Annotated in this window: 35 protein-coding genes and 1 rRNA gene; 22 read left to right on the plus strand and 14 right to left on the minus strand. The window is 73.0% G+C overall.

Annotated features, from left to right (window positions below; genetic code table 11):
• Together rrf and fxsT are read left to right on the plus strand one after the other, a co-directional pair.
• Window positions 1–74: ribosomal RNA gene (gene rrf / locus IO39_RS59955) — 5S ribosomal RNA — on the plus strand; the annotation flags it as partial.
• A gap of 1,019 nt (window positions 75–1,093) precedes the next feature.
• Window positions 1,094–4,519 (plus strand): FxSxx-COOH system tetratricopeptide repeat protein, encoded by a 3,426-nt coding sequence (gene fxsT / locus IO39_RS40580; RefSeq protein WP_043635917.1) that lies wholly within the window; start codon window positions 1,094–1,096, stop codon window positions 4,517–4,519.
• Between the two features lie 133 nt (window positions 4,520–4,652).
• Here the strand turns inward: fxsT and IO39_RS40585 are convergent, their stop codons facing one another.
• Window positions 4,653–6,122 (minus strand): phosphodiester glycosidase family protein, encoded by a 1,470-nt coding sequence (locus IO39_RS40585; protein ID WP_043635920.1) that lies wholly within the window; start codon window positions 6,120–6,122, stop codon window positions 4,653–4,655.
• Window positions 6,123–6,379: 257 nt separating this feature from the next.
• Here IO39_RS40585 and trpS point away from each other — a divergent pair, with 257 nt between their 5' ends.
• Complete coding sequence (trpS, locus tag IO39_RS40590) at window positions 6,380–7,342, plus strand: tryptophan--tRNA ligase (protein ID WP_084774392.1); 963 nt, start codon at window positions 6,380–6,382, stop codon at window positions 7,340–7,342.
• A gap of 31 nt (window positions 7,343–7,373) precedes the next feature.
• Here trpS and IO39_RS40595 read toward each other — a convergent pair whose 3' ends face one another.
• The 4 genes from IO39_RS40595 to IO39_RS40610 form a co-directional block, all read right to left on the minus strand.
• The gene (locus IO39_RS40595) at window positions 7,374–7,760 is read right to left on the minus strand and encodes a cupin domain-containing protein (protein WP_084774394.1); all 387 of its coding nucleotides are present in this window, start codon (window positions 7,758–7,760) and stop codon (window positions 7,374–7,376) included.
• 18 nt (window positions 7,761–7,778) lie between these two features.
• Complete coding sequence (locus IO39_RS40600; RefSeq protein ID WP_043635925.1) at window positions 7,779–9,395, minus strand: PucR family transcriptional regulator; 1,617 nt, start codon at window positions 9,393–9,395, stop codon at window positions 7,779–7,781.
• A 65-nt stretch (window positions 9,396–9,460) separates the two neighbouring features.
• Window positions 9,461–11,089, minus strand: coding sequence for an AMP-binding protein (locus IO39_RS40605; protein WP_043635927.1), 1,629 nt, complete (start codon window positions 11,087–11,089; stop codon window positions 9,461–9,463).
• A gap of 13 nt (window positions 11,090–11,102) precedes the next feature.
• Window positions 11,103–11,804 (minus strand): TetR/AcrR family transcriptional regulator, encoded by a 702-nt coding sequence (locus IO39_RS40610; RefSeq protein WP_043635930.1) that lies wholly within the window; start codon window positions 11,802–11,804, stop codon window positions 11,103–11,105.
• Between the two features lie 55 nt (window positions 11,805–11,859).
• On the opposite strand from IO39_RS40610, the gene IO39_RS40615 reads away from it, so the two are divergent.
• From IO39_RS40615 to IO39_RS40630, 4 genes are all read left to right on the plus strand, one after another.
• On the plus strand, window positions 11,860–13,311 hold the full coding sequence (locus IO39_RS40615; protein WP_043635933.1) for an MFS transporter: 1,452 nt from the start codon (window positions 11,860–11,862) through the stop codon (window positions 13,309–13,311).
• Between the two features lie 95 nt (window positions 13,312–13,406).
• Window positions 13,407–14,687 carry an aspartate aminotransferase family protein gene (locus tag IO39_RS40620; protein ID WP_043635936.1) on the plus strand — a complete coding sequence of 427 codons (1,281 nt, stop codon included), beginning with the start codon at window positions 13,407–13,409 and terminating at the stop codon, window positions 14,685–14,687.
• Window positions 14,684–16,192, plus strand: coding sequence for a CoA-acylating methylmalonate-semialdehyde dehydrogenase (locus tag IO39_RS40625; RefSeq protein WP_043635939.1), 1,509 nt, complete (start codon window positions 14,684–14,686; stop codon window positions 16,190–16,192). Before IO39_RS40620 ends, IO39_RS40625 begins: the two co-directional genes overlap by 4 nt.
• Window positions 16,193–16,276: 84 nt before the next feature.
• Window positions 16,277–17,392, plus strand: a complete 1,116-nt coding sequence (locus IO39_RS40630; RefSeq protein ID WP_169789209.1) for an extracellular solute-binding protein — start codon at window positions 16,277–16,279, stop codon at window positions 17,390–17,392.
• A 129-nt stretch (window positions 17,393–17,521) separates the two neighbouring features.
• On the opposite strand, the gene IO39_RS40635 is transcribed toward IO39_RS40630, so the two are convergent.
• The gene (locus tag IO39_RS40635; RefSeq protein WP_084774397.1) at window positions 17,522–17,722 is read right to left on the minus strand and encodes a hypothetical protein; all 201 of its coding nucleotides are present in this window, start codon (window positions 17,720–17,722) and stop codon (window positions 17,522–17,524) included.
• A 207-nt stretch (window positions 17,723–17,929) separates the two neighbouring features.
• The gene (gene gabT / locus IO39_RS40640; RefSeq protein ID WP_043635945.1) at window positions 17,930–19,258 is read right to left on the minus strand and encodes a 4-aminobutyrate--2-oxoglutarate transaminase; all 1,329 of its coding nucleotides are present in this window, start codon (window positions 19,256–19,258) and stop codon (window positions 17,930–17,932) included.
• Between the two features lie 91 nt (window positions 19,259–19,349).
• Between gabT and IO39_RS40645 the strand changes: the two genes are divergently transcribed.
• Window positions 19,350–21,023, plus strand: a complete 1,674-nt coding sequence (locus IO39_RS40645; RefSeq protein ID WP_043635947.1) for a PucR family transcriptional regulator — start codon at window positions 19,350–19,352, stop codon at window positions 21,021–21,023.
• On the opposite strand, the gene IO39_RS40650 is transcribed toward IO39_RS40645, so the two are convergent.
• Window positions 20,989–21,615, minus strand: a complete 627-nt coding sequence (locus IO39_RS40650) for a TetR/AcrR family transcriptional regulator (protein ID WP_052424016.1) — start codon at window positions 21,613–21,615, stop codon at window positions 20,989–20,991. The genes IO39_RS40645 and IO39_RS40650 overlap by 35 nt on opposite strands.
• A 290-nt stretch (window positions 21,616–21,905) precedes the next feature.
• On the opposite strand from IO39_RS40650, the gene IO39_RS40655 reads away from it, so the two are divergent.
• On the plus strand, window positions 21,906–23,333 hold the full coding sequence (locus IO39_RS40655; protein WP_043635950.1) for an aldehyde dehydrogenase family protein: 1,428 nt from the start codon (window positions 21,906–21,908) through the stop codon (window positions 23,331–23,333).
• Between the two features lie 48 nt (window positions 23,334–23,381).
• Here the strand turns inward: IO39_RS40655 and IO39_RS40660 are convergent, their stop codons facing one another.
• Window positions 23,382–24,467 (minus strand): trypsin-like serine peptidase, encoded by a 1,086-nt coding sequence (locus IO39_RS40660; protein ID WP_043635953.1) that lies wholly within the window; start codon window positions 24,465–24,467, stop codon window positions 23,382–23,384.
• Between the two features lie 97 nt (window positions 24,468–24,564).
• On the opposite strand from IO39_RS40660, the gene dxr reads away from it, so the two are divergent.
• The 9 genes from dxr (at window position 24,565) to IO39_RS40700 (ending at window position 34,026) form a co-directional block, all read left to right on the plus strand.
• Complete coding sequence (gene dxr, locus IO39_RS40665; RefSeq protein ID WP_043635956.1) at window positions 24,565–25,755, plus strand: 1-deoxy-D-xylulose-5-phosphate reductoisomerase; 1,191 nt, start codon at window positions 24,565–24,567, stop codon at window positions 25,753–25,755.
• Between the two features lie 38 nt (window positions 25,756–25,793).
• Window positions 25,794–26,960 (plus strand): flavodoxin-dependent (E)-4-hydroxy-3-methylbut-2-enyl-diphosphate synthase, encoded by a 1,167-nt coding sequence (gene ispG, locus IO39_RS40670; protein ID WP_043635959.1) that lies wholly within the window; start codon window positions 25,794–25,796, stop codon window positions 26,958–26,960.
• Between the two features lie 204 nt (window positions 26,961–27,164).
• Window positions 27,165–27,812, plus strand: coding sequence for a DsbA family oxidoreductase (locus IO39_RS40675; RefSeq protein WP_043635961.1), 648 nt, complete (start codon window positions 27,165–27,167; stop codon window positions 27,810–27,812).
• A 200-nt stretch (window positions 27,813–28,012) separates the two neighbouring features.
• Window positions 28,013–28,870, plus strand: a complete 858-nt coding sequence (locus tag IO39_RS40680) for an LLM class flavin-dependent oxidoreductase (protein WP_043635963.1) — start codon at window positions 28,013–28,015, stop codon at window positions 28,868–28,870.
• A 236-nt stretch (window positions 28,871–29,106) separates the two neighbouring features.
• On the plus strand, window positions 29,107–30,750 hold the full coding sequence (locus IO39_RS40685; protein WP_084774399.1) for an alpha/beta hydrolase: 1,644 nt from the start codon (window positions 29,107–29,109) through the stop codon (window positions 30,748–30,750).
• A 160-nt stretch (window positions 30,751–30,910) separates the two neighbouring features.
• Window positions 30,911–31,753, plus strand: coding sequence for a GNAT family N-acetyltransferase (locus tag IO39_RS40690; protein WP_043635967.1), 843 nt, complete (start codon window positions 30,911–30,913; stop codon window positions 31,751–31,753).
• Window positions 31,754–32,057: 304 nt separating this feature from the next.
• Complete coding sequence (locus IO39_RS40695; protein ID WP_043635970.1) at window positions 32,058–32,915, plus strand: SDR family NAD(P)-dependent oxidoreductase; 858 nt, start codon at window positions 32,058–32,060, stop codon at window positions 32,913–32,915.
• Window positions 32,912–33,079, plus strand: a complete 168-nt coding sequence (locus IO39_RS55395) for a hypothetical protein (RefSeq protein ID WP_157549619.1) — start codon at window positions 32,912–32,914, stop codon at window positions 33,077–33,079. Before IO39_RS40695 ends, IO39_RS55395 begins: the two co-directional genes overlap by 4 nt.
• Window positions 33,076–34,026, plus strand: a complete 951-nt coding sequence (locus IO39_RS40700) for an SDR family NAD(P)-dependent oxidoreductase (RefSeq protein WP_052424017.1) — start codon at window positions 33,076–33,078, stop codon at window positions 34,024–34,026. The genes IO39_RS55395 and IO39_RS40700 overlap by 4 nt, the downstream gene beginning before the upstream one ends.
• Here IO39_RS40700 and IO39_RS40705 read toward each other — a convergent pair.
• The 3 genes from IO39_RS40705 to IO39_RS40715 form a co-directional block, all read right to left on the minus strand.
• Window positions 34,004–35,695 (minus strand): SpoIIE family protein phosphatase, encoded by a 1,692-nt coding sequence (locus IO39_RS40705; RefSeq protein WP_052424018.1) that lies wholly within the window; start codon window positions 35,693–35,695, stop codon window positions 34,004–34,006. The genes IO39_RS40700 and IO39_RS40705 overlap by 23 nt on opposite strands.
• An 85-nt stretch (window positions 35,696–35,780) precedes the next feature.
• Entirely contained in the window at window positions 35,781–36,158 is a 378-nt protein-coding gene (locus IO39_RS40710) for a DUF3037 domain-containing protein (protein ID WP_043635972.1), read from the minus strand.
• Complete coding sequence (locus tag IO39_RS40715; RefSeq protein WP_043635975.1) at window positions 36,155–36,967, minus strand: HipA family kinase; 813 nt, start codon at window positions 36,965–36,967, stop codon at window positions 36,155–36,157. Before IO39_RS40715 ends, IO39_RS40710 begins: the two co-directional genes overlap by 4 nt.
• 124 nt (window positions 36,968–37,091) lie before the next feature.
• On the opposite strand from IO39_RS40715, the gene IO39_RS40720 reads away from it, so the two are divergent.
• Window positions 37,092–38,057 carry an ArsR/SmtB family transcription factor gene (locus tag IO39_RS40720; RefSeq protein ID WP_043635979.1) on the plus strand — a complete coding sequence of 322 codons (966 nt, stop codon included), beginning with the start codon at window positions 37,092–37,094 and terminating at the stop codon, window positions 38,055–38,057.
• A gap of 336 nt (window positions 38,058–38,393) precedes the next feature.
• On the opposite strand, the gene IO39_RS40725 is transcribed toward IO39_RS40720, so the two are convergent.
• Together IO39_RS40725 and IO39_RS40730 are read right to left on the minus strand one after the other, a co-directional pair.
• Entirely contained in the window at window positions 38,394–39,266 is an 873-nt protein-coding gene (locus IO39_RS40725; protein ID WP_043635983.1) for a TIGR03619 family F420-dependent LLM class oxidoreductase, read from the minus strand.
• On the minus strand, window positions 39,263–40,510 hold the full coding sequence (locus IO39_RS40730; protein ID WP_043635986.1) for an LLM class flavin-dependent oxidoreductase: 1,248 nt from the start codon (window positions 40,508–40,510) through the stop codon (window positions 39,263–39,265). Before IO39_RS40730 ends, IO39_RS40725 begins: the two co-directional genes overlap by 4 nt.
• A gap of 93 nt (window positions 40,511–40,603) precedes the next feature.
• On the opposite strand from IO39_RS40730, the gene IO39_RS40735 reads away from it, so the two are divergent.
• The 3 genes from IO39_RS40735 to IO39_RS40750 form a co-directional block, all read left to right on the plus strand.
• Window positions 40,604–41,413, plus strand: a complete 810-nt coding sequence (locus tag IO39_RS40735; protein ID WP_043635989.1) for a TIGR03619 family F420-dependent LLM class oxidoreductase — start codon at window positions 40,604–40,606, stop codon at window positions 41,411–41,413.
• A 49-nt stretch (window positions 41,414–41,462) separates the two neighbouring features.
• Window positions 41,463–43,160 carry a serine/threonine protein kinase gene (locus tag IO39_RS51475; protein ID WP_052424019.1) on the plus strand — a complete coding sequence of 566 codons (1,698 nt, stop codon included), beginning with the start codon at window positions 41,463–41,465 and terminating at the stop codon, window positions 43,158–43,160.
• Between the two features lie 107 nt (window positions 43,161–43,267).
• A partial coding sequence (locus IO39_RS40750) for a serine/threonine-protein kinase (protein ID WP_157549621.1) occupies window positions 43,268–44,161 on the plus strand: 894 nt, incomplete at its 3' end.

Here is a 44,161-nt window from a genome sequence, read left to right on the forward strand (position 1 = left end):
ACCCGGAAGTTAAGCTTCTCTGCGCCGATGGTACTGCACTCGGGAGGGTGTGGGAGAGTAGGTCACCGCCGGACAATTTTTGGAAAGGCCCCGACGCCGCGCGTCGGGGCCTTTCTGCATTTCCGGGGGGGGGGCTTTCGGCGTTTGGGTGCTGCCGTGCGGGGGTTTGTGGCGTGCGTGCGGGGGTGCTTTCTGCGTTTCGGGTGAAGGTGTCGGGCGGCTTCATCGGTGTTCGGTGTTCACGTGTCGGGGATTCTTTTCGGTTTCTGGTGAGGTGCATAGGGCGCTTACCGGGCATGACGATGTTTCGGTGGCAGCCGTCAGGTGAGGCCGCCACTCTGGAATGGTGACGGCTCCCTCCTCACCAGGTTCGGCTTCCGGCCCGGCTCGGCGTAATCGCCGGCGGTCGCGTGTTCTGGCTTGGACGCTCATGCCGGTTTCGCTCACATTGGTCGCGGCGGGAGCGGCTGACTATTTCTTCGATGTGCTGGGCATGCCCGGCACGCTGCTCGTGATCCTGGACGAGCAGGACAGCCTGTTCAGCGTCGGGCTGGGGGTCATGGGGTTGCTGGTGACGGCCGTACTGGCGCTGGCCTGGCGCCGCATCGAGGTGAAGACGCCGCAGGGGGAGCCTTCCGCGCTCACCCCGGGCGGTCTCGGCCCCACGCACGCCCCTGACGGGCCTGCTGCGTTCACCGGAACCGGCCCCGACCCGGCTCGCGACCCTGGGATCGCGGGCGGAGCCGGTGAGGGCGCCGGTCCGGGCACGTTGACCGGCGTAGGCGGGAGCCCGCTCTCGGATGGGGACACAGGCTCCGGTGGGAGCGCGGGCTCGGGGGCGGGGGGCGGTCCCGGCGGCGATCCACGGGGCGAGGCTCCACAGGGCGCGGCTCCGCAGGGCGAGGCGCCACAGGGCGAGGCGCCGCGCGGCGGGGTTGGAGAGGGGCGTGGGGATGGTTCGGGTGGGAGTGAGGGAGCTGGGGGCGGCAGAGAGTCTGTGAGTGAAGGGGGTGGGGGTCGTAGGGAGGATGACAGCGAGAGGACGCCTGACGCTGCACGGGAAAGAGGGAGAAGAGGGCGGGCGCGGGGGGATGTGGAGCGTTCCATCGAGGTCGGTGGGGACAACACCGGGGTGGCGATGACGGGGGACAGCTCCACCGCCGTGACCGTCGGCCGGGTCGACGTCGCCGGCGACCTCCATCTGCCGCCGCGTCCCCCCGTGTCCACCCGCCCCGTGCAGCTGCCGCCCCGGCCGCCCCGGCTGCTCGGCAGGGACGAGATGGTCGCCGAGTTGCGGGCACGCCTCACCGGGGGAGGGCCGGGGCCGACCGTGGTCGTGCTGTACGGGATGGGCGGCGTGGGCAAGACCAGCCTGGCCCTGGAGTACGCCCACCGCCACCAGCAGGACTACCGGCTCGTCTGGCAGGTGCCCGCGGCGGACCCGGCGGTGTTGTCGGCCGGGTTCGCCCGGCTGGCGGCGTTGCTGGGATTACGGGAGACGGTGGACGCGGCCGACCCGGTGGACCAGGTGCACGCGGCGCTCGCCGCCCGTACCGAGGCGTGGTTGCTGATCTTCGACAACGCGCCGGAGCCCGACGCGCTGCGTCCCTTTCTGCCGCCGGCGGGGCCGGGGCACGTGCTGATCACCAGCCGCTCCGGGAACTGGCCGCGCGAGCAGGGGCTGGAGCTGCCAGTGCTGGACCCGGGGCCGGCGGTGGCGCTGGTGCTGGCGCGGTCGGGGCAGACGGACCGGGCGGCGGCCTCCGCCGTGGTGGCCGAGCTGGGCGCGCTGCCGCTGGCGCTGGAGCAGGCCGGGGCGTTCATGGCGGAGACCGGGCTGGCGCTGGCCGACTACCTCGACCTGCTGCACGACCGGCGGGCCGAGCTGCTCGCCCAGGGGCACGCGTGGGGATACGAGGAGCGGGTCACCACGACCTGGCGGCTGGCGTTCAAGCACGTGGAGCGCACCGATCCGCGGGCCATCGCGCTGCTGCGGGTGCTGGCCTGCTATTCGGACGAGGCGATCCCGTACCAGCTGCTGCTGTCGCAGCTCGGGTGGCGGACGCCGCGCGAGGTGCTGGGCGCGGACGTGCGGCGGTGGCGGGTGTACGGGCGGCTGCCGGGCTCGCCGGTGCGGCGGCTGCGCGACTTCCGTCCCTGGCTGGGGGCGCTGGCCGTGCTGCGGGAGCTGCCGGGCGACCCGATCACGATCAACGCGGCCGTCCGCGCGCTGCGCGACCACAGCCTGATCGGCCAGCCGGTGCGGGGCACGGTCTCGGTGCACCGCCTCGTCCAGGCCGTCACCCTCGACCAGCTCGCGCCGCACGAGCAGCGGCACTGGCGTGACGCCGCCGCCGTGCTGCTGGAGTCGGCGCTGCCCGACGACCCGGCCGACGCGGCGGCCTGGCCCCGGTACGCCCAGCTGCTGCCGCACCTCCTCACCGCGCTCACCCCGATCGCGCCCGGCATGGACAAGACGGCGCAGTACCTGGGGGCGAGCGGCGACTACCGTACGGCGCGGTGGTTGTTCCAGGAGATCTGCGACGCGCTCACCGAGAAGCTGGGGGCAGAGCACCGGTCCACGCTCACGGCCCGGCACGAGCTGGCGCGGTGGACGGGCGAGCTGGGGGACGCGGCGTCGGCGCGGCGGCAGTACGCGAAGCTGCTGCCCATCCGGATGCGCCAGGCGGGCCCGGAGCATCCGATCACCCTGACGATCATGCACGAGCTGGCCCGGTGGACCGGTGAGCTGGGGGACGCGGCGTCGGCGCGGGACCAGTACGCGGCGCTGCTGCCGGTGCGCGAGCGGGTGCAGGGGCCCGAGCACCCCAACACGCTGACGATCCGGCACGAGCTGGCGCGGTGGACGGGCGAGCTGGGCGACGCGGCCGCCGCCAGGGACATGTACGCCGCACTGGTGCCCATCAGGGAGCGCGTGCAGGGCCCGGAGCATCCGGACACCCTGACCGCGCGGGCGAACCTGGCCCAGTGGACGGGTGAGGCCGGCAACGCCACCTCGGCCCGCGAGCAGTACGCGGCCCTGCTGCCCGTACGGGAGCGCATGCTCGGCCCGGAGCACCCCGTCACCCTGACCGTACGGGCGAACCTGGCCCAGTGGACCGGTGAGGCGGGCGACCCGGCGGCGGCCCGCGACCAGTACGCGGCGCTGCTGCCGATCTGCGAGCGGGTGCTCGGCCCGGAGCATCCCGACACGCTGACCGTCCGCCACAGCCTCGCGCAGTGGACGGGGAAGGCCGGCGACGCGGTGGCCGCCCGCGACCAGTACGCGGCGCTGCTGCCGATCCGCAGGCGCGTGTCCGGCCCCGAGCATCCCGACACCCTCATCACCCAGGCGAACCTGGCCCAGTGGACCGGCCAGGCGGGCGACCCGGTGGCGGCGCGCGACCAGTACGCGGCGCTGCTGCCGATCCGGGAGCGCGTGCAGGGCCCCGAGCACCCCTCCACGCTGATCAACCGGCACGAGCTGGCGCGCTGGACGGGCGAGCTGGGCGACGCGGCGGCGGCCAGGGACCAGTACGCGGCGCTGCTCGCCGTCCGCGAGCGGGTGTCCGGCCCCGACCACCCCGACACGCTGACGATCCGGCACGAGCTGGCCCGCTGGGCCGGCGAGCTGGGGGACGCGGCGTCGGCGCGGGACCAGTACGCGGCGCTGCTGCCGATCCGGGAGCGCGTGCAGGGCCGTGACCATCCCGACACGCTGACCGCCCGCGCCAACCTCGCCCAGTGGACCGGGCAGGCGGGGGACCCGGCGGCGGCCCGCGACCACTACGCGGCGCTGCTGCCCGTCCGCGAGCGGGTGCTCGGCCCCGGCCATCCCGCGTCCCTGACCACCCGCCACGAGCTGGCGCGCTGGACGGGCGAGACGGGGGACGCCGCCTCGGCCCGCGACCAGTACGCCGAGCTGCTCGCCCGCCGGGAGCACCTCTCGGGCCCCGAGCATCCCGACACGCTGACCACCCGGCACAACCTGGCCTACTGGACCGGCCGGGCGGGGGACCCGGAGTCGGCCAGGGAGCAGTTCGAGGCGCTGCTGCCCGTCAGGGGCCGGGTTCTCGGTCCCGAGCATCCGGACACCCTGATCACCTGGCACAACCTCGCGTACTGGAGCGGCCGGGCCGGCGACGCGGCGGCGGCGCACGACCAGTACGCGGCCCTGTTGGAGGTGCGCGAGCGGGTGCTCGGGCCCGAGCACCCCGACACGCTGACGATCCGGCACGAGCTGGCCCGCTGGATCGGTGAGCTGGGCGACCCGGCGGCGGCCAGGGACGCCTACGCCGCCCTGCTGCCCCTGCGCGAGCGCACCTCCGGCCCCGAGCACCCCGACACGCTGACCGCCCGCGCGAACCTGGCCTACTGGACCGGGCGGGCGGGGGACCCGGCGGCGGCCCGCGACCTGTGCGCGGCGCTGCTGCCCGTCCGCGAGCGGGTGCTCGGCCCCGGCCATCCGGCGACCCGCACCACGAGGGAGCAGCTCGACCACTGGGCCCGCCGGGCCTGACCCGGGACCGCCGCGCCCGCGCCGGCGCCGGTCCGATGAGAAAGGGACCCGCGCATGGTGGCACGGGTCCCTGTAAGAGGCGAGGAGTCCCAGGGGGCCCGCGGACGGCGGTGCGGGGCCCCCTGGGGGTGGATCACTGGGGCAGGACGAGGAGGGCGTCGCCGACCGCGCGTTCGGCGCCGTCGGACGGGCGGTTGACCAGCTTGCCGCCGACCACCATCGCCGTCGAGCCGCCACCGTCCAGGTTGATCGCCTGGGTGGCGCCCAGCCAGCGCATGAACTGGGCCGCCTCCACGAAGTTCGCCCCGACCGTGACGCCGGGCTGCCGCCCGTCGATGGTGGCCAGGATCAGGCTGCCGTTCTTGGTGGTGCCGAGGAGGGTGCGCGGGTGGCGGCGCAGGATCATGTTGATCGAGTCGTGCCCGTCGCGCTTGGCGGTGATCTTCACCTTGCCGTTGCGGACGAGGCCGACGCCGCCGGCGACCACGTTCAGGTCGGGGGTCAGCTTGACGGCCCGCTTGGTGCGCAGGTCCACGATCTTGGTGTCGATCCGGACGGTCCAGTCCTGCCAGGCGTGCTCGTTGAGCCAGTCGGCGGCCACGCCGTTGCCGTGCAGCACCCGCGTCCCGGCGGCCACGGCGCCGCCCGAGGCGCGCAGCTCCACGACCTTGCCGTTGGCGTCGAGGACGGCGTCGGTGCCGCCGGTGGGGGTCTTGGCGCCGTACTCCTCGGTGTAGAGGAGCAGCTCGTCGGCGACGGCGGCGCGGTTGATGCCGTTGACCTCGGCCCGCTCGCCGTCCTGCGAGATCGCGGTGACGTCGGTCTTCAGTTCGGTGATCTTGGCGGTACGGCCCTTGAGCACCACGGCCGAGCGGCCGGGCACGGCCTCGCTGAGCAGCTTGCCGCCGACCACGGACGCGCCGAGGGGCTCGCCGCGCAGCTCCTTCGCGGTGTGGATGTTGAAGAAGCCGCCGTTGACGCCGACCAGGGCCTTGCGGGCCTTGGCCATCGAGGAGACGGTCTCCCGCTTGGCGACGCTGGCGCCGAGCGAGGCGGCGTACGAGCCGCGGAACGTCCTGGCGTCGATCATGGCGACCTTGACGTTCCAGGGGCCGGTGGTCTTGAGCCCGTCGTCGCCGAGGTAGTCGACCTTGACCTTCAGCCCGGCTTCCTTGAGCGTCTCGGCGGTCTCCTCGGCCTTCTTCTTGTCCTTCAGGGGCCACAGGCCGACGCGGACCATGTAGACGGTCTGGGAGGGGGCGTCGGCCACGCTGGGCCGGATCACCTTCTGCAGGCTGGCGGTCTCCCCGGCGGCCTCCACCTCCGCGGCCTTGGTCTCGGCCGTCGGCAGCGTGCCGTAGTCGCGGCCGCTGGGCATCAGGACGGTCACCGTGTAGCCGTCGGTCGACGTGCCCGCCTTCACGTCGTACAGGTCGATGCCCTGTGCGACCGTCGTCGTCGTCTTGGCCGGCACGGGCCGTGCGCCCAGCGGGAACCTGGCCGACGGGAACCCCACCGACCGCTGCTCCGCTGTCGCGGGCAGCGCGGTGAGGGTGAGCGCCGCGGCCATGGCCAGGCCGCCGGCGAGGGTGCGTCGAGACATGAACTCTCCAGAGGGCGGAAAAGGGACCGCACCATAGTGGCGAGATCATGGTCGCCGGGGCAGGCGAACGCGCCGAAGGAGCAAAGAGGTTACGAGATTGACACAACGGACCGGTACAGTGGGTGTATGACTCGCTTCCGCATGTGGTGGCGGCCGCTCGACGGCCGCTAGTTCCACGTGCATGGGCCGTCCCGGTGACGGCCCTGCCAAGCGGTGCTCCTCTCCCGGGACGGCATGATCCCTTCAGGAGAGGAAAGATGAACGACGTGGTCCTGACGGGCGACCGCCCGACCGGTCCGCTGCACCTGGGTCACTACTTCGGCTCGCTGGCCAACCGGGTGGAGCTGCAGGGCCGTCTTCCGCTGTACGTCCTGGTCGCCGACTACCAGGTGATCACCGATCGCGACGTGCCGGGCGAGATCCGGCGGCACACCACCGGGCTGGTGCTCGACCAGCTCGCGACCGGCATCGACCCGGCCAGAGCGACGATCTTCCAGCACAGCGCGATCCCCGAGCTCAACCAGCTCCTGCTGCCCTTCCTGAGCCTGGTGTCGGTGGCCGAGCTGGGGCGCAACCCGACGGTCAAGGACGAGATCGCGCACAGCTCGCAGCGGGCGGTGAGCGGGCTGATGTTCACGTACCCGGTGCACCAGGCGGCCGACATCCTGTTCTGCAAGGGCACGCTGGTGCCCGTCGGCAAGGACCAGCTTCCGCACCTGGAGGTGGCGCGGCTGGTCGCGCGCCGCTTCAACGAGCGCTACGGGCCGGTGTTCCCGCTGCCCGAGGCCATGATGGGGGCGCAGCCGCTGCTCAAGGGGCTCGACGGCGGCAAGATGAGCAAGAGCCGCGGCAACGCGATCGCGCTCTCGGCCACCGAGGACGAGACCGCCGCGCTCATCCGCAAGGCCCGCACCGACTCCGAGCGGCTGATCACCTTCGACGAGGAGCGCCGGCCCGAGGTGGCCAACCTGCTCACGCTGGGCGGGTTGTGCCTGGGCCGGACGCCGCGCGAGCTGGCGGAGGAGATCGGCGACGGCGGCGCCGCCACGCTCAAGCGGGTGGTGACGGAGGCGGTCAACGAGTTCCTGCGGCCGATCAGGAAGCGCAGGGCCGAGCTGTCGGAGGCGGACGCGCGGCGGGTCCTGGCCGAGGGGAACGAGCGGGCCCGCGAGCGCGCGGCCCGCACCCTGGAGGAGGTGCGGTCCGCCATGGGCTTCTGACAGTGACCCCGGCGCTCGCGGCCCGGGTGGGCTACGTCGTGGGGGTGCGGGTCTGGTAGACCTTGCGGAGCGTCTCGTGCACGATCCAGGTCGTCCTGGCGCCCTCGGCCAGCAGGCACACGTCGCCGGGGCCCACCTCGATCGTGGTGCCGCCCTCGACGGCGATCGTGGCCCGGCCCGACAGCACGACGAAGATCTCGTCGCTCTCCACGTCGGTCACCACGCCGGGGGTGATCTCCCAGATGCCCCGCCCCCCGCCGAGCTCCAGGGACGATGTGGCGGGGTCGCCGGCGACGATCTGCTCGGGGGCGAGCGCGTCGGGGGTCAGCCGGACGTCGTGGACGGGCACGGCGAAGGCTCCCGCGGTGGCGAGCATGCGGCCGAGGTCGGCCACGTCGGGCATCAGCACATCAGACATATCGCCCATTCCAGCACATCAGCGGCTCTCCCTGCGGAAGGACTCGAGCGCCAGCAGCGCCACGTGGAGCGACAGGCAGGACTCGACGTCGTCGAGGTCGGTGTCGAGGATGCGTTCGAGGCGGCGCAACCGGTCGTAGAAGGCCGGCCTGGACAGGTGGGCCTTCTGCGCCGCGACGGCCTTGTTGCGGCCCGAGTCGAGGTAGACGCGCAGGATGCGGGTCAGGTCGCCGCCGCGCTGCGCGTCGTGGGCCAGCAGCGGGCCCAGCTCCCGCTCGGCGAACGTCTGCAACCGCGCGTCGTCGCGCAGCAGGTGGAGCAGGCCGCGCAGGCGCAGGTCGGGCAGGCGGTAGAAGGGCCGGCCGTCGGGCTGGCGCACCGCCACGTCGGCCACCTGCTCGGCTTCGAGGAAGCTGCGGCGCACGTCTCTGATGGACTCGACCACCGAGCCGGCCGCCAGCACGAACGCCGAGCCGGGACCCCACAGGATGCGCAGCCGCTCGGCCAGCGAGGTCAGCGCGGGCTCGGCCTGGGTGCGCGGCGGCAGCGGCAGCAGCACCCCCACCCGCTCCTGGTCGAGCGCGCCCACCAGGGCGGGCAGGCGGGCGTCGCGGCAGGCGGCGGCGGTGGCCTCGGCCAGCTCGCCGAGCTGCGCCTGGCCGTCGAGGGCCTGGTCGATGTGCTCGGTCGGCCTGATGACCACGCTGACCAGCTTGCGCCCCGTGAGCGGCACGCCCACCGCGCGGGCGCGGGCGGCGGCCTCCTCGGGGTCGGAGTAGGCGTGGGTGAGGATGCCGGTGATGATCGTGCCGTGCGCCTGGCGCTCCAGCGACTCCTGGTGGCGCTCCAGCAGCCGCCCCAGCGCGAGCGTGGTGGCGGCGCGCTCGGCCAGCACCATGTCGCGCGGCGACGGCTGCGCGTCGCAGAGCAGGATGAGCCGCCCCCAGTCCTGCCCGCGCGCGCCGACCATGGTGACCAGCCAGCCGGCGGCCGGATCGTACGCCGTGCGCTCGGCCGGCGCGACCGCCCGCGACCTGGTCTCCCACCCCGCCAGCAGGGCCCCCGCGTCGCGCCCGGCGGACTCGCAGGCCAGCACCTGGTGGGCGAGGTTCTCCAGCAGCACCGGCCGGCCCGACAGCCGGGACACCTGGGCCAGCACCTCGGCCGGCGAGGCGCCCTCGACCGACAGCTCGGTGAAGACCTCGTGGAGCTGCTCGGAGGCGCGCAGCTCCTCCAGCTGGATGTCGATGATGCGCGCGTGGACCGACTCGGTGATCTGCACGAACGGCGTCTCGCGGGTCAGCACGATGACCGGCAGGCCGTGCTCCTCCGCGGACTTGACCACGGCCCGGGGCAGCTCGCGGACGAACCGGCGGCCCAGCTCCACGATGAGGCCGGAGGCCCCCACCGAAGAAAGCTCGCCGATGTAGTCGGCGAGCTTCTCGGGGTCTTCCGGCAGGGCCACTCCCGTGGTGAGCACGAGCTCCCCGCCGCGCAGCAGGTGGGCGATGTCGGCGATCTCGCCGACGTGCACCCACCGGACCTTGGTGTCGAGCCGGTCGGCGCCCGCGACCACGCGCGGGCTGCCCCGGCGCACGGTCTCCAGGGCGAGGACGTCGGCGATGGTGGGCAGCACGGGGCAGAGCCTAGCCGATCATCTTGTAAGAAGGGCCATAGGCCGTCTTACACTTTGCACCCTTTTCACGGATTGAGATCCTCCTCGCGGTATTCCTGCCGCGGTTCGCGTACGCGCAGCTCAACGCGGCGGATCTTGCCGGAGATCGTCTTCGGCAGCTCGGCGAACTCCAGCCGCCGCACCCGCTTGTACGGCGCCAGCTCCCCCCGGCAGTGCGCGAAGATCGACCGGGCCGTCTCCTCGCCGGGCTCGAATCCGGGGGAGAGCGTCACGTACGCCTTCGGCACGGCCAGCCGCACCGGGTCGGGGGCGGGCACCACGGCGGCCTCGGCCACGGCCGGATGCTCCAGCAGCACGCTCTCCAGCTCGAACGGCGAGATGCGGTAGTCGGAGGCCTTGAAGACGTCGTCGGTCCTGCCCACGTAGGTGATGTAGCCGTCGGCGTCGCGGGTGGCGACGTCGCCGGTGTGGTAGAAGCCGTCACGCATCGCTTCCCCCGATCCACCGACATATCCGGACATGAGGCCGAGGGGGCGGCGGTCGTCCAGGGGCAGGCAGATCTCCCCGTCGTCGCCCCGCACCCCCGACACCGGATCGATCAGCACGACCTCGTAACCGGGCAGCGGCCGCCCCATCGACCCCGGCCGGACCGGCTCGCCCGGCGCGTTGCCGATCTGCGCGGTGGTCTCGGTCTGGCCGTACCCGTCTCTGACCGTCAGGCCCCACGCCTTGCTCACCTGGTCGATGATCTCGGGGTTGAGCGGCTCGCCCGCGGCCACGGCCGTGCGCAGCGGCAGCTTCCAGGCGGCCAGGTCCTCCTGGATGAGCATGCGCCACACGGTCGGCGGGGCGCAGAACGTGGTGACCCGCTCGTCGCGCAGCACCTCCAGCAGCGCCGGCGCGGAGAAGCGCCGGTAGTCGTGGACCAGCACGGTGGCCCCGGCGTTCCAGGGGGCGAACACGTTGCTCCAGGCGTGCTTGGCCCACCCCGGCGACGACACGTTGAGGTGCACGTCGCCCGGCCTGACCCCGATCCAGAACATCGTGGACAGGTGGCCCGCCGGATAGGAGGCGTGGGTGTGCTCGACCAGCTTGGGCTGGGAGGTGGTGCCGGAGGTGAAGTAGAGCAGCAGCGGATCGCCGGCCCGCGTCGGGGCGTCGGGGGTGAAGCTCTCGCCGGCGTGGCGCGCGTCGTGGTAGGGCAGCCAGTTGTAGGCGTCGCCCACCGCGATCCTCGTGTACGCGCCGGCCCGGAACTTGCCGGCGTCGGCGGCGTTGGCGATGACATGGGAGACCCGGCCCCGCTCGACGCGCTCGGCGACGTCCTTGGCGGTCAGCAGCGTGGTGGCCGGGATGACGACCGCGCCCAGCTTCATCGCGGCCAGCAGCGACTCCCACAGCTCGGCCTGGTTGCCCAGCATGAGCAGGATCCGGTCGCCGCGGCGCACCCCCTGCTCGTGCAGCCAGTTGGCGACCTGGTTGGAGCGGGCCGACAGGGCGGCGAAGGTGTAGGTGGCGCTGCTCTCGCCCACGATGCGCAGAGCGACGGCGTCGGGGGTCTCGGCGGCCAGGACCCCGTCGAACCAGTCGAGCGCCCAGTTGAACGTGTCGAGCTCGGGCCAGCGGAAGTCGCGGCGGGCGACGGCGGCGTCGGCGCCGAGCAGGAAGTCGCGGGCGGCACGGAAATCGCTCATGCCTGGGATCCTGCTATGTCGCCAGCCGCCGCTCAAGGCCGTCGAGCACCGACACGAGCCCGAAGTCGAACGCGACCGCCCGCACGACGCGCGGATCCTCCATCTCGGCCAGCTCGAAGCCCTCCCGCATGTGCGGAAATCTCCGGGCGACCTGGAGGAGCAGCGACCGCATCTCCCCGAGGTCGACCTGCTCGTGGCCCGACGTGGAGTTCCAGGCGACCTCGGGGATCGTCATGCCGAAGATGAAGCCCGTCAGCGTGGCGATGGCGTAGTCGGTGTCGAGCCCGGTGAAGCCGGCCTGCTTGAACATCTTGCGCATCTCGTTGGCGACGTGGAGCGCGTTGGGGCCGAGCGCGGGCAGGCGGCCGATGAGGTCGGCCGCCCACGGGTGGTCGAGGATCACCCGGCGCATGCTGTGGGCCAGGACGGAGGCGGCCTCCCGCCAGCCCACCTCGTCGGCGTCGGGCACCCTCATCTCGCCCCACACCTCGTCGTAGACGAGTTCGAGCAGCTCGTCCTTGTTGGCGACGTACCAGTAGAGGCTGGTGGCCCCCGCGCCCAGCTTCGCGCCGAGCTTGCGCATGCTGAGCCCGTCGAGGCCCTCCTCGTTGAGCAGCTCGACCGCGGCCCTGACGATCTCCTCTCGGCTGCGGCCCGGACTGGTGGGCTTGCGGGGCTCGCGCAGCCACACGGAGGAGAACGTCTTGCCTGTCATGGGCCAAGAATAAACTCACTCGCACAGTGTGCGAGTTTTGTCGTACGGTGTGCGAGTGAACTCGAACACCGTACGAGACCCGCGTCGATGGTGGATTCTCGCCGCCCTGTGCCTGGCCCTGCTGGTGCTGGTCATCGACAACACCGTGCTGAACCTGGCGATCCCGTCGCTGAACCAGGAGATGGGCGCCACCCCGTCCGACATCCAATGGATCATCGACGCCTACGTGCTGGCCTTCGCCGGCCTGCTGCTCACCGCGGGCAGCCTGTCCGACAAGTACGGCCGCCGCCGCCTCCTCGTGATCGGCCTGATCCTCTTCGGCGGCGCGTCGCTGCTCGCCGTCCTGGTGACCGAGCCGTGGCAGCTCATCGGTGCCCGGTTCCTCATGGGCGTCGGCGGCTCGCTCGTCATGCCCTCCACGCTGTCGATCCTCATGACCGTCTTCGCCGACGAGGCCGAGCGGCGCAAGGCCATGGCGGCCTGGAGCGCGGTGGCCCTGGTCGGCATGGTGTCGGGCCCGACCCTGGGCGGCTTCATGCTGGAGCACTACTGGTGGGGCTCGATCTTCCTGCTGAACGTCCCCGTCGCGGCCGTCGCCGTCGTGGCCGCGCTCGTCCTCATGCCCGAGACGCGCAGCCCGGCGCGCTCGATCGACCCGGTCGGCGTGGTGCTGTCGATCGTCGGCCTGACCGCGGCCGTCTACGTGGTCATCGAGCGCGAGTGGAACCTCCCCGTCATCGCGCTGGCCGTCGTCAGCCTGGCCGCCTTCGTGGTCTGGGAGCGCCGGCGGGCGGAGCCGATGCTGCCGCTGCACCTGTTCGCCAGCCGCAACTTCAGCGGGGCGTCGTTCTCGATCCTGCTCATGTCGTTCGGCGCGGGCGCGGTGATGCTGATGCTCACCCAGTACCTGCAGTTCGTGCTGGGCTACGGGGAGATGCAGGCCGGGCTGGCGATGCTGCCCTACGCCGTGGCCGCCGCCGTCTTCAACGGCGTGGGCGCCGGGCTGGGCAGGAGGCTCGGCAACCGGGTGCTGATCGGGGCCGGGCTGCTGCTGATGGCCGGCGGTTTCGTCGTCATGGCCCTGACCACCGGCTACCTGCCGCTGCTCACCGGGCTGGTGATCATGGGCATGGGCGGGGGGCTGGCGGGCCCGTCCGCCTACGCCTCGCTCATGGGCGCGATCCCGGTCGACCACGCCGGCGTCGGCTCGGCGCTCAACGACACCGTCCAGCAGGTCGGCATGGCGCTGAGCATCGCCGTCCTGGGCAGCGTGCTGGCCGGGCGGTACACCGCCGAGATGCCCGCCGGCCTGCCCGCGGCCGCCAGGGAGTCGATCGGCGGCGCGCACGCGCTGGGCCTGACCGAGGCCGCCGACGCGGCCTTCACCTCGGCCATGCACCTCGGGGCGTGGGTCGGGGCCGCCTTCTGCGTGGCCGCCGCGCTGCTGGCCGTCAGCGTGCTGCGCCCGGCCGCGCCGGTCGCCGTCCCCGAGCCGGCGAAGGTCTGACGAGGGACGGCGATTTGCAAGCTGTAAGGCAAATCGCCGTCTCCCCGACAGGTTGTGCATAGGAGGGCCTCACCTGAAAAGGGATACTCGGTATCATGTCGGAGCTTCTCGCGCGCCACCGGGCAGTGATGCCCAACTGGTTGGCCCTCAACTACACCGAGCCCATCGAGATCGTCAGCGGCAAGGGCAACCGCGTCGTCGACGCGGACGGCAAGAGCTACCTCGACTTCTTCGCCGGCATCCTGACCAACATGATCGGCTACGACGTGCCCGAGGTGCGCGAGGCCGTCGAGCGCCAGCTCGCCACCGGCGTGGTGCACACCAGCACCGTCTACCTGCTGCGCGGCCAGGTCGAGCTGGCCGAGAAGATCGCGCGGCTGTCCGGCATCCCCGACGCCAAGGTCTTCTTCACCAACTCCGGCACCGAGGCCAACGAGACGGCGCTGCTGCTGGCCACGTACGCGCGCAAGAGCGACCAGGTGCTGGCCATGCGCCAGAGCTACCACGGGCGCAGCTTCGGCGCGGTCAGCGTCACCTCCAACCGGTCGTGGAAGAACAACTCCCTCTCCCCGCTGAACGTGCACTTCCTGCACGGCGCCGACCGGCACCTGACCCAGTTCAGGGGCCTGTCGGACGCCGACTACATCCAGGCGTGCGTGGACGACCTGCGCCACGTGCTGGCCACGTCGGTCTCCAGCGACGTGGCGGCGCTGATCGCCGAGCCGATCCAGGGCGTGGGCGGGTTCACCATGCCGCCCGACGGGCTGTTCGCCGCGTACAAGGAGGTGCTGGACGAGCAGGGCATCCTGTTCATCTCCGACGAGGTGCAGACCGGCTGGGGCCGGACCGGCAGCGCGTTCTTCGGCATCGGCAACCACGGCGTCACCCCCGACATGATCACGTTCGCCAAGGGGCTTGGCAACGGCTTCGCGGTCGGCGGCGTCGTGGCGCGCGGCGACCTGATGGACGCGCCGCACGCCGTGGGCCTGTCCACCTTCGGCGGCAACCCGATCTCCATGGCCGCCGCCAACGCCACCCTCGACTACGTGCTCGATCACGACCTCCAGGCCAACGCGGCACGCACCGGGGAGATCATCATCAGCGGGCTGCAGTCGGCCGCGCGCCGGCTGCCCGTCGTCAAGGACGTGCGCGGCAAGGGCCTGATGTTCGCCGTCGAGCTGGAGACCCCGGCGCAGGCCGCCCGGTTCATGGAGGAGACCAAGAAGGCGGGCCTGCTGGCGGGCAAGGGCGGCCTGTACGGCACGGCCATCCGCATGGCCCCGCCCCTCACGCTCACCGTGGAGGAGGCCACCGAGGGCCTGGGCATCATCGTCACCGCCCTGGAAACGATCAACGCGGAGGCTGCGGCGCAGTGAAGCACGTCAAGCACTGGATCGACGGGGCTCTCGCGGACGGCGACCCCGCCCGTACCTCTGAGCTCTTCAACCCGGCCACCGGCGAGGTGAGCGGGCACGTCGCGCTGGCCTCGGCCGCCGACGTGGACGCGGCCGTCGCGGCGGCCGCCGCCGCGTTCCCCGCCTGGCGGGACGCGTCGCTGACCAAGCGGGCGGGCGTGCTGTTCCGCTTCCGCGAGCTGATGCACGCCCACCGCGACGAGCTGGCCGCGCTCATCTCCGCCGAGCACGGCAAGGTGCACTCCGACGCGCTCGGCGAGGTGGCCCGCGGGCTGGAGGTCGTGGAGTTCGCCTGCGGCATCCCCCACCTGCTCAAGGGCGGCTTCTCCGAGGGCGTCTCGACCCGGGTGGACTCCTACTCGATCAGGCAGCCGCTGGGCGTGGTGGCCGGCATCACGCCGTTCAACTTCCCGGCCATGGTGCCGATGTGGATGTACCCGATCGCGATCGCCTGCGGCAACGCGTTCGTGCTCAAGCCGTCCGAGCGCGACCCGTCGGCCTCGCTGCTCATGGCGCGGCTGTGGCAGGAGGCCGGGCTGCCCGACGGCGTGTTCAACGTCGTGCAGGGCGACAAGGCGAGCGTGGACCGGCTGCTGGAGCACCCCGACGTGCGCGCCGTGTCGTTCGTCGGCTCCACCCCCATCGCCCGGTACGTCTACGAGACCGGCACCCGGCACGGCAAGCGGGTGCAGGCGCTCGGCGGCGCCAAGAACCACATGCTCGTCCTGCCCGACGCCGACCTCGACCTGGTCGCCGACTCGGCCGTGTCGGCGGGCTTCGGCTCGGCCGGCGAGCGGTGCATGGCCATCTCCGTCGTGCTGGCCGTCGACCCGATCGGCGACGAGCTCGTCGAGAAGATCGTCGAGCGGGTCGGCAAGCTGACCGTCGGCCCCGGCGACGACCCCAGGTCCGAGATGGGGCCGCTGGTCACCGCGGCGCACCGCGACAAGGTGGCCTCCTACCTCGACCTGGGCGTCGAGGAGGGCGCCAAGCTGGTCGTGGACGGCCGCGAGACGCCCGTGCTGGGCGGTGGCACGGCCGCGCGCACGCCCGGCTTCTGGCTCGGCCCGACCGTGCTCGACCACGTGCCGGCTGGCTCCCGCACGCACACCGAGGAGATCTTCGGCCCGGTGCTGTCGATCGTGCGCGTCTCCTCCTACGAGGAGGGCCTCCAGGTGATCAACGGCGGCATGTACGGCAACGGCACCGCCATCTTCACCAACGACGGCGGCGCCGCCCGGCGCTTCCAGAACGAGGTCGAGGTCGGCATGGTCGGCATCAACGTGCCGATCCCGGTGCCGATGGCCTTCTACAGCTTCGGCGGCTGGAAGGACTCGCTCTTCGGCGACACGCACGTGCACGGCGCCGAGGGCGTGCACTTCTACACCCGCGGCAAGGTCGTCACCTCGCGCTGGCTCGACCCCTCGCACGGCGGCGTGAACCTGGGCTTCCCCACGAACGGGTAAGCGGCGATCCCGGCCGGGACGGGACCGGCGCCCCTCGCGGTCCCGTCCCCGGTAAGCTCCAGCAGACGGACAAGGGGGGACAACGTGAATCGCCGCCGTGCATACGCCGTGGCGCTCGCCGCGACGGCGCTGGTCTCCGGCGTGGGCGCGGCCCGGCCCGCGCCGAGCCCGACTCCCACGCCGACCCCTTCGCCCACCGCCTCCCAGAGCGACGGCACGCTGCACATCCTCACCTACCGCGGCTACGCCGAATACGGCGGCGTCAGCCCCAAGGTCAACTGGGTCGGCACCTTCGAGAAGGAGACCGGCTGCCGCATCGCCCGCCTCGACGCCGTGCAGACGGCCGAGGAGATGGAGAGCAGGCTCGGCCAGCGGCCCTACGACCTGGTCACCGCCGGGCCCGCGCTGGCCGGCCGGCTCATCGAGGCCAAGCAGGTGCAGCCCATCGACCCGGCCAAGGTCGGCGACTACAAGAGCCTCGACGAGCGCTTCCGCGACATGACCACGGTGTCGGGCAAGTCCTACGGGGTGCCCTACCTGTGGGCCTACCACGAGTTCGTGCACGACTCCTCGAAGGTTCGGGGCGGCGGCGTGGCCCAGGTCTTCGCCTCCGACCGGGCGGCGCTCAAGGACAGCCCGCTGACGATCGCCGACGCGGCCCTGGCCGAGGGGTCGGCGAAGGAGCCGTACGAGCTGAGCGAGGCCGAGCTGGGCGAGGTCATGACGCTGCTGGGCCGCAACCGGGAGCGGGTCTACTGGCGCAACCCGGTCGACCTGGTCAAGGGCTTCGCCACCGGCAGGCTCGACTACGCCCAGGTCACCCCCTATCACCGGCTGCTGCTGCAGAAGGCCGGCCTGCCGATCGAGACCGTCCCGGCGCGCAGGACCACCGGCTGGCTCGACTCCTGGATGCTGGGCGCCAACGTCGCCGACACCACCTGCGCCTACCGGTGGATCAACTGGGTGACCGCGGCCGACGCCCAGCGCGACGCGGCGGCCTGGACGGGCATGGCGCCGGCCAACGCCAAGGCGTGCAAGGGGCGGGCCAGGGAGATGTGCCGGACCTACGGGATGGGGGAGGACAAACGGCTCGACCGCGTGGAGTTCGCGGTACGGCCCCCCGGGGATTGCCGGGCGGAAGACGGGGAATGCACCGACTACGCCACCTGGACGAAGAGGTGGCACGAGCTCGTCAAGTGAGCGGGAGCGCCGGACCGACGTGAGCGCGCCGCCGGCCCGCCCATCTGCCCGGCCGGGCCCGGCCCGCCGGAGGCGTCCCGCGCCTTTCCCCGTGCCGGGCGCCGCCGCCCTCCGGGAGCGGCGGCCGGGTCAGCGCGACGGGAAGGCCACCACGGTGGCCATGGGAGCGGGCAGGAGCGCCTCGGCGCAGTCGGCGCAGGCCAGAACGGCGGCGTCGTCGGGCAGCCGGCCCACCCGCACGCGCGGGCGCGGCCACCGCTTGTGGCAGACGACGCAGGCGTCGCCGTCGCGCTGGGCCGAAGTCAGGCCCTCAGGGTCGAACGTCAACATACTCCGCGCCGTTCTGGTCGGACCCCAGTTCATCACGCTCCCAGTGGCCATCGCCCCTCCGTACGTCGGAACCGTTATAACCCTGACCGCGGCCGTGAGCGTCTAGCTGAGCGTCAAGTCAGGGTGAATTCTCTACCCGAGTGAGGGCGTTTACACCACAAAAACGGGCATCCAGCGCAAGCTGGATGCCCGTTTCGTAGGGTTTGTCTAGAGCTCGGCGATCGCCTTCTCCAGGATGCCCAGGCCCTCCTCCAGCAGGTGCTCGGGCATGACCAGCGGGGGCAGGAAGCGCAGCACGTTGCCGTACGTGCCGGCCGTCAGCACCAGCAGCCCCTCCGCGTGGCAGCGCTTGACGACCGCCTGCACGGCGGTCGGGTTCGGCTCCTTGGTGCCCGGCTCGACCAGCTCGATCGCGATCATCGCGCCGCGCCCGCGCACGTCGCCGATCACGCCGAAGCGCTCCTTGAGCGCCTCCAGCCGGGGCAGCATGATCTCGCCGATCCGGCGCGCCCGGGCGACCAGGTCCTCCTCCTCGATGGTCTCCAGCACGCCGAGGGCGGCCTCGCAGGCCAGGGGGTTGCCGCCGTACGTGCCGCCGAGGCCGCCGACGTGCACCTTGTCCATGAGTTCCGCGCGCCCGGTCACCGCCGCCAGCGGCAGGCCGCCCGCGATGCCCTTGGCGGTGGTGATGATGTCCGGCACCACGCCCTCGTCCTCGCAGGCGAACAGCGTCCCCGTGCGCGCGAAGCCCGTCTGCACCTCGTCGGCCACGAACACGATCCCGTTGGCCCGGCAGAACTCCGCGATGCGCGGCAGGAAGCCCCTGGCCGGCACGATGAACCCGCCCTCGCCCGCGATCGGCTCGATCACCACGGCGGCCACGTTCCCCGCGCCGATCTGCTTGGTGATCAGGTCGATGGCCTGCTCGGCGGCCTCCTCGGCGCAGTTCTCCGGCCCCGTCGGCCAGCGGAACGGGTAGGCCAGCGGCACCCGGTACACCTCCGGCGCGAACGGGCCGAACCCCTGCTTGTACGGCATGTTCTTGGCCGTGAGCGTCATCGTCAGCAGCGTGCGCCCGTGGTAGCCGTGGTCGAACACCACGACGCCCTGCCGCCCGGTCGCGTGCCTGGCGATCTTGACCGCGTTCTCCACGGCCTCCGCGCCGGAGTTCACCAGGAACGTGCGCTTCTCGTGGTCGCCCGGGGTCAGCTCGTTGAGCCTCTCGCACACCCGCACGTACGACTCGTACGGCGTGACCATGAAACACGTGTGGGTGAAGTCGGCGGCCTGCCGCTGGACGCGCTCGACGACCCTGGGGGCGGAGTTGCCCACGTTGGTCACCGCGATGCCGGAGCCGAAGTCGATCAGCGCGTTCCCGTCGGCGTCCTCGACCACCCCGCCGCCCGCGCGGGTGACGAAGACCGGCAGCGTGGTGCCGATGCCGGGCGGGACGGCGGCCTGCTTGCGGGCCAGCAGCTCCTGGGACTTGGGGCCGGGGATCGCGGTCACGACGCGCCGCTCCTGGGGAATGCTCATGCTCAGACGCTACGGCGGCCTCCCACCTGCGCCGATACGTCGATATGTCACACTGGGAGCACCTGTCTTTGCCGGAATGGACAAATCTCGCATGCCGCCTTCGCTCCAGACCGTCGCGCGCCGCATGAACCTCCGGCCGGTCGCCGGGACCTCCGACCCCGGGGCGCTGGCGGCGGCGGTGCGCTGGGTGGCGGTCAGCGAGCTGGCCGACCCGACCCCCTACCTGGAGGGCGGGGAGCTGCTGCTCACCACCGGCCTGCGCCTGGAGGGCGACCTGACGGGCTACGTGGCCCGCCTGGTGCGCCGGGGCGTGGCCGGGCTGGGCTTCGGGGTCGGCGTCTCCCACGAGGAGATCCCGCCCGCGCTCGTCGAGGCGGCGCGGGCGGCCGGGCTGCCGCTGCTGGAGGTGCCGCGCGAGACGCCGTTCATCGCCGTCGGCAAGGCGGTCAGCGAGCTGCTGGCCGCCGAGCAGTACGAGGAGATCAGCCGCGCCTTCGCCGCCCAGGGCCGCCTGACGCGGGCCGCGCTGCGGCCGGAGGGCACGCACGCGGTCATCGACCGGCTGGCCACGGAGGTCGGCGGCTGGGCGGCGCTGCTGGAGGAGTCGGGCGAGGTCCGGCACGCCACCAGCGGGGCCAGGACGGAGGCGGTGGCCGCCGAGCTGGCCCGCCGCCGCGGCCGGCCCGTCGAGCCCCCGGCCAGCCTGGCGCTGTCCGCGCCCGGCGAGCACATCGTCGTGCAGCCGCTGGGCGGCGGCGGGGCGCGCCCGCGCGGGTTCTTCGCCGTCGGGTCCATGCGGCCCTTCTCGCCCGTCACCCACACCGTGATCAACGCCGCGGGCTCGCTGCTGACGCTGGCCATGGAGCAGGGCAGGACGCGGCTGGCCGCCGAGCGGCGGGTCCGCGCCGCCGTGCTGGAGCTGCTGCTGGCGGGGGAGGGGGCGCGGGCCCGCGCCGTGCTGGGGGCGCTGGGCGCGCGGCTGCCCGAGGAGCCGCTGGTCGTGCTCGCGGCCGGTCCCGAGGCCATGGACGCCCTGGAGCCCCGCGCCTTCACCGCCCAGCCCGCCTCGGGGGCCTGCGGCGCTTCGGGCGCTTCCGGCGCTTCCGGAGCTCCCGGCGCGTCCGGCGCCGGCGGGACGGTCGTCGCGCTCGTGGCGGAGGGCGCGGCCGAGGGCGTGGCCGAGGAGGTGGCGGCGGGGGCCGCGGCTCCGGTGGGTCTGAGCCTGCCGTCCCGTTACGACGCCCTGCGCCACGCGCTCGACCAGGCCGGCCGCGCCCTGGAAGCCGCGCGCGACCGGGCCGGCACGAGAGGCGCGGGCGCGGGGAACGGCGGCATGGGAGGTGACGGCGCGGGAGGTGACGGCGCGGGGAGTGACGGCACGGGGCGCGGCAGGGCGACGGGAGCGGGCGGCGGCGGTGCCGGAAGGGTCGTCAGGTTCGGGGAACTGGCCGGGCAGGGGTTGCTGGGGCTGCTCGACCCGGCCGCCGCCCAGGCGTTCTCGGCCGCGATCCTGGCCCCGCTGACCACGTACGGCTCGCGGGCCGACCTCGTCGGGTCGCTGCGCGCGTACCTGGACAGCAACGGCCACTGGGACGCGGCGGCGCAGCGGCTGGGCGTGCACCGCCACACCCTGCGCTACCGCATGAGACGCGTCGCCGACCTGCTCGGCCGCGACCTCGACGACCCCGGCGTGCGCGCGGAGCTGTGGCTGGCGCTGCAGGCGGCCCGGGCTATCCCTGCTTCTCCACCAGATAGCAGGAGATAGTCGCCATCGTCACCGCCTCGTAGGTGCGCCCGTCGCGCAGGTGCCCGGCGCGCTCCAGGCTGATCGCCCCCTGCGCCGCCGCCCAGAGCGCGTCGGCGATCTTGCGGGGCTGGGTCGGGACCAGGTAGCCGGCCGAGATGCAGTCGGCGATGACGCGGTCGAGGATGTTGAGCGCCGCGCGGGCCAGCGTCCTGGCGCGCTCGCTGGGCTCGAAGCCGGGGATCGCGCGCTCGAACATCAGGCTGTAGTAGCCCGGCTCGGACAGGCACGCGTGCCGGTAGGCCGGGCCGAGCGCCGTCAGGTGCTCCAGCGGATTGCGGCGCTGCGGCACGGCCTCCAGGATGCGGCGGAAGCGCTCGAACCCCTCCAGATAGAGCGCCTCCGCCAGCCCTTCCCGGTTGCCGAACATCGTGTAGATCACGGTCGTCGTGCAGCCCGCCTCGGCGGCGATCCTGCGCATGGTCAGGCTGTCGGGCCCGTCCGTCCGCAGCAGGTTGACGGCGACGTCGAGGAGGCGCGAGCGCAGCTCGTCGTGCCCGGCGCGCTCACCCATGAGGTAGGCGCCCTGGAGGCCCAGAGGCGCCGAGGTCATGAGACCTCCCTGGTGGCCAGGGAACCAAGCGTCCTGGTGACCTCACGTTGTTCGGTCACGGGGCCCACGCCTTTCTGATCGGGGGCCCGCCGCGCTGGAGACCCGCATCGATGACTTAGCCATAGCGGAGATCGCTCAAACCACTCCGCATGGTAAACATCCCGAATTGGGTCTACTTCTGTTACATCATGGGTATACAACGGGGCTTGTACTTAACGGTGAGCCCTCATGAGGCTGTTGTGCATCGTGGTGTAAATCCCCATGCCACCGCTTGGCATAACGTCGGAGGCATGGACGTGCGTACCTTCTGGCTGGCCGGCCGCGCCGCGACCGGGGACACCGAGCTCACTGTCACCAACCCCCATGACGGCCGTGAGGTCGGCCGGCACTCCGTGCCGGCAGACGCCCAGATCGAGGAGGCCGTCGCGGCCGCCCACGCGGTGTCCGCGCAGGCCGCCGCGCTGCCCGTGCACGTACGCGCCGAGGCCCTGGCGCACGTCTCGCGCCGGATCGCCGAGCGGGCCGAGGAGATCGCCCGGCTGATCACGGCCGAGAACGGCAAGCCGATCCTGTGGGCCCGGGGCGAGGTCGCGCGCGCCGTGGCCACCTTCCGGTTCGCCGCCGAGGAGACCCGGCGCTGGTCCGGCGGCGTGCAGCGGCTCGACACCGAGCCCGCGGCGGCCGGCCGCCTGGCCTACGTCTCCCGCGTGCCCCGCGGGCCCGTGCTGGCGATCACCCCGTTCAACTTCCCGCTGAACCTCGTCGCCCACAAGGTCGCCCCCGCCATCGCCGTCGGCGCGCCCGTCATCGTCAAGCCCGCGCCCGCCACCCCGCTCTCCTCGCTGCTGCTCGGCGAGATCCTGGCCGAGACCGAGCTGCCCGAGGGCATGTTCTCGGTGCTGCCGATCGAGAACGAGCGCGCCTCCGGCCTGGTGCTCGACCCCCGGCTGCCGGTGGTGTCGTTCACGGGCTCGGCCCCCGTCGGCTACGCCATCGCCGACCAGGTGCCGCGCAAGCACGTCACGCTGGAGCTGGGAGGCAACGCGGCGGCCGTCGTGCTGGCCGACGCCGACCTCGACTGGGCGGCCCAGCGCGTCGCCCTCTACTCCAACTACCAGGCCGGCCAGAGCTGCATCGCCGTGCAGCGCGTGATCGTCGAGCGGCCGGTCTACGACGCGTTCGTCGAGCGCCTGCTGCCCGCCGTGTCCGCCCTCGTCACCGGCGACCCCGCCGACGAGAAGACCCAGGTGGGCCCGCTCGTCTCCGAGGCCGCCGCCGAGCGGGTCGAGCAGTGGGTCCAGGAGGCCGTCGCCGCCGGGGCCAAGGTGCTGGCCGGCGGCACCAGGCAGGGCGCGACGATCGCGCCGACCGTGCTCGCCGACGTGCCGCACGACGCCAAGGTGGCGTGCGAGGAGGTCTTCGGGCCCGTCATGATCCTGCAGCCGGCCGCCTCGATCGACGAGGCGTACGCGATGGTCAACGACTCCAGGTACGGGCTGCAGGCCGGGGTGTTCACGCGGTCGCTGGACGCCGCCTTCCGCGCCAACCGGGAGCTGGAGGTGGGCGGCGTGATCATCGGTGACGTGCCGTCGTACCGGGCCGACCAGATGCCGTACGGCGGGGTCAAGGACTCGGGGATCGGGCGCGAGGGGCTGCACTCGGCGATGGAGGACCTGACGTACGAGAAGGTCATGGTCCTGACCGGGCTGACCCTCTGACCCCTTCGGCGGACCTCCGGCGGCGGGCGGGCGCGCGGGCGCCCGCCGCTAGGCCTTCTGGGCCGTCTCGAACAGCGCCTTGACCGAGTCGCCGAAGTACGGGCCGTACATCGTGCGCTTGTCGTCGCTGTACTTGAAGCTGCTCAGCGACGTGATCGTGCCCTTGCCGGTGGTCGTGTCGAACGAGGTCATCCACGGGCCGCCGCTGGAGCCCGCCGTCATGTCGCAGCCCAGGCCCTGGTCGCGGGTCTGGCCGTGCGGGTCCTTCTTCAGCCGCCCGGCGCAGTAGACCAGGTGGCCCCCGTCGTACGGCGGGTCGGCGGGATAGCCGAAGCCGAACGCCTGCCCGCCCCTCCTGGCGTTGAACGCGATCTCCTGCGTGCCCACCACGTCGGCCACGTGCCTGCCGCGCGAGGTGGCCAGGGCGACCATGCCGACGTCGTAGTTGTCGTCGCCGCTGCGCGACCAGGGGCCGGTGACGAACATGCGGCGGGCGGTGTACTGGCCGTACGGGTGGGGCCCGTTCGTCCCGTACCCCGGGACGAACGTCCAGTTCGCCGCCCACTCGCCCACGCCGTCCTTCACGCAGTGGCCGGCGGTGACCACGACGTCCTTGTTCGCGCTGCGGATCGTGCTGGCCGAGCAGACGAAGTCGTTGCCCGCCACGGTCAGGAACACCCGGCCCGTGGTCCTGGCCACCAGGCCGCCGGTGATCCAGCGGGAGCCGACCGTGCTGGTGCGCGGTCGGCCGGCGGACAGGTGGCGCGGGGAGCCGGTCAGCCGGGGCGGGATCGACAGGAGCGCTTTCCCTCCCGACAGGTCGGGGGTGGCCCGCACGCCGTCCCGCCCCGCCACGCCGTCCAGCAACCTGCCGCCGGTCTTCACGAGGCCGGGCAGGTCGAGCGGCACGGCCCTGGCCATGCGTTCCGGCGTCCAGTAGGCGAGCACGCGCTGCTGGTCGGCGCCCGTGCGGGCGGCGACGTGCTCGACCACGTCGAGGCGCCGGACGTGCGGGGCCGGGGCGACGGCCGGCGGGTCGGCCTGCTGGCGGACGGGAACCGCGCCGAGGAGTGCGGGCCCGATCAGCCCGGCCAGGAGCGGAGCGGCCGCAAGCAGGGGGGTGCTCAAGGTCATGTCCCCCGAGTGTGCACCACGAGATGTGTTCTTGTGACTACTTTCGGTGAATTACTCGCCAGTCCCGAGCGCGCCGGACAGCGGGGAGAATGGACACGTGCATGAACAGACCCTCCGCTCCGTCGTGGTGCTCGGCTCCACCGGTTCGATCGGCACCCAGGCCCTCGATGTCATCGCCGCCAATCCGGGCGGCTTCAAGGTCGCCGGGCTGGCGGCGGGGGGCGGCCGGGTCGAGCTGCTGGCCAGGCAGGCGGCGGAGTTCGGGGTGGAGGCCGTGGCGGTGGCCGACGCCTCGGCCGTACCGGCGCTGAAGGAGGCGCTGGCGGCGCACGGCGCGCGGCCGGTCGTGCTGGGCGGCCCCGACGGGGTTGCCGAGGTGGCCGGCTGGCCGTGCGACACGGTGCTCAACGGCATCACCGGCGCGCTGGGCCTGACCTCCACGCTCGTCGCGCTCGAGGCGGGCCGGACCCTCGCGCTGGCCAACAAGGAGTCGCTGATCATCGGCGGGCCGCTGGTGAAGCGGCTGGCCGGGCCGGGGCAGATCCTGCCGGTCGACTCCGAGCACTCGGCCCTGCAGCAGTGCCTGTGGGCCGCCGGTCCCGGCGGTCACGACCCCTCGCGGGTCAGGCGGCTCGTGGTCACCGCCAGCGGGGGGCCGTTCAGGGGCATGAAGCGGGCCGACATGGCCGACGTCACGCCGGAGATGGCGCTGGCCCACCCCACCTGGTCGATGGGCCCGTACATCACGATCAACTCCGCGACCCTGGTCAACAAGGGGCTGGAGGTGATCGAGGCGCACCTGCTGTTCGACCTCGGGTTCGACCGCATCGAGGTCGTGGTGCACCCCCAGTCGATCATCCACTCCATGGTCGAATACGTCGACGGCTCCACGATGGCGCAGGCCAGCCCGCCCGACATGCGGCTGCCGATCGCCCTCGCGCTCGGCCACCCCGGGCGCGTCCCCGGCGCCGCGCGGCCGATCGACTGGACCAGGGCGCACACGTGGACGTTCGAGCCCCTCGACGACACGGCCTTCCCGGCGGTCGCCCTGGCCAGGCACGTCGGCGGCGCGGGCGGCACCGCGCCGGCCGTCTACAACGCGGCCAACGAGGTGTGCCTGGACGCGTTCATCGCGGGCGGGCTGCCGTTCCTGGGCATCGTCGACACCGTGGCCAAGGTCGTCGAGGAGCACCAGGTGACCCCCGCCGACTCCATCGAAGAGGTGCTGGCGGCCGACGCCTGGGCACGCGCCCGTGCGGCCGAACTCACAGCCGGGCAGTCCCGCTAGCTACCTAGACTGAAAGCGTCGTCACAGTAAGGGTTGAAATGTCTCCTGTAGCTCTCGGCATCCCGACGGTCCGCCCCAAGCCGCTCGCCGAACGCCGCCACTCCCGCCAGATCATGGTCGGCAGCGTGCCCGTGGGCGGCGACGCCCCCGTGTCGGTGCAGTCGATGACGACGACGGTGACCGCCGACGTCAACGCCACCCTGCAGCAGATCGCCGAGCTGACGGCGTCCGGCTGCCAGATCGTCCGGGTGGCCGTGCCGTCCCAGGACGACGCCGACGCGCTGCCGATCATCGCCAAGAAGTCGCAGATCCCCGTCATCGCCGACATCCACTTCCAGCCGAAGTACGTCTTCGCCGCCATCGACGCGGGTTGCGCGGCCGTCCGGGTCAACCCCGGCAACATCAAGAAGTTCGACGACAAGGTCGGCGAGATCGCCCGGGCGGCGGCCGACGCCGGCGTGCCGATCCGCATCGGCGTCAACGCCGGCTCCCTCGACCCGCGCCTGCTCCAGAAATACGGCAAGGCCACCCCCGAGGCCCTGGTCGAGTCCGCGCTGTGGGAGTGCTCGCTCTTCGAGGAGCACGGCTTCCGCGACATCAAGATCTCGGTCAAGCACAACGACCCGGTCGTGATGATCAACGCCTACCGCCTGCTGGCCGCCAAGTGCGACTACCCCCTCCACCTGGGCGTCACCGAGGCCGGCCCCGCCTTCCAGGGCACGATCAAGTCCGCCGTCGCCTTCGGCGCCCTGCTCGCCGAGGGCATCGGCGACACCATCCGCGTCTCCCTGTCGGCCCCTCCGGTCGAGGAGGTCAAGGTCGGCACCCAGATCCTGGAGTCGCTCGGCCTGCGCGAGCGCGGCCTGGAGATCGTCTCCTGCCCGTCGTGCGGGCGGGCCCAGGTCGACGTCTACACCCTGGCCGAGCAGGTTCAGGCGGGCCTGGAGGGCATGAAGGTGCCGCTGCGGGTGGCCGTCATGGGCTGCGTCGTCAACGGCCCCGGCGAGGCCCGCGAGGCCGACCTCGGGGTGGCCTCGGGCAACGGCAAGGGCCAGATCTTCGTCAAGGGCGAGGTCATCAAGACCGTGCCGGAGTCGCAGATCGTCGAGACGCTGATCGAGGAGGCGCTGCGCCTGGCCGACGAGATGGGCGTCGAGGTCGACCTCGACGACGACACCCCCGGCCCCACCGTCACGGTCGCCTGACCCCTTCCCGGAGCGGCCCGAACCCGGTTCCCACCCCTGCCGCCGTCATCGTCACCCTCCGCCCTCTGCTCTGATCGGCTTGACCGTGGTTGACCTCAACTGTGGTTGAGATTGCAGGATGAGGGCCTGGGCCCGTTCTGGGTCGGCATCCGCCCGTTCCGGGCGGGTGGGTGGAGATCTGTCGTGCGACGGCCGGGGGCTTTGATGAGGGTGGAGATCTACGCCGATGTGTTGTGCCCGTGGTGCTACATCGGCAAGAGGCGGCTGGACGCGGCGCTGGCGCGGGTCGACGGCCGTGACGGTGTGGAGATCGTGTGGCGGGCGTACGAGCTCGCTCCCGGCGAGGGCAGGGTGCCCGGTCCGACGGCGGCCGAGGCGATGGCCGGGTGGTGGGGTGAGCAGGCGCCGGCCCGCGTCGCGCGGATCCGGTCCCTGGGGGCGGCCGAAGGGCTGGAGCTGAACCTGGACCGGGCGCGGCCGGTCAACACCTTCGACGCGCATCGGCTGGGCAAGCTGGCCGCCGAGCTCGGTCTGGGTGATCAGATGATGGAGCGGCTGCTGCACGCGTACCACACCGAGGGGCTCAACGTGGCGGACCCGCGGGTGCTGGAGGCGCTCGGCGGGGAGGCCGGGGTGGACGCCGGGCGGGTGCGCGGCGTGCTGGCCGGTGACGAGTACGCGGCGGAGGTCCGGGAGGACCGGCGTCGCGGCGCCGAGTCCGGGGTCACCGGTGTGCCGTCCCTGGTGATCGACGGCCGGCCGCCGGTCCCCGGGGTGCAGCCCGTCGCGGACCTGCACCGCCTGCTGGAGGACGGCCTGCGCGCGGCGCGAGCGGCGTCCGCGGCCGGCTGATCTGCCTGGCCGGAGTGCTGGAGGACGGCCTGCGCGCGGCGCGTACGGCGTCCCCGGCGGGCTGATCTGCCCGCCACGCCGGGTGCCGGAGGACGGCCCTGGTGGATCGATCTGCCGGGCCGGTCAGGGTGGACGCCTTGGACCGGTGGGGGCGGGTTTCGGTCGTTGCATGACTTCTTGTGGAAGGGATCGCATTTTCGATGGACATCGGTATCGGGCTGCCCGGGCATGCTCCTTGGACCGACGGCAGGGCGCTGGTGGAGTGGGCGCGCAGGGCGGAGGCGCGCGGGTTCTCCACCCTCAGCGTCAGCGACCGCCTGGCGTGGAGGACGCCGGAGCCGCTGATCGCGCTGGCCGCCGCGGCGGGCGCGACCTCCCGCATCCGGCTGCTGACCAGCGTGCTCCTCGCGCCCCTGCGGGCCAACCACGCGCTGTTCGCCAAGGCCGTCACCACGCTGGACCAGGTCGCCGGCCCCGGCCGGCTGCGGCTGGGGCTCGCCCCCGGGGTCAGGGAGGACGACTTCGTCCTCGGCGGGGTCGACTACGGCAGCCGGGGTGAGCGGTTCGACCGGCTGCTGGAGCGGCTCGCGGCGATCTCGGCCGGCGGCGACCCGGTCGGCCCGCCGCCGGCCACCCCGGGCGGGCCCGAGTTGCTGTTCGGCGGCACCTCCAAGGCGGCCCTGCGCCGCATCGCCGCACACGGGACGGGCTGGATCGCGGGGGACGCGACCGTCCAGGACGTGGTGGACTTCGCCCCCGAGCTCCGGCGTGCCTGGACCGAGGCGGGCCGGGCCGGTTCGCCGCGCGTAGTGGCCTCGGTGATGTACGCGCTGGGCCCCGGCGCCGAGCAGGCGGTGTCGGCCGCCATCGGCCCCTATTACGCCTTCGCCGGCGAGGAGTTCGCGAACTACGGCATCTCCATCGCCTACACCGCACCGGAGCGGATCAAGGACGCGATCGCCGACTTCGAGCGGATCGGCTGCGACGAGCTGATCTTCATGGGCAACGACCCCGATCCCGCCCAGGTGGATCTCCTGGCCGACACGATCGGGCTCTGACCCGGGAAACGGCGCCCCTCCGGCTCGGACGGCGATTCCCGCTCCGGCGGTGACCCGGCCCGGACGGCGACCCCGGCTCCGGCGGTGACCCGGCTCCGACGGGCCTCTCGTGACCCAGGCGTGATTACGCTCTGCCATGGGAAGCTTACAGAACGGCAAGCATTTCCCCATACCCAGCGTCATGGCGTGGCTGCTCGCGGGAGCATCTCAAGGCCTATGACAAGGAAGGGGACCGGGTGAAGCGGGTAGTGGGGGTTGTCGCCGGACTGGTGGTGCTCATCGCCGGAGTGGCGGGCGTGGATGGGGCGGCGGTGGCCGAGCGGGAGGCGCCGGCGCGGGTCGTGTGGGGCGCCTGCCCGAAGGTGGCGGGGAAGACCGCGTCGGCGGCGCTGGAGTGCGCCACCGTACGCGTGCCGCTCGACTACCGCGAGCCCACCGGGCAGTCCATCAAGATCGCGCTCAACCGGGTCAAGGCGAAGGTCTCCCGGGACGCCGGCCATCTGGGCACGCTGCTGGTCAATCCCGGCGGGCCGGGGTCGTCGGGGCGGGACCTGACCGAGTTCGTGGCCACGACGCTGCCCGACGACGTGGCCGAGCGCTATGACGTCGTCGGGTTCGACCCGCGCGGCGTCGGCGGCAGCGAGCCGGCCGTGCGCTGCGTGGACCCGGCCACCTACTACAAGCCGCCCCGGCCCGACGCGGTGCCGCGCCGGCCCGGGGACGAGAGGGTGCTGCTCGCGCGGGCCGCCGCGTACGCCTCGCGCTGCGGGCAGCTCTGGGGGTGGCTGCTGCCCCACCTCACCACCGAGAACTCCGCCAGGGACATGGACCGGGTGCGCGCCGCCCTCGGTGAGGAGAAGATCAGCTACCTCGGCTACTCGTACGGCACCTACCTCGGCGCCGTCTACGCCACCCTGTTCCCCCAGCGGGTCAAGCGCATGGTCATGGACAGCAGCGTCGATCCGACCGGCGTCTGGTACGCCTCGAACCTCAAGCAGGACCGCTCCTTCGAGCGCCGCCACCGGCAGTTCCTGTCCTGGACGGCCAGGCACCACGACGTCTACAAGCTGGGCGCCACCCTCAAGCAGACGTCGTTCGCCTACTACGCGATGCGCGACCGGCTGCGCACCCGGCCGGCGGCCGGGATCGTGGGGCCGAGCGAGCTCGACGACACCTTCACCGTGGCGGGCTACAGCGACAAGGTCTGGCCCCAGTTCGCCCAGGCGTGGTCGTCGTACGTGCGCGAGGGCGACACCAAGGGGCTCATCGAGATCTACGACAAGCACGGCAAGAACGACGCCGAGGACGAGAACGGGTACGCCGTCTACCTCGGCGTCCAGTGCCGTGACGCGCGCTGGCCGCGCGAGTGGTCCAAGTGGCGGGCGGACATGACCGCGATGCACCGTCGCGCGCCGTTCCTGACCTGGCCGAACGCCTGGTTCAACGCCCCCTGCGCCTTCTGGCCGGTGCGCGGCGGCACGCCGGTGCGGGTGCACGCGTCGCCGAAGCTGCCGCCGTTCCTCATGCTGCAGTCCAAGGACGACGCCGCCACGCCGTACGAGGGGGCGCTGCAGATGGCCAAGCTCTTCCCCCGGGCCCGGATGGTGCTCGACAAGGGGGGCAACCACGGCGTGTCGCTGTCGGGCAACACGTGCCTGGACCGGCATCTGGCCGCGTACCTGAGGGACGGCTCGCTGCCGAGGCGGAACGCGGTGTGCGCCGCGGCGCCCGAGCCCCGGCCGGCCGCGCGGATCACGCCGGAGGCGGCGCCGCAGGCCCGGACGCCGCAGACCTCGAAGACCTCGCCGACCTCGCCGCTGTCGCAGGCGGGTGATCTGCTCGGCGTCCTGGGCGTGCTCCAAGGGCTGCTTCCCCGCTGAGCGGCCGCCGGGCGCGGCTGTGTCCCGGCGGGCGGAAGGGGCGCGGGGGGAATGGCGGAGGGGCGGGACATAACAGGTCGCACTCATTTCTGACCTGATGTTGTCAACGGCCGAGGCTTTTCGCGGACTTCGGTGCCCCTTCGCGTAGTCTGACCATGTGATGCTGCGTACATCGGCGTCGCGCGTGCTCGACGACAACGACCGGGACGAAGTTCTCGCCCTGCTGGACTCCGATCCGGTCGCCAACGTCTTCGTCGCCTCCCGGGTGCGGGCCGTCGGTCTCAACCCGGCGAGGCTGGGCGGGCAGATGTGGGGGTTCGGGCCGCGCGGTGGCCTCGTGTCACTCTGTTACGCCGGGGCCAACATGGTGCCGGTCAACGCCGGTCCCGAAGCCGTGCACGCCTTCGCCGACCGCGCGCGCAAGCAGGGGCGGCGCTGCTCGTCCATCGTGGGCCCGGTCGACGCGGTGTCCCTGCTGTGGGAGCGGCTGGAGCCGCACTGGGGGCGGGCGCGGGCGATCCGCTGGGCGCAGCCCGTCATGGCCACCTCCAGCAAGCCGCCGGTGCCGGCCGACCCGATGGTGCGCCGGGTGCGGCCGGAGGAGTTCGACATCCTGCTGCCGGCGTGCGTGGCCATGTTCACCGAGGAGGTCGGCGTCTCGCCCAACCTCGGCGACGGCGGCGCCCTCTACCGGACGCGGGTGGCCGAGCTCATCCGCATCGGGCGGTCGTACGCGCGCATCGATGACGGGCGGGTGGTGTTCAAGGCCGAGGTGGGCGCCGTGACGCCGCAGGCCTGCCAGATCCAGGGCGTCTGGGTGGCGCCCGAGCTGCGCGGCAAGGGGCACGCGGTGGCGGGGATGGCCGCCGTGGTGGAGGCCGCGATGAGCTGCTTCGCGCCCGTCGTGACCCTCTACGTCAACGACTTCAACCACGCGGCCCGCGCGGTCTACCGGAAGGTGGGCTTCCACGAGGTCGACACCTTCATGTCGGTGCTGTTCTGACCTCTGACGTTCACGGCTCCGGCGCCTGGCGCCCGGGGCTCTGACACCCGGCGATCGCCGCCCTCCGATCACCCGCACGCCCGCGCCTCCCCGGAGCGGGCGTGCTGCCGCGCACGTTGACAATGCGAATGATTACTCGTATTTTTTTGCGAGTGGCTACTCGCATCAGGAGGAGCCCGCATGGCCGACCCGTTCGTGCGGCTCCGTGTCCTGCCGCCCAGCGCGTGGTGAGCGGCGCGCGCCCTCAGCGGGCGGCCTGCCCGGCGAAGCGCGCGGCCCTCAGGACCTATCAGGGAGGAACTCCATGACCGAGCGGAAAGCCGTCCTCATCACCGGGGCGTCCGGCGGCATCGGCCGGGCGCTGGTCCGGTCACTCGCGGACCGGGGCTACACCGTGTTCGTCGGCGTGCGGGACGGCGGGGAGGGCCTGGCGGACGTGCCGGGGGTGCGCCCGGTGCGGCTGGAGGTGACCGACCCCGACGGCGTCGAGGCCGCCGCCCGGCAGGTCGGGCGGGAGGTGCGCGACTGGGGGCTGGCCGCGGTGATCAACAACGCCGGGGTGATCGTGCAGGGCCCGCTCGAACTGGTGCCCCCGGCGGAGCTGCGCCGCCAGTTCGAGGTCAACACGTTCGGGCCGGCGTTCGTCACCCGGGCGTTCCTGCCGCTGCTGCGGGCGGGCGCGGGCCGGGTGATCAACATCAGCGCGCCGACCGCCAGGCAGCCCATGCCGTTCCTCGCGGCGCTGTCGGGCAGCAAGGCCGCGCTGGCCGCCATGTCCCAGGCCCTGCGCATGGAGCTGGCCGCGTGGGACATCCCGGTCGTGCTCGTCGAGCCGGGCACCACCGCCACCGAGATCTTCGACAAGGCCGGCGCCGCGGCGAAGGCCGCGCTCGCCCTGGCCGAGCCGCACCGGGTCGCCCTCTACGCCGGCCACCTGGCCGCCGTCGAGAAGGCGCTGGCCGGGCAGCGGCCCGGCCCCGTCGAGCCGGTGGCCCGCACGGTGGCCAGGGCGCTGGAGGACCGCAGGCCCAAGCGCCTGTACGTGGTGCCGGGGGACGCCCGCCTGATCAGCCTCCTCACCCGGCTGCCGGTGGCGCTGCGCGAGCGGCTGGTCATCGGCAACCTCGGGCTGGCCGGGGTACGCGCGGGAGACGCCGGATGACCGGGACCGCCTCCGGGAGACGCGAGAGGCCCACCACCCTGCCCGCCACCCAGCCCGCCGCCCTGCCCGCCGCCCTGCCCGCCGCCCTGCCCGCCGCCCTGCCCGCCGCCCTGCCCGCCGCCCTGCCCCCCGCCGCCCGGCCCGCCACCGGAGGCGTGCGATGACCGGGACCGGGACCGTGCTCATCACCGGGGGCACCGGCGGGCTCGGGTACGAGACCGCCGGGCGCCTGGCCGCGGCGCGGCCCGGCTGGACCGTGCTGATCACCGGCAGGGACGCGCGGCGGGCGGACGACGCGGCGCGGCGGCTGTCGGCCGGCAGCGGGGGGCACGTGGTGGGGGCGCGGCTCGACCTGGCCTCCCTGGCGGAGGTGCGGGCGTTCGCCGCGGAACTCCCCGGCAGGGGGCTGCCGCCGCTGCGCGGGATCGTGTGCAACGCCGGCACCCAGGTCGTGCGCGGCATCACGTACACCGAGGACGGGTTCGAGACCACGTTCGCCGTCAACCACCTGGCCCACTTCCTGCTGGTCAACCTGCTGCTGCCGGCCGTGGCCGGCGAGGCGAGGATCGTGTTCGTGGCCAGCGACACGCACGATCCCGCCCGGCGCACCGGCATGCCCGCGCCCCGCTGGGCCGCCCCGGCCGAGCTGGCCAGGTCGCCGCGGGGAGAGTCGCCCCGGGAGGGGAGACGCCGCTACACGACCTCGAAGCTGTGCAACGTGCTGACCGCCTACGAGCTGGCCCGCAGGCGACCCGACCTGCGGGTGAACGCGTTCGACCCGGGGCTCATGCCCGGCACCGGGCTGGCCAGGGACTATTCGCGGCTGCACCTGCTGGCCTGGCGGCACGTGCTGCCCGCGCTGGCCCTGCTGCCCGGGCTCGGCGTCAGGACGGCCGGCCGGTCGGGCGCCGCCCTGGCCGCGCTGGTGGCCGCCCCGCGCTTCGCCGCCGTCACCGGCGCCTACTTCTCGGGCTTGCGCGCCGTGCGCTCCTCGGAGGCGTCGTACTCGCCGGAGCTGGCCGCCGACCTGTGGCGCGGCAGCGCCGAGCTGGCCGGCCTGGAGACGCCCGGCCTGGAGACGCCCGACGTCACCCGGGGACGCGCACGGTGAGCATGGCCACGTCGTCGTCGTTGTCGGCGGGGCGCACGCGGGTGAGCAGCCGGTCGCAGTACGCGCTCACCGGCTGGTCGATCAGCGTGGCGGCCTCGCGGAGCAGCCGGTCCATGCCCTCGTCCAGCGGATGGGTGGGAGACTCGATCAGCCCGTCGGTGTAGAACAGCACCGTGGAGCGCGGCGGCAGCTCGACGACGGCGTCCTCGCGGACCGAGCTCAGGCCGGTGCCCAGCAGCAGGCCGGCCGCCTCCTCCAGGAAGCGGGCGCGCCCGTCGTGCCCGACCAGCAGCGGCGGCGGGTGACCCGCGTTGGTCCAGCGCAGCCGCCAGCCGCCGTCGGCGCGCTCCACGAGGGCGAAGACGGCGGTGGCCATCGTGGTCTCGGTCATGCGCGACACCGCCTGGTCGAGCCGGTCCACCACCGCGCTGGGCGGCGCCTCCTGCTCCCCGGCGTACGCGCGCAGCATGTTGCACACCTGGGCCATGCCCGAGGCGGCGTCGAGGTCGTGGCCCACCACGTCGCCGATCACCAGCCCGGCCGCGCCGCCGGACAGCAGGAAGGCGTCGTACCAGTCGCCGCCGACCTGCGAGGCGCGCGGCGCGGGCAGGTAGCAGGCGGCCATCTCCAGGCCGGGCAGGGTGGGCAGGCGGGGCAGCAGGTGGCGCTGCATGGTCTCGGCGACGCGCCGCTGCCGCTCGTACAGGCGGGCGTTGTCCAGCGCCAGCCCGGCGCGGCGGGCGATGTCCTCGACCAGCAGCAGGTCGTCGGTGGTGAACGGCCGGGCGCGCTGGGAGCGCCCCAGCGTCAGGGCGCCGACCACCTCGCGCACGCCGCGGATCGGCGCGATGCACGCCGACTCGATGCCGCTCGTCTCGAACAGCTCCCGCTGGATGACCGCGACGGGCGTGTCGGGCGGCTGCTGGTAGTCGGCGGGGGTCACCAGCGTCGCCGTGACGCCGCGCAGCGCCCGCGACAGGGGCATCGTGGACTCGCGCTGCACCGGCGGCATCGCCCGCTCCAGGTCGTCGCGGTGGGTCAGGACGCCGTTCTCGTGGTGGACCACGACCGAGCGGGTCACCCCGCCCTCCTCGGTGATCAGGTCCACCACCACCCAGTCGGCCAGCAGCGGCACGACCAGGCGGACGAGGTGGCGCAGCGTCTCGCCGACGTCGAGGCTGGAGGTGAGCGTCGCGGTCGTCTCCGCGAGCAGGGCCAGCCGTTCGAGCTCCGACATCGACGAGGAGCCGAACACCGGGCCGCGCCCGGCGGCCTCGACGTCGCCGGTCTCGTAGAAGATCACCATGGCGTGCGGCCCGCCCTGGCCCGTCCCGCACGGGGTGACCAGCCAGGTCACCTCCATCAGGGAGCCGTCGCCCCGCTCCAGCCACTCCCCCTCGCCGATGGAGGTGGTGCCGGTCAGGAGGGGCTCGCGCATCGTGCAGCGGCTGCGCGGCAGCGGCTCGCCGCGCCGCCCCCGGTGCAGCAGGTCGTGGGCGTCGCGGCCCAGCAGGTCGGGCGGGTCGCGGCGGAGCAGCTTCACGGCCTGGGGGCTGACCTCGACAATCTGCCCGCGGTCGTCCACGACGTACACCCCGGCGTGGGACAGGTCGCCGAACGTGCAGGCACGCCCGCCCTCCACGGTGTACGGCCCGGACGGCACGCTCATGGTCAGGCTCTCCTTCCCCTTCTGCACCGTCCTACCCAGCGACCGGTTCCGCCACCGCAGGCCGGGCGGACCGGATGAAAGGAGGTCAGAGGCGTACGAGCTTGTCGAAGAGCCTGGCCAGCTCGATGCCGGGGTCGGCGGTCAGGCCCGCGTGCACCGGCCCGGCCTGCACGATCGTGCTGCGCGGCGCGGTCAGCCAGCGGAACCGGCCGCCGAGCGACTCGCCCGCCAGCGGCCCCGGGCTCTCGCCGCAGGCCAGCTCGTACGCGCTGAGCGCCCGCCGCACCCCGTCGACGTCGGCCTGCGGATCGAGGGCGCGCAGCCGGCCGGGGTCGAGCTCGACCCGCGCGCACAGGTAGCCGCGCGGCTGGCAGTAGAGCAGCACGCCGGCGTTGATCTGCTCGCCCCGCTCCACCTTGGGGATCACGCGGATCACCGCGTATTCGTAGACGTCCCTGCTCATCGGTCGCCGCCTCCCCGCCAGAACTCGCCGACCGAGCCCGGGCCCGCCTTCCTGCCCTTGCTCTCGCCCCGCACCAGCCATGCGCCCGGCCCGTGCGCCCGCCGCAGCAGGTGGTCGACATATGCCTCGCGCACCTCGCCGGGGCTCTCGAAGCCCGGCTCGCCCGCCAGCCACTCGTCGGGCACCAGGGCCGTCACGGTCTCCAGCAGCTCGCGCGTGACCTTCGGCGCCAGCTCCGCGGCGGCGGCGCCGACGTCGCCCGCGTACGGCGCGAGCACGTGGTCACCGGCGTCGAAGGGCCGCTGCGGGTCGGCGGTGCGCCAGTTGTGGTGGAACCAGAGCGCCGCGCCGTGGTCGATCAGCCAGGTGTCGCGGTGCCAGATCAGCAGGTTGGGGTTGCGCCAGCTCCTGTCGATGTTGTGGATCAGGCCGTCGAACCACACCACCCTGGCCGCGAAGAGCGGATCGGCCGCCCACGCCAGCGGCTCGAACCCGAGCGCGCCGGGCAGGAAGTCGACCGCGAGGTTGAGCCCCGTGCTGGCCTTGAGCAGGTCCTGCACCTCCTCGTCGGGCTCCCTGATGCCGAGCTGCGGATCGAGGTCGATGAGCTTGAGCTCGGGGGTGCGCAGCCCCAGGCGGCGGCCCAGCTCGGCGGCGATGATCTCGGCGACCAGGACCCGCCTGCCCTGCCCCGCCTCGCGGAACTTCACGACGTAGGTGCCCAGGTCGTCGGCCTCGACGACGCCGGGCAGCGACCCGCCCTCCCGCAACGGGGTCACATAACGGGTGGCTGCGATCTTTTCCAGCACGAGACGAGGCTATCGCTCCCCGCCCGCACCTCGTGACGCGCCGGAGCGGCGGATGATCACGCCGGAGCCGCCGCGGCCGGGCGGGCCGCCGTAGAGTGGTGCCGGCGAGAGGATCGGCCGATCGATGCTCAGGATTCACTTCACCGGTGACGACCTCCGGCGCGTCCGCGTGGCGCAGGGGGTCGATCCCTTCTGGGAGATGGTGTTCAGCAGGCATCGGCTCGCCGACCCGGCCCCGCCGGCGGTGCTGCGACCCTGGCTGGCGGAGATGCGGCGGGCGCGGGGCCGGCTGCACCGGCACGAGCGGGTGGTGACGGCGCTGACGCCGTTCGGGCCGTACTTTCCCGACTTCATCACGCCCGCCGAGGGGCTCCAGGGGCTCGACGCCGGGCTGCAGGCCATCCTGCGCACCCCGCGCGCGCGGCTGCGCGACGAGCTGGCCAGGCTGGCGCGCACGTCGCCGCTGCCCGGCTGGGGCCGGCGGCTGGCCGGCGGGGAGACGGCGACGCTGATGAACCTGGCGGCCACGTTACGCGCCTACCAGGCCATCGCCATCGCGCCCCACCACGACACGATCAGCGCCGCCGTCACGGCGGAGTCCGCGCGCCGGCGGCGCGACCTGGCCGAGGGCGGCGTGGACGGCCTGCTGCGCGGCATGGAGCCGCTCATGCGCTGGCGGCCGCCGCTGCTGGAGGTCGACTACGACGTGGACCGCGACCTGCACCTCGGCGGGCGCGGGCTGCTGCTGATCCCGTCCTACTTCTGCAGGCGCGTCCCGGTCGCCCTGGCCGACCCCGAGCTGCCGCCCACGCTGGTCTACCCGATCGACTGCCACTCCCACTGGGCGGCGAACCGCACCGAGTCGCTGGTGGCCCTGCTCGGCGCGACCCGCGCGACGGTGTTCGCCGCGATCGACGGCGGCGCGACCACCACGCAGCTGGCCGGGCGGGCCGCGACGTCGCCCGCCTCCGTCAGCCGCCACACCCGGGTGCTGCGCGACGCCGGGCTGATCGAGACGCACCGCCACGGCACGGCGGTGCTGCACGTGATCACCCCGCTGGGGCGGGCCCTGCTGTCGGCGGCCCGGTAGGCGGCCCGGCAGGGTGTTCCGGCCGGCGCCGTCCAGCCTTTGCGCCCACGTGCAAAGGCTGGTCGCGGCCGGGACCGGGTGACCATACTGGGCCGGGTCGTGATCTCCCCGTCCGGGGACCTCCATGAAGCTGCGGATGGAGGGCCGGGACGGAGGAGGTCATCGCGAGAGCCGGGCCGGAGACGGCGCGGGCCGGACGCGATCGGGGGCGCGTGCGGGCCCTGCCGGGCGGGACTTCGGGGGCCGGCACGACACGGCCGGCACGCTGCGGCCGTCTCGTGCCGGTGGATCGGCGCCGCGGGGCTCAGGGCCGGTCCGTGGCCGTCCGGGCGCCGTTCACATCTTGGCGATGATCTCGTCGGCGTAGCGTTCCATGGTGGCGATCTTCAGCTCCAGGGTGCCCTCGCCGTACCGGGCCTTCTCCTCGTCGGTGGCCAGCCACCACGGGGCGGCCATCGTCCCCGTCACGCCCTTGTCCGCGAAGCGGCGGTACGTGGCCGCGTCGGGCACGACCGCCAGCGGGGCGATGACGTCGAAGCCCTCCAGGGACCTGCCGTTGGCCTCCAGATGGCCGCGCAGGGCGGCCAGGACCTCGTCGAACTGCTCCTCGGTGTAGATGCGGTTGCCGATCCAGCCGTCGCCCAGCCGGGCCGCGCGGCGCAGGGCCGCCTCGCTGTCGCCGCCCACGTACACCGGGATCGGCCGGTCCGGGGTGGGGCAGATCGACAGCGGCGGCAGGCCGTCCAGGGTGACGGTCTGGCCCGACCACAGGGAGCGCAGCACCGGCAGCATCGCGTCGAGGCGGCGGCCCCGGGTGTGGAAGTCCTGGCCGGTGCCGACGAACTCCTCCTTGCACCAGCCCACCCCGACCCCGAACGTCACCCGGTCGCGCGACAGCACCGCCGCCGTGGAGACCTGCTTGGCGACCGTGAACAGGTCGCGGGCGGGGGCGATGTAGACGTTGGGGGAGAAGCGGAGGGTCGTGGTGACCGCCGCCATCGCGCCGATCGTGACCCACACGTCCGGCCAGTGCGTCGCGGCGTCCCAGCGCGGCCTGCCGGAGCGCGAGTACGGGTACGGCGTCGCGAAGTCGGCGTAGAAGAGGTGGTCGGAGAGGGTGAGGGTGTCGAAGCCGCACCGTTCGGCCACCCGCGCCAGCTCGACGAACTGGCCGGTGTCGGAGAACGAGGCCCCCAGCCAGAACCTCATCGGAACTCCGGGGCGACCTTGGTGGCGAACAGCTCCAGGTTGCGCTTGACCGTGTCCAGCGGCAGCACGCCCTGCTGGCCCTGCATGTACAGGCCGAACCACTCCAGGTCCGGCATCCGGTCGAGCATGCGCTGGATGCCGCGCTTGACGTCGTCGGGCGTGCCGAACAGGGCCATCTCGACGTCGTTCATGCGCTTGGCGTCGCCCTTCTCGGGGGAGATGGGCTGGTGCTTCTCGTCCTCCTTCTTGCGCAGCACCTCCAGGTAGCCGAACGGGCCGAAGAAGGCGGCGAAGTCCTTGGGGATGCTGCGGCCGAAGGTGTCGATGGCCTGCTCGGTGGTGTCGGCGATCCCGACGATCTTCAGGATGCCGGTGTGCTCGCCCAGCTTGTAGTGGCGGCCCTGCTTGGCCGACTCCTCCTGGTAGAGCTTGGCCTTGGCGGCGTGGTCGTCGGGGTTGGGGGTGAACATCCACGGCAGGATGTCCTCCTGCGCGGCCCTGATGACCGACCGGTCGGAGATCGTGAACGGCTGCCACAGCTCGGGGTGCGGGTTCTGGTACGGCCGGGGGCAGACCGACACGGCCCTGACCCGGCCCTCCTCGTCGAGCTCGTCCGGGGCGCCGAATGTGCGGGTCCACTCCTGGGCCGGCCAGCCCTCGATGCCCTCGTACGGGTAGGGCACCTGGTAGTCGAGCACGTCCGACTTGTAGCGGAGCGTCTCCTGCGTCCACGCCATCTTCATGATCTTCAGCACCTCGCCGAAGACGTCGAAGTTGCGCGTGTCGGTGGCCGAGCCGTCGGAGCGGGCGGCGGCGGCGTGCCAGCGCTGGCCCAGCACGTTCATCCAGCGGTTCTGGTAGCCGCGGGCGACGCCGAGCCGCAGCCGTCCCTTGCAGAACTGGTCGAGCAGCGCCACGTCCTCGGCCGCCCTGATCGGGTCCCAGGCGGGCAGGACGAGGCCGAGCGGGGCGAGCAGGATGCGCTCGGTCCTGGCCGCCAGGTCGGTCAGGAACATCAGCGGGTTGACCGAGAACTCCATGCCCTCGGAATGGAAGTGGTGCTCGGTCATCATCAGCGCGTCGAAACCGACCTGATCGGCGTGGACGGCTATCTCCCGTACCTCGTGCAGCAGCCTCTGGTACGACTCCGTGTCCCGCCCGATCGGGCGCTTGGCCCTGGCGTTCTCCTCGGCGGCGTAACCGGAGCCTGGTATTTGCGGATTCAGGAAGATAGAAAACTTCACCGGGGACCTCTTTCCGCGGGACGGTCTTCTGCAAGGTACTGGAGAAATCGTAACCGAGCAATCGCTTGGTTCGGGCTCGATCGGGAGAGGCGCATGAGACTTGGGGTCACGATGTTCGCGACGGACCTGGCCATGCCGGTCCAGGAGCTGGCCAGGGCGGCGGAGGAGCGCGGCTTCTCGTCGCTGTTCCTGCCGGAGCACACCCACATCCCCGTCTCGCGCCGCACGCCGTACGCGGCCGGGGGCGGCGAGCTGCCCGAGGAGTACAAGCGCACTCTCGACCCCCTCGTCGCCCTCTCCTTCGCCGCCGCCGCGACCAGCCGGCTGCGCCTCGGGACCGGCATCCTGCTCGCCGCCCAGCGCGACCCCATCGTCACCGCCAAGGCGCTGGCGAGCCTGGACCACCTCTCGGGCGGGCGCGCGGTCGTCGGGGTCGGCTTCGGCTGGAACGTCGAGGAGATCGAGAACCACGGTGTCCCGTACGGGCGGCGGCGCGCGGTCGCACGGCGTAACGTGCTGGCCATGCAGGCCCTGTGGCGGGAGGAGGTGGCCTCCTTCGAGGGGTTCGAGCCCTCCTGGTCGTGGCCCAAGCCGGCGGGCGGGTTGCCCGTCTACGTGGGCGGCGCGGCGGGGCCGAAGCTGTTCGCGCAGGTCGCCGAATATGCCGAGGGGTGGATGCCGATCGGCGGGCACGGGGTCAAGGCGGCGCTGCCGGCGCTGCGCGAGGCGTGCGAGAAGGCGGGGCGGCCGATGGCGAAGGTTATTCCGTTCGCGACCCGGCCCACTCGGGAGAAACTCGATTATTTCGCGGAGCTCGGGATCGAGGAGGCGGTGGCGCAGTTGCCGAGCGGGCCGGCGGACGAGGTGCTGCCGGTGCTGGACGCATATGCTTTGCTGCTTTGAGACACCGAATTTAACGGGATATAGCGGGTGACGGGCATAATGGCGGTATATGTCCGAGCTTAATGCCGATGATCCCCGGCGGCTGGGGGCGTACCGGCTGACACGCAGGCTCGGCCAGGGCGGCCAAGGCGTCGTCTACCTGGGCGAATCTCCGCAGGGCGCGCCGGTCGCCGTCAAGCTGCTGCACGCCAGCCTCTCCGGCGACCCCAACGCGCGACGGCGCTTCCTGGGCGAGGTCGAGGCGGTGCGCAAGGTGGCCGCCTTCTGCACCGCGCAACTCCTGGACGCCGACCTCGAAGGGGACCGGCCCTACCTGGTCAGCGAGTACGTCGAAGGCCCCTCTCTGCGCGAGCTCGTGGTCAACGAGGGGCCCCGCCAGGGAGGCTCGCTCGAACGCCTCGCCATCGGCACCGCCACGGCTCTCGGCGCCATCCACCGCGCCGGGGTCGTGCACCGCGACTTCAAGCCCGGCAACGTGCTGCTCGGCATCGACGGGCCCCGCGTCATCGACTTCGGCGTCTCCCGGCTCGTCGACACCGCCGTCACCACCACCCACCTGCCCATGGGCACCCCCGCCTACATGGCGCCCGAGCGGATGAAGGGCGAGAGCGCCGGGCCGCCCGCCGACATGTGGGCGTGGGCGCTGACGGTGGCGTACACGGCGACGGGGCGCACGGCGTACACGGCCGACACGCACCAGGAGGTGCTCGCCCGCGTCCTGTACGGCAAGCCCGACCTGGGCCCGCTGGACGGGCGGCTGCGCGAGATCGTCGAGGCGTGCCTGGCGCAGGAGCCGGGGGAGCGGCCGGACGCCGAGGAGGTGCTGCGGCGGCTCCTCGGCCAGCAGGCCGTGGGGGCGGACGTGCTGTCCACGGGCGCGATGGCCGCCATCGGGCCCGACACCGGCGACGCCGGCGGCGGCTCCCGCCGGGGGGCCGAGCGCAGGGAGTCCGGGGCGCTCGCGGCCGTCGTCGGGCTGGGGGCCACCGAGGCCGAGCCCGGAGTGATCACCGATCCCGACCCCACGACCAGCTTCCCGGCCATCACGGCGCCGCTGATGGCGGCCCGCGACGCCTCCGCCCGCGACGCCTCCGCCCGCGACGCCTCCGCGCGTGACTCAGCCGCTCCGGACGCAGCCGCCCCGGACGCAGCCGCCGCCCAGGATGCCTCCGCTGTCGGGGTCGCCTCCCGTGCCCCCGACACCGCCAAGTCGCATACTGCCGACACCGTCGACACCACGAGGAGCGCCGGCACGACCTTGCAGGCTCTCGCCACCGGCACGCCGTCCGGGACCTCGCCGGCCCCCGTCGCCGGCACGCCGGTCCAGACCGCCGGGCCGGTGTGGCGGCGGGTGCGTCCCTGGCAGGTCGTCGTGGCGGTGGTCGGGCTGGTCGCGGCCGTGGCCGGATTCGTGTTCTGGCTGCGCGGCGCGCAGGGCCCGGGCCTGGAGGGCAGTTGGTCGGGCTCGGCCGAGCACAAGAGCGCCGGCCGCGTCTTCCCGGTCGTGCTGCACCTGAACGGCGACGGCGGGATGATGCGCTGGGGCGCCGACCTGCACTGCGCGGGACGGCTCTCCCGGGACGGCAACGGCATGGTCTTCACCCTCGACCGCGTCGGGGGCGAGGAGTGCTACCCGGGGACGCTGCGCATGTTCCCCACCTCGGACGTGAACCAGATGGACATCAAGGTCACACGCAAGGGTAAGGACGAAGTGACGTATTCGGGCAAGGTCGCCCGTACATCCTGACCTGCTGTGTCACGGTCCGGATGCGATTGCCCTGAGCGCCGTTGACTGTTCGCGGGCGGTTGCCTTCAGTAGAGAGCAGCAAGGGTGGCGGCGAGGGGAGGCGCCCCGTGCCAACGGCGCAGCCGCTCAGAACGGGGGACCCCCACCGGCTCGGGGCCTACACGCTCTCCGGACGGCTGGGCGAAGGCGGCCAGGGCGCGGTGTTCCTCGGTTCGAGGGGCGGGGAGACGTACGCGGTCAAGCTGCTGCACGGGCCCGTCGGGGACGAGCGGGCGGCGTTCCTGCGGGAAGTGGAGCTGGCCAAGCAGGTGGCGAGGTTCTGCACGGCCCAGGTGATCGACGCGGGGTTCGACGAGGGGCGCCCGTACATCGTCAGCGAGTACGTCGACGGCCCCTCCCTCCAGCGCGAGGTCGTCCTGACCGGACCCCGGCGGGGCGGCGCGCTGGAACGGCTGGCCGTGAGCACGGCCACGGCGCTGGCGGCCATCCACCGCGCGGGCATCGTGCACCGGGACTTCAAGCCGCAGAACGTGCTGCTCGGCTCCGACGGCCCCCGAGTGATCGACTTCGGCCTCGCCCGCGCCCTCGACGCCGCCGCCACGGTGAGCGGGCGCGGGGTGGGGACGCCGGCGTACATGGCGCCCGAGCAGATCACCGCCGAGGCCGTCACGGGAGCGGCGGACGTCTTCTCGTGGGGCGCGACGATGTGCTTCGCCGCCAACGCCTCGGCCCCGTTCGGCCAGGACTCGGTCGCGCCGGTGCTGCACCGCATCCTGACCGCGCCACCCGAGCTGGGGCGGCTGGACGGGCGGTTGCGTACGCTGGTGGAGGCGTGCCTGGACAAGGACGCCCGCAACCGTCCGAGCAGCAGGGAGCTGCTGTTCGAACTGCTCGGCGAGGGCACCGGCGACCTGCCCCCCGAGATCCTCCGCACACCCCCACCCCCCATCCTCCGCACCTCCCGCCCCACCCCCGGCACCCCAGCCCTACCTCCTCCCCCT

This window comes from Nonomuraea candida, from assembly GCF_000725485.1.
Lineage (GTDB): Bacteria > Actinomycetota > Actinomycetes > Streptosporangiales > Streptosporangiaceae > Nonomuraea > Nonomuraea candida.

Coding starts and splice junctions, on each gene's coding strand:
- IO39_RS40660 (WP_043635953.1), bottom strand. CDS start 24,467: ATGACCTTGAGCACCCCCCTGCTTGCGGCCGCTCCGCTCCTGGCCGGG.
- IO39_RS40620 (WP_043635936.1), top strand. CDS start 13,407: ATGTCGGAGCTTCTCGCGCGCCACCGGGCAGTGATGCCCAACTGGTTG.
- IO39_RS40645 (WP_043635947.1), top strand. CDS start 19,350: ATGCCGCCTTCGCTCCAGACCGTCGCGCGCCGCATGAACCTCCGGCCG.
- IO39_RS40720 (WP_043635979.1), top strand. CDS start 37,092: ATGCTCAGGATTCACTTCACCGGTGACGACCTCCGGCGCGTCCGCGTG.
- IO39_RS40680 (WP_043635963.1), top strand. CDS start 28,013: ATGGACATCGGTATCGGGCTGCCCGGGCATGCTCCTTGGACCGACGGC.
- IO39_RS40595 (WP_084774394.1), bottom strand. CDS start 7,760: ATGTCTGATGTGCTGATGCCCGACGTGGCCGACCTCGGCCGCATGCTC.
- IO39_RS40725 (WP_043635983.1), bottom strand. CDS start 39,266: ATGAGGTTCTGGCTGGGGGCCTCGTTCTCCGACACCGGCCAGTTCGTC.
- IO39_RS40655 (WP_043635950.1), top strand. CDS start 21,906: ATGGACGTGCGTACCTTCTGGCTGGCCGGCCGCGCCGCGACCGGGGAC.
- IO39_RS40705 (WP_052424018.1), bottom strand. CDS start 35,695: ATGAGCGTGCCGTCCGGGCCGTACACCGTGGAGGGCGGGCGTGCCTGC.
- IO39_RS40585 (WP_043635920.1), bottom strand. CDS start 6,122: ATGTCTCGACGCACCCTCGCCGGCGGCCTGGCCATGGCCGCGGCGCTC.
- IO39_RS40605 (WP_043635927.1), bottom strand. CDS start 11,089: ATGAGCGATTTCCGTGCCGCCCGCGACTTCCTGCTCGGCGCCGACGCC.
- ispG (WP_043635959.1), top strand. CDS start 25,794: ATGTCTCCTGTAGCTCTCGGCATCCCGACGGTCCGCCCCAAGCCGCTC.
- gabT (WP_043635945.1), bottom strand. CDS start 19,258: ATGAGCATTCCCCAGGAGCGGCGCGTCGTGACCGCGATCCCCGGCCCC.
- trpS (WP_084774392.1), top strand. CDS start 6,380: ATGAACGACGTGGTCCTGACGGGCGACCGCCCGACCGGTCCGCTGCAC.
- IO39_RS40675 (WP_043635961.1), top strand. CDS start 27,165: ATGAGGGTGGAGATCTACGCCGATGTGTTGTGCCCGTGGTGCTACATC.
- IO39_RS40735 (WP_043635989.1), top strand. CDS start 40,604: ATGAGACTTGGGGTCACGATGTTCGCGACGGACCTGGCCATGCCGGTC.
- IO39_RS40690 (WP_043635967.1), top strand. CDS start 30,911: ATGCTGCGTACATCGGCGTCGCGCGTGCTCGACGACAACGACCGGGAC.
- IO39_RS40700 (WP_052424017.1), top strand. CDS start 33,076: ATGACCGGGACCGGGACCGTGCTCATCACCGGGGGCACCGGCGGGCTC.
- IO39_RS40635 (WP_084774397.1), bottom strand. CDS start 17,722: ATGTTGACGTTCGACCCTGAGGGCCTGACTTCGGCCCAGCGCGACGGC.
- IO39_RS40695 (WP_043635970.1), top strand. CDS start 32,058: ATGACCGAGCGGAAAGCCGTCCTCATCACCGGGGCGTCCGGCGGCATC.
- IO39_RS51475 (WP_052424019.1), top strand. CDS start 41,463: ATGTCCGAGCTTAATGCCGATGATCCCCGGCGGCTGGGGGCGTACCGG.
- IO39_RS40710 (WP_043635972.1), bottom strand. CDS start 36,158: ATGAGCAGGGACGTCTACGAATACGCGGTGATCCGCGTGATCCCCAAG.
- IO39_RS55395 (WP_157549619.1), top strand. CDS start 32,912: ATGACCGGGACCGCCTCCGGGAGACGCGAGAGGCCCACCACCCTGCCC.
- IO39_RS40610 (WP_043635930.1), bottom strand. CDS start 11,804: ATGACAGGCAAGACGTTCTCCTCCGTGTGGCTGCGCGAGCCCCGCAAG.
- IO39_RS40650 (WP_052424016.1), bottom strand. CDS start 21,615: ATGACCTCGGCGCCTCTGGGCCTCCAGGGCGCCTACCTCATGGGTGAG.